General features: G+C 42.6%; 50 protein-coding genes (1 of these 50 running past the window's edge). 29 read left to right on the top strand and 21 right to left on the bottom strand.

What is annotated here, in order from left to right; translation table 11 throughout:
• The 5 genes from QZV86_RS02335 to rpmE form a co-directional block, all read left to right on the top strand.
• Nucleotides 1–910: the 3' portion of an ATP-binding protein gene (locus QZV86_RS02335; protein WP_295623670.1), read on the top strand. The gene continues 560 nt to the left of window position 1, outside the view; 910 of the gene's 1,470 nt are visible here — the last part of the coding sequence; the start codon falls outside the window, past its left edge; the stop codon is at nucleotides 908–910.
• A 5-nt stretch (nucleotides 911–915) separates the two neighbouring features.
• Nucleotides 916–1,362: a response regulator gene (locus QZV86_RS02330; RefSeq protein ID WP_295623669.1), complete on the top strand. Its 447-nt coding sequence runs from the start codon at nucleotides 916–918 to the stop codon at nucleotides 1,360–1,362.
• A gap of 6 nt (nucleotides 1,363–1,368) precedes the next feature.
• Nucleotides 1,369–2,823 (top strand): response regulator, encoded by a 1,455-nt coding sequence (locus tag QZV86_RS02325; RefSeq protein WP_295623668.1) that lies wholly within the window; start codon nucleotides 1,369–1,371, stop codon nucleotides 2,821–2,823.
• Nucleotides 2,816–3,448 (top strand): response regulator transcription factor, encoded by a 633-nt coding sequence (locus QZV86_RS02320; RefSeq protein WP_295623667.1) that lies wholly within the window; start codon nucleotides 2,816–2,818, stop codon nucleotides 3,446–3,448. The genes QZV86_RS02325 and QZV86_RS02320 overlap by 8 nt, the downstream gene beginning before the upstream one ends.
• A 347-nt stretch (nucleotides 3,449–3,795) precedes the next feature.
• Complete coding sequence (gene rpmE, locus QZV86_RS02315; protein WP_295623666.1) at nucleotides 3,796–4,008, top strand: 50S ribosomal protein L31; 213 nt, start codon at nucleotides 3,796–3,798, stop codon at nucleotides 4,006–4,008.
• Nucleotides 4,009–4,095: 87 nt separating this feature from the next.
• Here rpmE and QZV86_RS02310 read toward each other — a convergent pair whose 3' ends face one another.
• Complete coding sequence (locus tag QZV86_RS02310; protein ID WP_295623665.1) at nucleotides 4,096–4,407, bottom strand: cupin domain-containing protein; 312 nt, start codon at nucleotides 4,405–4,407, stop codon at nucleotides 4,096–4,098.
• A 566-nt stretch (nucleotides 4,408–4,973) separates the two neighbouring features.
• Here QZV86_RS02310 and QZV86_RS02305 point away from each other — a divergent pair.
• The 16 genes from QZV86_RS02305 to QZV86_RS02230 all read left to right on the top strand — a co-directional run bounded on the left by QZV86_RS02305 (nucleotide 4,974) and on the right by QZV86_RS02230 (nucleotide 23,162).
• Nucleotides 4,974–5,984, top strand: a complete 1,011-nt coding sequence (locus QZV86_RS02305; RefSeq protein WP_295623664.1) for an EpsD family peptidyl-prolyl cis-trans isomerase — start codon at nucleotides 4,974–4,976, stop codon at nucleotides 5,982–5,984.
• A gap of 63 nt (nucleotides 5,985–6,047) precedes the next feature.
• Nucleotides 6,048–6,863, top strand: coding sequence for a polysaccharide export protein EpsE (epsE, locus tag QZV86_RS02300; protein ID WP_295623663.1), 816 nt, complete (start codon nucleotides 6,048–6,050; stop codon nucleotides 6,861–6,863).
• 78 nt (nucleotides 6,864–6,941) lie between these two features.
• Nucleotides 6,942–8,306 carry a chain length determinant protein EpsF gene (gene epsF / locus QZV86_RS02295; protein WP_295623662.1) on the top strand — a complete coding sequence of 455 codons (1,365 nt, stop codon included), beginning with the start codon at nucleotides 6,942–6,944 and terminating at the stop codon, nucleotides 8,304–8,306.
• A gap of 29 nt (nucleotides 8,307–8,335) precedes the next feature.
• A complete protein-coding gene (epsG, locus tag QZV86_RS02290; protein WP_295623661.1) occupies nucleotides 8,336–9,241 on the top strand; it encodes a chain length determinant protein tyrosine kinase EpsG in 906 nt (301 codons plus the stop codon).
• A 15-nt stretch (nucleotides 9,242–9,256) separates the two neighbouring features.
• Nucleotides 9,257–10,147, top strand: a complete 891-nt coding sequence (gene xrtB / locus QZV86_RS02285) for an exosortase B (protein ID WP_295623660.1) — start codon at nucleotides 9,257–9,259, stop codon at nucleotides 10,145–10,147.
• Nucleotides 10,148–10,262: 115 nt separating this feature from the next.
• Nucleotides 10,263–10,949, top strand: a complete 687-nt coding sequence (gene epsI / locus QZV86_RS02280) for an exosortase-associated protein EpsI, B-type (RefSeq protein ID WP_295623659.1) — start codon at nucleotides 10,263–10,265, stop codon at nucleotides 10,947–10,949.
• 184 nt (nucleotides 10,950–11,133) lie between these two features.
• Complete coding sequence (locus QZV86_RS02275; protein WP_295623658.1) at nucleotides 11,134–12,639, top strand: hypothetical protein; 1,506 nt, start codon at nucleotides 11,134–11,136, stop codon at nucleotides 12,637–12,639.
• A 221-nt stretch (nucleotides 12,640–12,860) separates the two neighbouring features.
• On the top strand, nucleotides 12,861–13,580 hold the full coding sequence (locus QZV86_RS02270) for a sulfotransferase family 2 domain-containing protein (RefSeq protein WP_295623657.1): 720 nt from the start codon (nucleotides 12,861–12,863) through the stop codon (nucleotides 13,578–13,580).
• A 42-nt stretch (nucleotides 13,581–13,622) separates the two neighbouring features.
• Complete coding sequence (locus QZV86_RS02265; protein ID WP_295623656.1) at nucleotides 13,623–14,486, top strand: sulfotransferase; 864 nt, start codon at nucleotides 13,623–13,625, stop codon at nucleotides 14,484–14,486.
• Nucleotides 14,487–14,701: 215 nt separating this feature from the next.
• On the top strand, nucleotides 14,702–15,892 hold the full coding sequence (locus QZV86_RS02260; RefSeq protein WP_295623655.1) for a glycoside hydrolase: 1,191 nt from the start codon (nucleotides 14,702–14,704) through the stop codon (nucleotides 15,890–15,892).
• Between the two features lie 77 nt (nucleotides 15,893–15,969).
• Complete coding sequence (locus QZV86_RS02255) at nucleotides 15,970–16,860, top strand: sulfotransferase domain-containing protein (protein WP_295623654.1); 891 nt, start codon at nucleotides 15,970–15,972, stop codon at nucleotides 16,858–16,860.
• A gap of 526 nt (nucleotides 16,861–17,386) precedes the next feature.
• Nucleotides 17,387–18,601 carry a glycosyltransferase gene (locus QZV86_RS02250; RefSeq protein ID WP_295623653.1) on the top strand — a complete coding sequence of 405 codons (1,215 nt, stop codon included), beginning with the start codon at nucleotides 17,387–17,389 and terminating at the stop codon, nucleotides 18,599–18,601.
• On the top strand, nucleotides 18,598–20,121 hold the full coding sequence (locus QZV86_RS02245; RefSeq protein WP_295623652.1) for an oligosaccharide flippase family protein: 1,524 nt from the start codon (nucleotides 18,598–18,600) through the stop codon (nucleotides 20,119–20,121). Before QZV86_RS02250 ends, QZV86_RS02245 begins: the two co-directional genes overlap by 4 nt.
• Before the next feature lie 139 nt (nucleotides 20,122–20,260).
• Nucleotides 20,261–21,355: a glycosyltransferase gene (locus QZV86_RS02240; protein WP_295623651.1), complete on the top strand. Its 1,095-nt coding sequence runs from the start codon at nucleotides 20,261–20,263 to the stop codon at nucleotides 21,353–21,355.
• Between the two features lie 46 nt (nucleotides 21,356–21,401).
• On the top strand, nucleotides 21,402–22,181 hold the full coding sequence (locus QZV86_RS02235) for a WecB/TagA/CpsF family glycosyltransferase (RefSeq protein WP_295623650.1): 780 nt from the start codon (nucleotides 21,402–21,404) through the stop codon (nucleotides 22,179–22,181).
• A 60-nt stretch (nucleotides 22,182–22,241) separates the two neighbouring features.
• On the top strand, nucleotides 22,242–23,162 hold the full coding sequence (locus QZV86_RS02230) for a sulfotransferase domain-containing protein (RefSeq protein ID WP_295623649.1): 921 nt from the start codon (nucleotides 22,242–22,244) through the stop codon (nucleotides 23,160–23,162).
• A 60-nt stretch (nucleotides 23,163–23,222) separates the two neighbouring features.
• Here the strand turns inward: QZV86_RS02230 and QZV86_RS02225 are convergent, their stop codons facing one another.
• The 5 genes from QZV86_RS02225 to sucC all read right to left on the bottom strand — a co-directional run bounded on the left by QZV86_RS02225 (nucleotide 23,223) and on the right by sucC (nucleotide 27,845).
• Complete coding sequence (locus QZV86_RS02225; RefSeq protein WP_295623648.1) at nucleotides 23,223–23,816, bottom strand: CBS domain-containing protein; 594 nt, start codon at nucleotides 23,814–23,816, stop codon at nucleotides 23,223–23,225.
• A gap of 128 nt (nucleotides 23,817–23,944) precedes the next feature.
• Nucleotides 23,945–25,390 (bottom strand): D-alanyl-D-alanine carboxypeptidase/D-alanyl-D-alanine-endopeptidase, encoded by a 1,446-nt coding sequence (dacB, locus tag QZV86_RS02220; RefSeq protein WP_295623647.1) that lies wholly within the window; start codon nucleotides 25,388–25,390, stop codon nucleotides 23,945–23,947.
• Nucleotides 25,391–25,414: 24 nt separating this feature from the next.
• Nucleotides 25,415–25,723 carry a hypothetical protein gene (locus QZV86_RS02215; RefSeq protein ID WP_295623646.1) on the bottom strand — a complete coding sequence of 103 codons (309 nt, stop codon included), beginning with the start codon at nucleotides 25,721–25,723 and terminating at the stop codon, nucleotides 25,415–25,417.
• A gap of 34 nt (nucleotides 25,724–25,757) precedes the next feature.
• Nucleotides 25,758–26,633, bottom strand: coding sequence for a succinate--CoA ligase subunit alpha (gene sucD, locus QZV86_RS02210; protein ID WP_295623645.1), 876 nt, complete (start codon nucleotides 26,631–26,633; stop codon nucleotides 25,758–25,760).
• A 51-nt stretch (nucleotides 26,634–26,684) separates the two neighbouring features.
• Nucleotides 26,685–27,845, bottom strand: coding sequence for an ADP-forming succinate--CoA ligase subunit beta (gene sucC / locus QZV86_RS02205; protein ID WP_295623644.1), 1,161 nt, complete (start codon nucleotides 27,843–27,845; stop codon nucleotides 26,685–26,687).
• Between the two features lie 254 nt (nucleotides 27,846–28,099).
• On the opposite strand from sucC, the gene QZV86_RS02200 reads away from it, so the two are divergent.
• The 3 genes from QZV86_RS02200 (at nucleotide 28,100) to QZV86_RS02190 (ending at nucleotide 30,625) form a co-directional block, all read left to right on the top strand.
• Nucleotides 28,100–29,389: a hypothetical protein gene (locus QZV86_RS02200; RefSeq protein ID WP_295623643.1), complete on the top strand. Its 1,290-nt coding sequence runs from the start codon at nucleotides 28,100–28,102 to the stop codon at nucleotides 29,387–29,389.
• 100 nt (nucleotides 29,390–29,489) lie between these two features.
• Entirely contained in the window at nucleotides 29,490–29,867 is a 378-nt protein-coding gene (locus QZV86_RS02195) for a hypothetical protein (RefSeq protein WP_295623642.1), read from the top strand.
• A gap of 320 nt (nucleotides 29,868–30,187) precedes the next feature.
• Nucleotides 30,188–30,625 (top strand): CBS domain-containing protein, encoded by a 438-nt coding sequence (locus QZV86_RS02190; protein WP_295623641.1) that lies wholly within the window; start codon nucleotides 30,188–30,190, stop codon nucleotides 30,623–30,625.
• A gap of 220 nt (nucleotides 30,626–30,845) precedes the next feature.
• Here the strand turns inward: QZV86_RS02190 and QZV86_RS02185 are convergent, their stop codons facing one another.
• Together QZV86_RS02185 and QZV86_RS02180 are read right to left on the bottom strand one after the other, a co-directional pair.
• A complete protein-coding gene (locus tag QZV86_RS02185; RefSeq protein WP_295623640.1) occupies nucleotides 30,846–31,037 on the bottom strand; it encodes a hypothetical protein in 192 nt (63 codons plus the stop codon).
• Between the two features lie 207 nt (nucleotides 31,038–31,244).
• Nucleotides 31,245–32,588, bottom strand: coding sequence for a SulP family inorganic anion transporter (locus QZV86_RS02180; RefSeq protein WP_295623639.1), 1,344 nt, complete (start codon nucleotides 32,586–32,588; stop codon nucleotides 31,245–31,247).
• Between the two features lie 502 nt (nucleotides 32,589–33,090).
• Here QZV86_RS02180 and tnpA point away from each other — a divergent pair.
• Nucleotides 33,091–33,357 (top strand): IS200/IS605 family transposase, encoded by a 267-nt coding sequence (gene tnpA / locus QZV86_RS02175; protein ID WP_295623638.1) that lies wholly within the window; start codon nucleotides 33,091–33,093, stop codon nucleotides 33,355–33,357.
• Nucleotides 33,358–33,396: 39 nt separating this feature from the next.
• On the opposite strand, the gene QZV86_RS02170 is transcribed toward tnpA, so the two are convergent.
• From QZV86_RS02170 to glk, 3 genes are all read right to left on the bottom strand, one after another.
• Nucleotides 33,397–33,747: a transposase gene (locus QZV86_RS02170; protein ID WP_295623637.1), complete on the bottom strand. Its 351-nt coding sequence runs from the start codon at nucleotides 33,745–33,747 to the stop codon at nucleotides 33,397–33,399.
• 141 nt (nucleotides 33,748–33,888) lie between these two features.
• Nucleotides 33,889–36,441, bottom strand: a complete 2,553-nt coding sequence (gene glgP / locus QZV86_RS02165; RefSeq protein WP_295623636.1) for an alpha-glucan family phosphorylase — start codon at nucleotides 36,439–36,441, stop codon at nucleotides 33,889–33,891.
• A gap of 82 nt (nucleotides 36,442–36,523) precedes the next feature.
• Nucleotides 36,524–37,522, bottom strand: a complete 999-nt coding sequence (gene glk, locus QZV86_RS02160; protein ID WP_295623635.1) for a glucokinase — start codon at nucleotides 37,520–37,522, stop codon at nucleotides 36,524–36,526.
• Between the two features lie 162 nt (nucleotides 37,523–37,684).
• On the opposite strand from glk, the gene QZV86_RS02155 reads away from it, so the two are divergent.
• The 4 genes from QZV86_RS02155 (at nucleotide 37,685) to QZV86_RS02140 (ending at nucleotide 45,507) form a co-directional block, all read left to right on the top strand.
• The gene (locus QZV86_RS02155; protein ID WP_295623634.1) at nucleotides 37,685–39,184 is read left to right on the top strand and encodes a helicase HerA-like domain-containing protein; all 1,500 of its coding nucleotides are present in this window, start codon (nucleotides 37,685–37,687) and stop codon (nucleotides 39,182–39,184) included.
• 147 nt (nucleotides 39,185–39,331) lie between these two features.
• Nucleotides 39,332–40,861 (top strand): class I SAM-dependent DNA methyltransferase, encoded by a 1,530-nt coding sequence (locus tag QZV86_RS02150; RefSeq protein WP_295623633.1) that lies wholly within the window; start codon nucleotides 39,332–39,334, stop codon nucleotides 40,859–40,861.
• Nucleotides 40,858–42,045, top strand: a complete 1,188-nt coding sequence (locus QZV86_RS02145) for a restriction endonuclease subunit S (RefSeq protein ID WP_295623632.1) — start codon at nucleotides 40,858–40,860, stop codon at nucleotides 42,043–42,045. The genes QZV86_RS02150 and QZV86_RS02145 overlap by 4 nt, the downstream gene beginning before the upstream one ends.
• Before the next feature lie 15 nt (nucleotides 42,046–42,060).
• A complete protein-coding gene (locus tag QZV86_RS02140) occupies nucleotides 42,061–45,507 on the top strand; it encodes a DEAD/DEAH box helicase family protein (RefSeq protein ID WP_295623631.1) in 3,447 nt (1,148 codons plus the stop codon).
• A 71-nt stretch (nucleotides 45,508–45,578) separates the two neighbouring features.
• Here QZV86_RS02140 and QZV86_RS02135 read toward each other — a convergent pair whose 3' ends face one another.
• The 10 genes from QZV86_RS02135 to rnr all read right to left on the bottom strand — a co-directional run bounded on the left by QZV86_RS02135 (nucleotide 45,579) and on the right by rnr (nucleotide 57,561).
• Complete coding sequence (locus tag QZV86_RS02135) at nucleotides 45,579–47,684, bottom strand: bifunctional (p)ppGpp synthetase/guanosine-3',5'-bis(diphosphate) 3'-pyrophosphohydrolase (RefSeq protein WP_295623630.1); 2,106 nt, start codon at nucleotides 47,682–47,684, stop codon at nucleotides 45,579–45,581.
• Between the two features lie 186 nt (nucleotides 47,685–47,870).
• A complete protein-coding gene (gene rpoZ, locus QZV86_RS02130) occupies nucleotides 47,871–48,077 on the bottom strand; it encodes a DNA-directed RNA polymerase subunit omega (RefSeq protein WP_295623629.1) in 207 nt (68 codons plus the stop codon).
• 82 nt (nucleotides 48,078–48,159) lie between these two features.
• Nucleotides 48,160–48,777 carry a guanylate kinase gene (gene gmk / locus QZV86_RS02125; RefSeq protein ID WP_295623628.1) on the bottom strand — a complete coding sequence of 206 codons (618 nt, stop codon included), beginning with the start codon at nucleotides 48,775–48,777 and terminating at the stop codon, nucleotides 48,160–48,162.
• A 35-nt stretch (nucleotides 48,778–48,812) separates the two neighbouring features.
• A complete protein-coding gene (locus tag QZV86_RS02120; RefSeq protein ID WP_295623627.1) occupies nucleotides 48,813–50,435 on the bottom strand; it encodes an HDOD domain-containing protein in 1,623 nt (540 codons plus the stop codon).
• A gap of 149 nt (nucleotides 50,436–50,584) precedes the next feature.
• Entirely contained in the window at nucleotides 50,585–51,049 is a 465-nt protein-coding gene (gene msrA, locus QZV86_RS02115; RefSeq protein ID WP_295623626.1) for a peptide-methionine (S)-S-oxide reductase MsrA, read from the bottom strand.
• A 10-nt stretch (nucleotides 51,050–51,059) separates the two neighbouring features.
• Nucleotides 51,060–51,704 (bottom strand): thiol:disulfide interchange protein DsbA/DsbL, encoded by a 645-nt coding sequence (locus QZV86_RS02110; RefSeq protein ID WP_295623625.1) that lies wholly within the window; start codon nucleotides 51,702–51,704, stop codon nucleotides 51,060–51,062.
• Between the two features lie 95 nt (nucleotides 51,705–51,799).
• Nucleotides 51,800–52,582, bottom strand: coding sequence for an SPOR domain-containing protein (locus QZV86_RS02105; protein WP_295623624.1), 783 nt, complete (start codon nucleotides 52,580–52,582; stop codon nucleotides 51,800–51,802).
• A 24-nt stretch (nucleotides 52,583–52,606) separates the two neighbouring features.
• Nucleotides 52,607–54,367 (bottom strand): arginine--tRNA ligase, encoded by a 1,761-nt coding sequence (gene argS / locus QZV86_RS02100; protein ID WP_295623623.1) that lies wholly within the window; start codon nucleotides 54,365–54,367, stop codon nucleotides 52,607–52,609.
• Between the two features lie 104 nt (nucleotides 54,368–54,471).
• Nucleotides 54,472–55,212 carry a 23S rRNA (guanosine(2251)-2'-O)-methyltransferase RlmB gene (gene rlmB, locus QZV86_RS02095; RefSeq protein WP_295623622.1) on the bottom strand — a complete coding sequence of 247 codons (741 nt, stop codon included), beginning with the start codon at nucleotides 55,210–55,212 and terminating at the stop codon, nucleotides 54,472–54,474.
• A 123-nt stretch (nucleotides 55,213–55,335) separates the two neighbouring features.
• Nucleotides 55,336–57,561: a ribonuclease R gene (rnr, locus tag QZV86_RS02090; protein ID WP_295623621.1), complete on the bottom strand. Its 2,226-nt coding sequence runs from the start codon at nucleotides 57,559–57,561 to the stop codon at nucleotides 55,336–55,338.
• Between the last annotated feature and the right edge of the window lie 110 nt (nucleotides 57,562–57,671).

Genomic DNA, 57,671 nt, shown 5'->3' with positions numbered 1-57,671 from the left:
TTATCACTCCAAAGACTTCTTTCTTGACTTATGGAGCGCTATTACGAAAGGAGAAGTATGGAAAGGGGAAATTAAGAATCGTGCTAAGAATGGAACATTTTATTGGGTTGCTATGACAATTGTGCCTTTTCTTGATGATGTCGGATTGCCGTACCAATTCGTTGCGATACTGAACGAAGTGACGGGATACAAGCTGCTGGAGCAAAGAATGGAAAAACAAGTTGCAGAATTAGCACGGTCAAACGATGAGCTGGAACAATTTGCGTATGTTGTTACTCATGATCTACAAGAACCGCTCAGGGCTATTAACAGCTTTGTTCAATTGCTCAATAAATACTGTCATACGCAATTGGATCAACGTGCGAATAATTTGATTTCACATGCGGTGGCCGGCACCCATCGTATGCAACAGCTTATTGATGACTTGTTAACCTATGCACAGGTGGACGCTAGTCAAGAATTTGTGAAAATAGACTGTGAGCAACTGCTCAAAGAAGTAGAAGCAGATTTATTAGTTACCATTAGCGAATGTAACGCGATCATTACGCATGATCAGCTTCCAGTTGTTAGAGGAATTCGTTTTCAGTTTATTCAGTTAATTTCTAATCTAATCAATAATGCACTTAAATTTCGAAGAGCTCATGAACCTAAAATCCATATTGGTGTAAAAGAAAAATCAGATGAATGGATTTTTTTAGTATCGGATAATGGAATTGGCATAGAGAAACAATATCGAGAGCGGATTTTTCGAGTATTCCAGCAATTACATAGTCGCAAAGACTATGCAGGTACGGGGATTGGTTTGGCAATATGTAAGAAAGTAGTGGAACACCATGGAGGAAGGATATGGGTCAATTCAAAACTTAATGCAGGCTCATCATTTTATTTCACAATCCCCAAAATAAAATAAATACAATGCATCTTAAAAATAGTACTGAGCCCAATGTCATTTTGATGATTGATGATAATCCTACCGATGTTTTGTTGATTAAAGAAGCTTTTGCTTTATGTGGTGAGAACTATGAGGTGTATGTAGCTGAAGATGGTGCGTATGCATTAGAGTTTCTAAGCCAACAAGATCAATATTGTCATGTGCCTCATCCAGATATCATTTTGCTGGATTTAAATATGCCGAGAAAAAGCGGATTGGAAGTATTAAAAGAACTGAAAGATGATCCTGATTTGAAAAGCATACCTGTCATTATTTATACTTCATCTAAAACTAAAGCAGATGTGAGATCTGCATATCTGAGCCATGCAAATGGTTATATTAAAAAATCGATTGATTTTGATGATTGTATAAAAATAGCAAATTCGATCAATGATTATTGGTTCTCTACTTCAACGCTCTATGAGCCTTGATGTGTGATGATCGTACCTAAGATTCATATTTTATTAATTGAAGATAATGAGACTGATGCGATACTGGTGCAGAGTGATCTACAGTATGCAATGGGTGATCAGGTGACGGTGACTCATGTAGAGCGGTTAAGTTCTGCATTAGAGCTAATTCACAAAGAATCTTTTGATTTAATATTATCAGACCTCACTTTGCCCGATAGTGATGGAATTACAACCATAAATGAATTGCGAAAACATGCGGCAAGTATACCGATTGCCGTTTTATCTTTTAGGGATGATGAAAAGCTTGCAATCAAAGCGATAAAAGCCGGCGCACAAGACTATCTCGTGAAAGGCAGTCTTACTGAAGGTGTGCTTGCACGGGTGATTCGCTATTCAATTGAAAGACAGCGGATTGAGGAAAGTAATAGGAAGGCACAGAATCGGTTTCAGACAATTTTTGAAAAAGCCCCTTTAGGTATTGCATTAGTTAATTTGAAAACCGGAAAATACTACGATGTGAATCCGAAATATGCATCCATTGTTGGTAGGCATGTGGAGGAGCTTATTAATATTAGTCATGCGGATATTATTCATCCAGATGATTTGCAGTCTTATTATTATGATATTGAACTATTTCTAGTCAATGATCTAGCTAGTTGTAAGATAAAAAAAAGAATTCTTCGTCAGGATGCGTCAGTTATCTGGATTGAAATTTCTATTGTGCAGTTTGAAGTCATGGCGAGTGATGAAATATGTTATTTATGTATGATAGAAGATGTTACTGAACATAAACAGATGGTTGAAAATCTACGTCGATTGGCCGCGCATATGCAAGATGTGCGAGAAGAGGAAAGAACTAGGATTGGCCGCGAAATACATGATGTTCTTGGCGGAACTTTGGCAGTTCTGAGAATGGATTTGGATTGGCTTTCTAAAAAAATAATTGCAGAACCCATACGCGAACGAATCAAATTGTTATATCAATTAACGGGTGAAGCCATCGATACTGCGCGTCGGGTTTCGGTAAATTTACGCCCTAATGTATTGGATAATTTAGGGTTGTTGGGTGCCATCGAATGGCTGGTGCGTGAATTGGAACAGCGGACAAATATTGTTTGTACACTGGAATCTGCAATATCTGATTTATCTTGTCATAATAAAAACTACGAAACCAATATTTTTAGAATTATCCAGGAAGTACTTATCAACATTGCTCGGCATTCACATGCAAATAAAGTTGATGTAGAGCTTCTAGAAGACGAAGATGATGTTGTTATTACGATTAGAGATAATGGTGTTGGTATTACAGAATCACAGATTTTAAATCCTCAGTCATTTGGAATTATCGGCATGGATGAAAGAACACAACAACTTGGCGGTAAATTTGAAATATCAGGCACACCGTTACAGGGCAGTGTTGTAATACTTAGAATACCATTAACCTTGACCGCATTTGCAGGAGAATTAACAGATGATTAGGGTACTGATTGCAGATGATCACACATTATTTCGTGATGGGCTTAAACGAATTTTCAGTGAAACAGATGATATTGAAGTTGTTGCAGAAGCGATTGATGGGAAAGATATTATAAAAAAGACCAAGGAATGCGATTGGGATATTATCTTGCTAGACATTAACCTTCCGGACATGAATGGATTAGAAGTTCTGAAACGAATTTTATCTGCAAATCCATCTTCATGTGTGCTGGTGTTAAGCATGTATCCTGAAGATGAATACGCGATCCGAGCGATTCGTTCTGGAGCATCTGGATATATAACAAAGGATAGTCCAACCGATCAGCTCATTAATGTGGTGCGCCGTCTCTCCAAGGGAGGAAAATATGTTAATCCCGAGCTCGCAGAGAAACTCCTGTTTAATCCGATTGTGGGTTCAGAGAAATTGACACATACCGCATTTTCAGACCGGGAATTCCATGTTTTTAAACTTATCGTCTCTGGAGAACCTTTAATTTCCATAGGCAAGAAACTGTCCCTCAGTGTCAAAACCGTTAGTACTTATCGCTCACGCATTTTGGAAAAAATGCGTATGAAAAATAATGCGCAATTGATTCGATATGCGATTCAGCACAAACTACTTGAGTAAGAGAGTGCAAATTTAATTTTCTAATTATGAAAAAATAGCTTAATATTAGTCGCCTGCGGTCGTTTTTTCGCTAAAAAGTGAGACAACAATGGGTTGTGCGATGCGAGCATTATGCTGCTTTTGGCAATAGATGTATCCTATCGTCGTGAATGTTCAGAGCCTATTGAGTTGTATAGGGGAATACTGCGCGGGTTCAGTTTTGTGTTTTGTAATCGTGCTGAGTATCATGTCAAGGTATTTGTTCTATCATAGATAGGAAAAGACTGATAGTTGCGCCGATACAAACATTAAAGGATAATACGCGGCTTTTAGTTTCCCTTTGGGATTGAATATTAAGGATATTGGCAATGAAAGCAGAGATTCATCCAGATTATCATGAAATAACTGTAACTTGCAGCTGTGGTAGTGTGTTTAATACGCGCTCGACTATGAATAAACCTTTAAATATTGAGGTGTGTTCACTTTGTCATCCGTTTTATACGGGTAAGCAGAAAATTGTCGATACTGCGGGTAGAGTTGAGAAGTTTCGTCAAAAATACAATAAACAACCATCCAAATAATTTTTAGTACTTTGCTATCGATTCACTATTAACTTCAGGTGTATGACTGGAGGTTTTATGATAACCAGATTCGATGTGAATATGTTATCAGTAATGAATAGCAAGCCAGATAGTTTCGTTTTCTGGGTCCGTCCATGAGACTCTGTGCTTTTTATGCGAAGGAATATTAATGAAATCTCCTTCTTTAAGTGGCACAGAAGTCTGATCCTCAAAAGTAAGTACAGCTTCTCCTTTGAGAACCATCACCCATTCATTTTCTTTCTGATCATGCCAAGAAGACGATTGTTGGCCTTTCGAAATAATTCTTTCAATTGTTAGCGTATCATTTTTGATTAAAATATCGAAAATTTCACGTTCCAAATTTTTAGGAATTCCTGAGAAAATATTTTGCAATTTCATTTTCGTTTGATAAGTAAAGCTGCTCAATAAATCACAATGGTCAGTGTTAAGGGTCCTTTCGCTCGACTACTTCTCTCATATCCCAGAGAAAAAACATAATTCGCGTACTTTTTAGCTCATCGATCCTCTGGCCATTACTTCACATCCCAAATTATGGAGAATAAAATAAGGTGTAATAGTTAGGGTATTTATTACTTTAATATTTCTTAGAAGTCTCAGAATAGAGTTATACACTAACTCGAGATGAAATTTGATGTAAGATGATGTTAGTAAATCAGGATTAATCTCTGTGGATTCAAACTTACATTTCTTGATGTGAGTGATTAGAAATAAAAGCGTAGCTAATGTTATGCCACTTACAGTTGTATAGATTATTTAAATTTACGATTTTTGATTTCTCTTTGAATATATTAATATATATCTTATTCGTAATAAGCATTAAAGTTTTAAATTGAATTGTCGTAGCTAGCGTGAAATAATTCTTGGCTTTCTTTGTGTGTAAGTATTTGATTATTTTTATATTTCTTCCATGAAATGTTTGTCATGTTAAGCATATATGGAGCAGTTTGATTGAAATTGTCATTATAAATAATAAAGGGGAAAATACTATGGCAGTAGCACATATAAGGATGATTTCGATAATAGGGGTGGCGCTTATTACCGTTTTCGCTCTTACTGCTTGCGATAAAGAGCCTAAAGCAAAAAAATCTGGGCAATCAATAGTTAGTGTTAATGGTTCCGAGATTACAATGCTTCAACTTAACGATGAAATAAGGCGAAGTAGTATCCGCGCTGATCAGTATGAAGCCGCTAGCGAGAAATTATTGGAATCACTGATTGCTCGTCAGTTGATCGTAGATGAAGCCATAAGAAATAAACTTGATCGTTCACCTGAAGTGATGCAGGCACGTGAACGTGCAAATGCTCAAGTAATTGCACAAGCATATTTACAAGGAATTATTAGCAAGATTGCAAAACCATCTAAAGCTGAGATCGAGGATTATTATCGGAAAAACCCAGAGTTGTTTGCACAGCGAAAACAGTTTGATTTAACTACAGTGCGAGTAGCAACTAAGGATGTTAGTGAAGAACTAAAGAAAATGATAGATGGAGCAAAGTCTGTAGACGAAGTAGTAAATTGGCTTGATAAAAATAAAATCCAATATTTTCGCAGCTTGGCAACACGAAGTAGTGCTGATCTTCCGCTGCAGTTAGTATCAATGTTACGTGAGAAAAGCAAAGACACTATTTTTATTATTAATGAACAAGGAAAAAGTGTGTTGATTTCAGTCAATGCGATTAAAGATAATTCAGTTTCAGAAACTGCTGCGGCACCACAGATTGAAAGATTCTTGATCAATCAAAAACATAAAGAAGAAACAGACGCTGAAATTGCGCGTTTACGCGCTTCGGCAAAGATCGAATATCTAAATGCGAAAGAAGCACCAGAACCTAATATAGAGAAATCAGGTGATCAGTTACCCATAATTTCTCTTGAAACTTTGGATAGCAACGACAATCCATCTGGAGCAGTTTCTGAAGGAGCAATTGAACGTGGTATTTCAGGGTTAAAATAAGCATATTTATGCTGAAGGTATATTTAATCTATTTGACATAGAATAAATTAAGGATATAGATAAATGGAAAATATTATGAAGAAAGGGCAGTTATTGATTATGGTTTTGGCACTACTTTCGATGATTGGTGTCGCTAATGCAGCTGCCGGAGAGAAAAAAGAAAGTACTTTGGGGCCAGGGGACACATTAAAAATATTTGTATTTGGTCAACCGGACATGACAACTGAAGTAAAAGTAAGTGAGGCTGGAAATATAACTTTTCCATTGCTGGGCGAAATATTTATTGATGGACTAACACCTTCTGAAGCGGAAAGGAAGATAGTTAATCTGCTAGAGAGTAAAGATATTTTACGTAAACCACAAGTAAATATCATTACCGCTTCGTTACAAAGTCAAATGGTATCTGTGCTTGGTTATGTGCGTAACCAGGGGCGATATCCAATCGAAGGTAAACGCAGATTGACCGAAATTCTGGCTATGGCGGGAGGGATTGTTCCTGATGGGGCCGATCAGATTACTCTGATTCGTTCGAATGGTAACCAATATGTTAAAGAAGTAATTGATGTTTTGGAGATGATTCGTTCTGGTAATTTGGCTCGTGATTTGAACATAAGAAGTGATGATCTAGTCTATGTTGAAAGAGCTTCTCGTTTTTATATCTATGGTGAAGTACAACGTGCTGGAGTATATAAGCTTGAGCGCAACATGACGGTTATGCAGGCGTTGTCGGTGGGCGGTGGATTAACTACTCGAGGTACCGAACGTGGTTTACGGATTCAGCGCCGCGACGGAGCGGGAAATCTACAGATTTTACCTCTCAAATCGAGTGATTTAGTGGAGCCTGACGATGTAATTTATATCAAAGAAAGTCTGTTCTGATATCTGATCTAGAGTTTCTCGATTTAACCTATGAAGTAAATAGTGTAACTTAATGGGGTTCAAAATAGGATTATACGCATGGATTTTTCTCGATTTTTTCTTATTATATTAGCACGCCATAAACTGATACTCTTGACACTTGTTGTGACGATGTCAACTACTTTATTGGTTAGCTTGTTAATGTCAAAGAGCTACAAGTCAACAGCTGTAATGGTGCTTGCCCATAAAGGTGCAGATCCTGTGACAGGATTGATAATGTCACCTCAGCAAATCACAGGTTACATGGCTACGCAATTGGACATTATAAAAAGCTCTAGAACTGCATTGATGGTGGTTGATCAACTGCGACTTGATCAAAATGAAGCTGTTGTAAGCCAGCATAAACAAAGTAATTCTTCTCTGGGAATGCGTGAATGGTTGGCTGCTTTACTACTTAAAAATCTGGAAATTGAAACTTCGCGTGATAGTAGTGTGATTCGTATTAGTTTTAAAGGAGCAGACCCTGCTTTTACTTCCGTTATTGCCAATGCTTTTGCAAATGCATATCAAGAAATAAGTATACGCCTCACCGTTGAACCTTCGCAAAAAGCAGCATCTTTTTTTACTGATCATTTGAATGTGTTACGTGACAGATTGGAAATTGCACAAAAGAAGCTATCTCAATATCAACATTCAGAAGGAATTGTTGATGCGGATTATCGACTTGATATTGAAACAAAGCGCTTGAATGATCTTGCCAGTCAATTGGTGGCGGCGCAAGCGGATCTGATTGGCGCGGATTCAAAGTTAGACGGCACTAACCGGGAAAGCGGAGGACTTGGTATTACTAGAAATGCGGTCATTAACAATCTTAAAATAAATTTATCGCAAGCCGAATCAAGGTTCTCTGATATTTCTCAAAAATTGGGAAAAAATCATCCCAGTTACATTGGAGCAAAAGCAGAAGTTGACAAACTTAGATCTGAGCTTAGTAGGCACATAAATTTTACTGATAGAAGCGCTGTTAATCAGGAGGCCGAGATTAGCAAGGCTCTTGAAGAGCAGAAAACAAAAATACTAACATTGAATCGTTCGAGAGATGAGCTTCAAATTCTTGAAAGAGATGTGGAAGGTGCGCAGCAAGCATATAACAGTGCAATGCAACGTTTAAATCAAACGACTCTTGAGGGACAATCTAACTTATCAAGTGTTTCTATACTTGATACAGCAAAAATTCCGGATAAGCCAGATAGCCCTAAGCTACTACTCAATTTAGTTCTTTCAGCATTTTTGGGAACTTTGTTAGGGGTAGGGGCTGGATTACTTGCAGAGATGATTGATCGTCGTGTGCGCTCAGCAGAGGATTTGATAGATGTGCTCCATGCTCCTGTGCTGGGCATTATAAAACGGGGCATTCCAAAACAAAGGCGCTTACAATTAGCATTGCCTCGATTGCTACGATGAAAGATTCAGAAAGTTTTAAAGGAAAGAAAATGAGCATTCCAGATTCTTTAGAAACAGAGAAGCTGAGCGGTTCCGGCTCTATGACTACAAACGCGGCTGCTGTACGTAAGTTTAGTATCGGGCACATTTTGTTGGATATGGGGAAAATTACGCCTGTTGAAGCTGAGCGTATATTACGATTGCAGAAAGAAAGTGGTTTGCGCTTTGGTGATGCGGCAATAAAGTTAGGCCTAATTACTGAAGCAGATATTCAGTTAGTATTGGCACAACAATTCGATTATCCGTATTTATTACCTGGACAAGGAAATCATCCGCCGGAATTGGTGGTTGCATATCAACCATTTGGCACTCAGGTTGAAGTTTTTCGCGCAGTAAGAAGTCAATTAATGCTACGTTGGTTTACTTCCGAGCGTAAAGCACTAGCAATAATTAGTTGTAACCCGAATGAAGGAGCAAGTCTTTTTACTGCGAATCTTGCCGTAGTGTTTTCTCAACTTGGTGAGCGGACATTGTTAGTCGATGCCAATTTGCGTTGCCCGCAGCAACATGAGATTTTTAATTTGAAAAATAAACAAGGCTTGTCTGATGTACTGGTTGCTCGCGCTAATGTGTCTGAGGTCATTGCCAAAATAGATTCATTTGTTGATCTCTCAGTGTTGCCTGCGGGCACGCTGCCACCAAATCCTTTGGAACTCCTTAATCGTTCTTCATTCGACGAAATGAATGATCAACTTGCGAGTCAGTACGATGTTATTCTTTATGATACTTTAGCATTTTCTAATGGAGTTGATGCGCTTGCGATTGCTGCTCGCACCGATGGCGCACTCATAGTTGCACACAAGAACAATACTCGCTTAACTGATATCAACGCTATGAGTGAACAACTAAAATATAGTGGTGCTGAGATTGTAGGCTCAGTACTAATTGATTTTTAGTAGATAAATTTAATCATGCCTTCATATCAATTAAGTAGCTCTAAACCAGAGATACTAAGCTGGTGGCCTATCATTTTAGGCTTATTGGCCTTATATATTCCTACTTTCTATGGCTTGGCAAATGGGATATGGACAAATGAAGAGCAGGCTCACGGGCCAATTATTTTGATACTTTCAATGTGGCTTATATTCCGAAAATGGAAAATAATGATTAAAGAAAGTGACGCCCAATCAACTTCAGCTTTCGGGTGGGTCATTCTTATTGTCGCTTTAACTTTTTACATTATTGGCGGTTCTCAGCAGATATTAATATTAGAGATTGGTTCTTTTATTCTGGTTCTAGCAGCGATATTACTTATTAAGCGTGGTTATATTGCGCTAAAAATCATGTGGTTCCCATTGTTTTTTTTGTTATTTATGATTCCGTTGCCAGGCGCAATAGTTAGTTTTTTTACTATGCCAATGAAGATGGCAGTTTCGTATGTGGCGGAGAATATTTTGTTTTGGGCAAATTATCCTATCGCGAGGAATGGTGTGATTTTGCAAATTGGTCAATATCAACTTCTTGTGGCTGATGCATGTGCGGGACTACAGACATTGCTAACTTTGGAGGCATTAGGTTTGTTTTATTTGAATCTTGTCAATCATACTTCAGTTTTTCGGAACGCGGCATTGGCTATTCTTATAATACCAATTTCTTTTACTGCTAACGTTATTCGCGTTATGGTACTTACTTTGATTACTTACCACTATGGTGACGCTGCGGGACAAGGGTTCCTTCATGGGTTTGCTGGCATGGTTTTATTTATTAGTGCATTAGTACTGATTCTTGGAGTAGACGGATTATTGCAGTATTTTTCGCGAGCACAGCCTGTCAATATTGTTAAACCAATAAATAATATCTAATTATTAAATGATTATATTTTTTCTAGTATCTTGTAGAGATGTGAATTAAAATATTTAAGAATTATTTTATAAAACAACATTTCTTTAGTGCCATCAGTAAAAAAGGAGAATGTTAATGAATAAATCTCTAATAATTAATATATTAATTGGAGTGTTGATGGTGTCATCAGGTGCTTTAACAATGGCCTTTACTCCCACCGAGAAAATTGCTGATCAACAGGAAAAGATCAATCTTGAAACGATGATTCCTGACGAGTTTGGAGATTGGCAAATCGACAGAACAATTGTTCCATTACAAGTAGACGCCGAAACTCAAGCTAATCTGGACAAAATTTATAACCAAACACTAGCCAGAACTTATGTCAATTCCCAAGGTGAGCGCATTATGCTTTCAGTGGCTTACGGGGGAGATCAGAGCGATAATCTATCGGTACATAAGCCTGAAGTATGTTACTACGCTCAGGGTTTCGAGATAAAGAAGGTTTTTCCTGGAGAGCTACTTACTCAATATGGAAAATTACCGATTAAGCGTTTATTAGCTACCAAAGGTAATCGAAATGAGCCAATTACATATTGGGTTACAGTTGGCAATAAAGCTGTTTTACCAGGATTTGATCAAAAATTGCAACAATTGCGTTATGGTTTGACAGGAAATATTCCAGACGGCATTTTGGTGAGAATTTCTTCTATAGATAATGATAATGATGCGGCTTATCAACTGCAAACTATCTTTATTCAAGATCTGCTTTTAGCTGTTAATGTTAATGAACGAGTAAGGTTAATAGGTACTTTTCAAGCATAGTAGTATATCTATGGATGCTAGTAGGGATAGTGGAGGCATGGGGGCGGCATTGGCTCATAAATCCATAATCTTTAAAATAGGAAATACAACAAGTCCAGCGTGTAAAAATAGTGGGCACATGAGTTTGGTCAAGCTTTCATGTATACAACAAAATTAAGTGAGATTTAAGTAGACCTTGTTTATTATGAAAGCAGAAATATCATCCAGATTTTTTAATAATAATCTAAATTCCAAGACGCTAACTTTTGTCTTCTTGCTATTTAGTGTACTGATTTTATCAATTCTTAGTGGCATACTTGCTGCATCTGGAAACTTAATTCTTCTGATTCCTCTGCTGGTTTTATTTGGTGTTTTTTTTATTCTTGCTGCACCAGTTGCTTGGACAGTTTGGATATTATTTTGGGGGGCATTTCTGGTCACTGGACCAAGCGCCTATTTTCTTCGTTTTTCACAGCTTCAATGGTTTACGGTTTTGGTAAGTGCAGCATTGTTATTACCAGTGTTGCTTCATTTGTTACGTGCTAGAACAGGTATAAAGCCAGTGTCATTCTCTGGTGATCTTTGGGGGCCCATTATTTTAGTTGTACTGGTGCTTTTTTCTACTGTGATTGATCAGCCTTACTTTTCTGAATTTATAAATGCATCACGGTATTATCTTCTCATGTGGCCATTAATGCTGGTTATCATGTTTGGCTTAACATCTGAGAAAATGATAATGCAATTGTGGAAGGCTCTCATGATTGTAGCCGTCCTACAGTTTCCGATGGCAATTTATCAATATTTTTTTGTAGTTCCAAGTAGTGCGCGATCGTCACCGTGGGATGCTGTGATAGGCACATTTCATGGTGTTATAGAGGGTGGAGGGGATAGTGCCGCAATGGCTATTATGTTGTTGATTGCTATGCTAACTGCGATTGCATTATGGCGTGAAGGAAAACTTACTGGTTTAAAGGTGGTTTTAGTTGTATTGTTTGGACTTCTTACGCTTGGTTTGGCGGAAGTTAAAGCAGCCGTCATACTACTTCCAGTTGTTATAGGCCTGTATTATCGTAAAGAGCTGCTGAAGCGACCTGTTGAGTTTATTGCTGTTATGATGGGCGCTGTTTTGTTAGTTGGAGTTTTATTTACATTTTATGAGAAACTTCACTATGGAGATGCCTCAACGCATACATTCAAGAAGAATCAAGTTACTTCAACTTATGATCGGGTGATGAGAGCCTTAGATCCTGAGACGGAGACATATGATGGTCGTGAATTGGGTCGTGTAAATCTTTTACTAAATTGGTGGAATATTAACGTCGGCAGTGGCGATTTGCAACACAGTTTATTCGGTTACGGTATGGGAGCAACTTATGAAAGTAGAATCGGAACAGGGGAATTAGTGGATCGTTTCCCTTATAAGATAAATACATCTTCATCCCTCATATTATTATGGGAGATAGGTATTTTGGGACATTTGGTTTTCTTCTTCATATTACTACTCGGAGCAAAAGCTTCGGAACGTGCCGCTGGTCATGATGTTATTCCAGAAATTCATCGTATTTTTTTGAGGATAGGCGCGGTAGGATTGTTCTTGTTAATTCTAACAATGCCTTATAAGAACTTTCATTTGTACTCGAACCCGATTCAGTTTCTTATGATGCTGATGTTAGGTCAGGCGGCATACTGGTCGAGATTTTTAAATAAATGAGGTGATTCTTGAGTTATGCAAGGAGACTGATAAAGATTTGCTCGCGAGATGCGATTACCTGACTCATTCAGCTTAATTTAAGCTATTAATGAATCAAATGAGAGTTTACTAAATGCTCGCGACATACAACAAGGGATTGTAAGTACCATATACTAAAGAAACATTATGATCAGTTATGTTTTTAAAAAGATATTTTTTATAACAATTTTCAAGGAAATCTGATGCAAGGATGGCTCAAAGAGGTTTATGGAAAAATAATCCCTTTCGGAGTGCGCCAAGATATCAAAGGATATACTCGCCGGAGACAATACAAAGCACTAAGACAACAGATCAATAGTGATGGCTATTCCTTAAAACCGTATGACGATTTGCAATGTATTTTTATACATATTCCCAAAACTGCCGGTATATCAGTTTGTCAAGCATTCTTCGGCTGTTTAGGTGGCGGACACCTTACAGCACGAACTTATCAAGTGATATTTGGAACTGAAAGTTATAAAAATTATTTTAAGTTTGCTTTTGTGCGTAATCCTTGGGATCGATTAGTGTCTGCTTATGTTTTTTTAAAGAAGGGAGGTTTAACTGAACAGGATAAAGCATGGGCACGTGAATATCTGGATAAATTTGATAGTTTCCAGAATTTCATTATGCATGGATTGACATCTTCTGACATTTACCGCGTTTTGCATTTTATTCCACAATGGGAATATGTAGTCGACAAGAATGGCAAAGTTGATGTAGATTTTATTGGCAGATTCGAAACCTTGGAGAGCGATTTTGAAATATTGGCCGAAAGACTGGGAGTGGCGACTAATTTATTAAAGATAAATCATAGCCTGAAAGGAGATTACCGTAGTTATTACAATGATGCTAGCGCTGAGGTCGTGGCTAAGTTATATTCGCGCGACATTGAGTTGTTTGGCTATTCATTTGGCCATTGATTGTCATATCGATGTCGTTTTATTTCCTAAAATAAATTAAATATGAAAATCAATTTTATAGGCGTTGGTGCGCAAAAGTGTGCATCTACATGGGTGCATCGTGTTCTATCAGATCACCCGGAAGTGGCGATATATCAAGGTAAGGAAAGCGATTTTTTTTCAACTTATTATGGTCGTGGCTATCAGTGGTACGAGAAACAAGTAGGGGGTGCCAGTGCGGTAAGTGCCAAAGGAGAGATTTCACCTTCGTACTTTGCTGACAGCGATACACCCAGTCGTGCTTTTCTATACAATTCAGAAATGCGGATCGTGCTATTGTTGCGAGACCCAATCGAACGTGCCTACTCCAACCATTTGCACGTGGTAAGACAAGGATATTTTTCCGGCCAGAAATTAAGTTTCGAAGATGGGTTAGCCAATAACCCAATGTATGTAGAACAGTCTCGCTACGCTAAGCACCTCGCTCGTTGGCTGGAAATCTTCCCAGAGAATCAAGTGTCAGTAATTTTTCAAGAAGATATTCGCGATAATCCTAAGATACAAGCACGTAATTTATATCGTTTCTTAGGCATTAATGAGGATCATCAGTCTTGGTTTTTAGAGAAAAAGGTGAATGAAAGTATTGTTGTTAAAAATGCTAAATTGGATCAGCTGCTCAAACAATTTGGAAAAATTGGTCGATATGTGGGTGGAAAGAGAATTGTCGAAGCAGTTAAGAATAATGATTTAGTCCGCAATTTACGTCGAAACCATAATCAAATTGAATTGCGACAAGTTGTTCCACCGATGCGCGAAGATACACGAAAACATTTGCAAGAAGAATTGGCTGATGATATGAACGAATTATTGCAGCAGCTTAATCTAAAGAAATTACCTTGGCAGAGTTGGGGGGCGTCGCAGGACTGATCAAGATCAATTACGTTAGATAAGCTGGTTTCGCTGAAGTCAAAAGATTCTGGTTAAATTATCGGCTACCATGGCGATGTCACTATTATGAATATTGTGAGAAAAATATGTGAGCGTATCAATTAGTTCTTTGTTGTATACCTCCTCACAAATTGTTATTCGCACTCCATAGCAAGTAACGTCGCTAAATTGGTTCAACTTTTAATTAAATTGAGATGAGATCTGTATATAAAAACTTTAAAATACTTATGAAAGCTATGAGTGCCATAAGCACATTAATAAAACCTAGCTTTCTAATTGCGGTTAGACAAAAGCAGCATTCCGCCGGACTTGTATTGCTTTTCACCATAAGCGCTTTCTTGTTTAGTCATAGCACAATAGCTAATCCAGTGAAATGGCATCCAGGACATTACTATACAATTTTAGGTCTAGGTAAAAATGACCCGAAATATATGACACAAGTATATAAGGAGCTCAAAGCAACGCCAGCATTGCGTGGGATACAAATTCGCTATTTCTGGGCGGAACTAGAAACTGCAAAAGGTGTGTATGACTTTGCATCGATTGATCAGCGGCTTGCTGAACTTGCTGCAATAGGAAAACGTCTTGTCATTCAGGTGCAAACAAAGTCATTTGTTCCAATAGGGAAGCCAACGGGGAAGCTTGTGCCAGATTATTTGAAGACAAGTGAATATGATGGCGGTGAGTTTGCTTATAGTAGCTACGGCAGCACGGCACCAAGAGGATACAATATTGCATTATGGAATTCGCAGGTGCATGATCGTTTGGTTGAATTATTTAGGGTGATGGGGGAGCGTTACAATTCTCATCCATACTTTGAGGGTATCGGCATGATAGAAACTGCGTATGGAGAACCGATCGTTTCCCAGCCCGCTCATCAGATGTCCAAATTCTATGAAAATTTGCTTAGCGTTCACCAGAAAATGCGATCTTATTTTCCAAATACTATGACGATCCAGGAAGTGAATTACCCCCACCCAATCCTAGAGTCATTTGTGAGGAGACTAAAAGAAATAGGAACGGCATTAAGTGGCCCGGATGTTTTTAAAGATGAGCCGGGGTTGAATCGTAATGCTGTGCGAGATGCACCAAGAGGCATTTATCATTTTTATCCCGAACTCTCAGGAATCATACCCTTAGCTCCTCAGGTGATGCACAAAAATTATATGAATACTCGTAATGATGGTGCAGGTAGTGTGCCAACTGTTCCAGAAATATTTGCTTTCGCACGAGATAATCTGAAATCCAATTATATTTTCTGGACACGCAATCCGAAATACTATTCCAAGGTGCTTGAACTACTAAATGGGCCTGATATAGCGAGAGACCCTTTTGGTGGTTTGAACTCGGTTTGCCCCAAGGTCTATACTTCTTGTGTTGATTAAAAATAAGACAGTTTTATTGTCTGTAGCGGAGTACTCTGATTAGAATAATTCTTTGGTATAACTTATAAATTAACTAAGTGAGAGTTATTAATATGTTACCTGACTTTGTGGTAATTGGCGCATTTAAAGCGGGATCAACTTCATTGCATCATTACTTTGGCCAGCACCCTAATGTTTTTATGACAAAAGTAAAAGAACCCAATTTTTTTGCTTTTGATCCAAATAATAAAGCACATTCTGAAATGAATCGCCAGCAGTTTATGGTATCCAATCTTGCCGGGTATGAGTCACTTTTTGAAGATGCTCGGGCTGATCAAATTAAAGGAGAAGTATCTCCTTATTATTTATACAGCTCTGTTGCTTTGCAAAGAATGAAAGAAGTAGTGCCGACTATTAAAATGATTGCGTGTTTACGAAATCCAGTTGGGCGAGCTTATTCGCATTATCTAATGCGACTTCGTTCGGGGAAGGAAACAAAATCACCTTCAGAAGCTTTTACTGAAGATGCTTTTTGGGTAAAAGCTAGCATGTATGCCGATGCAATTCAAAGCTATCGGCAGATGTTTAGTCATGATCAACTTAAGTTTGTGTTATTTGATGATCTTATCAATGACCCACGAACATTGATGTCTGAGTTGTTTGATTTTATCGGCGTCGATCCAACTTTTCAGGTAAATACTGAATATAGATTCAATCCCGGTGGCACCCCTAAGTTCCCATGGTTACATGATGGTTTGAGTGCATTGAAGCGTATACCTGGGTTACGTCGATATACTCCCCCTTTTATTAGAAACCATCTTGCGCGAATTAGAGATAAGAATCTTGCGCCTGCAGAAGTATTAGCGGTGGATGTGCAACAACAATGGCTAAGATATTATCAGGACGATATTTTACGTGTACAAGATATTTTGCAACTAGATCTATCGTGCTGGTTAAAAGTTAAAGCGCCTAGAAATCAGGCAATATAGCTGTTTGGCAAGATATTTATTTTGTGTGTTTCCTAAAGAGTATTATTTGTGTCGATACATGAATTAGTGGTTCTGTCCAAACTGAGTTAGAAAATTAATTTGGTTGTTGAGAATTAGTGTAACTAGGCTAGTTGTGTAAAATTAGATCGAAGTAAGCTAACAAATACCTGTCTTTTCTGCCTCAAACTTTCATTTAGAAGAGTAATAGGTTGGTGTAATATGGTAGTCTGAATTTACTGTGTTGATATGATTGAATATTTTGCGCCATTGGCGCTGTGTGTGTCAACTTAACCTGGCGTGTAGAATTTGTTTAAATTCAAATATATTTGGCCGAATGCTCTAATGTTTTAATAAGTCTAGTGAAGAGTGAATTCTAAGCAATAAATTAAGCCAGAAAACTTGCGTGCTCGGTAAATTAATTAATCGGAAAAGCATGGTAATTCTTTGCTTATAGAATAAAAATGAAGAATTAAGGATTGGAAATTAGTATGCTGAATTCTTGTAATCTGTTAATCGAAAAGATGTTATGAAGATGCTTTACATTGTAGAGGATCGCTTTCCTCCATTCCGTGCAGATGTGGTGGAATTGTTCGCTAAACAGATGCCAAGCCGCGGGCATCAAATTGATTGGTTGATACAAAGAGGGACGGATGCACTCAATCTGTCATCACCTACAGATTGGTTGGAAAATACTGTCTATCTCACTCCGCGGAGCAAACGGCAGGGATTGTTCGGTCGAATACTGAACAACTTGCTGGGTATGCAGGGTGATTTAATGATTTTGTTCCTCGCCTTCAAGAATCGGTATGATGTAATTCAAGTGCGCGATAAGTTTTTTGCCAGCTTGGTTGCTTGGTTGGCGGCCCGCTTGACGGGTGCCCGCTTTATTTACTGGATGTCGTATCCGTTCGCCGAATCTAAATTGTACCAAGCCCATAACAAGCTTGTGCCACATCATCGACTTGTTTGGTTCAAAGGTCAGATTATCCGTAATTTACTTTATAAGGTAATCCTGCCATTGGCAGATCACATTTTTGTGCAAAGTGACCGAATGAAAGATGATGTTGCACAAGAGGGTGTTTCTCCTGCTAAGATGACTGCCGTTCCTATGGGTATTCGCGTCGATCAAGTAGGTAAAACGGAAGATGCTAAAGCCCCAAATGTGCATTCACCCTTGTTATTGCACCTCGGAATCATTATGCAGCTGCGTCAATCAGAGATGCTGGTGCGTGTGCTGCAGCAAGTACGTTTGCGTTATCCTGACGCCCGTTTGCTATATGTGGGCGACGGTCAGTTGCCAAGCGATCGTCAAGCAGTAGAGAGGGAGGTATCTCGATTGAAATTGTCAGAAGCTGTAACAGTGACTGGTTTTATGCCTATGGAGAAAGCTTGGGAACTGGTTGCACAAGCTGATATTTGCTTTTCGCCTTTCTATCCTGTTCCTGTGTTACTTTCCACTTCGCCCACAAAGCTTATCGAATATATGGCCATGGCTAAATGCATAGTTGCTAATGAGCATCCTGAGCAATGTCAAGTGATGGAGTCGAGTGGAATTGGTCGTTGTGTGCCGTGGGGTGAGCAGTCCTTTGTCGATGAGGTTTGTAAGTTACTAGATGACCCTGAACGTGCACGGATGCTGGCATCAAAAGGACCAGACTGGGTGCGAGAGTATCGTACATATAATGTTATTGCCGATTTAGTAGAGTCACAATACAAGAAATTGCTTGGATCGACAGCATGAATAGTTCCGGTCTTTATTCCGGCAACCGTTTTCGTCAAGCTATACTGCATTATCTACTAGGGCGAACTGCACAAGCCATTGCCTCTTTCATTTTTATAATCTGGTTGGTTCGCTTATTATCCCCTGTTGATTACGGGGCTTACATGGTTTTGTGGGGCATGGTGGAAATGATGGCGCCGCTAAGCTCTTTAGGCATGCTTGAGGCAGTGCGACGATTTTTGCCAGAATTAGCATTACGAGGAGCACCCAGTGCATTAAAATGGTTTGTGCGTTGGATGACTTTAATTCGTTTTGCCATCATGGTAATTTGGGCCGCGCTAATAACTGCTTTCTGGCCAGATATTTCTGCATGGCTGGGTTTTAATGTGCCTCAGCAAGATGCAACTTTAGTTGCGGTGGGGTTGATCATTACCGTCATTGGTTTTCGCTACGCCACTGAAATGTTGGAATCTCTTTTAGAGCAAAGATGGGCTCAATTGATTCATTCATTAATGTCAATTGGGCGTTTGGCCGGTGTTGCAATTCTAGTATTTAATGAGAATTTGTCGCTCGCACAGTTGCTGTGGATGGATCTAATCGTTTCACTGGTTTGTTTGATATTAGCCGAATTTCTCTTAGTACGAAAACTGCGCAACATACAAAGTGCGGGGGATTTCCATGTAAACGCGCGTGAGGTATTTGATTTTGCATGGCACATGGCGGGCGTTAATCTTCTTCGGGCTGTTGCTAACCCTGGTGCACTACGTATTCTTGTAGCCAGAACCTTAGGGCTTGAGATCGCTGGGATGTTTGCTTTCTTGCAGCAATTGTTGCTAATTGCTGGGCGCTATCTTCCTGCCAAGTTGTTGGCAAACATTATTCGACCTATGCTGATATCTCGCTATGTAGCGGGAGAGGTTGACGTGGTTAAACAAGGAATGGCCTTATTGTGGAAGAGTAATTTTTTAATAATTGCTATTTGCATGGCAGCATTAAGTGTTGCAGGCAATGAACTAATCGCTTTGGCAAGTAGTGGACGTTTCATGGATGCTGGCATGGTTATGGTGATTATGTTGCTTGGTTTGGGAGCAACAAGTCAAGGTCAATTGGTTGTTATGATTATGCAGATTTTCCCGTATACGCGCCAATTAAAAAATCTCAGCATATTGTCTGTAGTAACACCAGTGGCGGTAATAATTGGCTCAAGTTGGGGACTGATGGGTGTGGTATGCGGAATCGTGCTAGGTGCGTGGCTAATGAATAGTCTGACTTTATTTTGGTTAAATTATCAGGCTGGTCGCATCCAATTTGACTGGTTTGGTACTATGCGCGGTCTTAGCATTGCTATATTTCTGGCTGCTATCGGTTGGGTAATTGAAGATAAATTGGGGGCGTGGTGGGCGCTTACATTTGTTTTAGTAGCTTATGTACCTGGTTTAATGTTGGTGAAACCATTAAACCAATTAGATATGGCGCTACTTAGCCGAGGATTACGTCACCGTGCTCGGCTATTTTTGCATTTTACTTCAAAAAGCACCTAACAATTGATCGATACCAGTATTTGTATCATGACAAGTCAATTGAGCGATAGTGTATGGAGCTAAAGGCTCTATTTGATCATTTTCTCTAATCCCTTTAATTGTTTCGGATATGTCTAAAAACTACGAGAATACAAAGATTATGCATGTTATTAATGGCGAGTTTTTCTCTGGTGCTGAGCGAGTGCAGGATATATTGGCAATGCGTCTACCGGATTATGGTTATGAGATGGGATTTGCTTGCATAAAGCCGGGAAAATTTTCTGCTTGCCGGAATTCTACTGTACCAATCTTTGAAACATTCATGAAATCGAAATTTGACTTGGCGCCGGCGTGGGAAGTTGCAAGGATCGTAAAGCAAAGTAATTATTCCTTGTTGCATACACACACTCCTCGTGCCGCACTGATTGGCCGCGTAGCAGCATGGCTATCTGGCGTGCCATTGGTGCATCATGTACATAGCCCCACGACACGAGATACCGAAAGTATATGGCGTAATCGCATGAATTCATTGATAGAACAACTGAGTTTGGTGGGGGTATCGCGATTGATTCCGGTATCAAAAAGTCTGGAATTCTATTTGAAGAAACAAGGTTGGCCAGAGAAACGGATTGCGATGGTTGCTAATGGAGTAGTCACACCCGATGCGCTACCTGTGCGAGACGCGCCTGGACCAGAATGGGTAATTGGTAGCGTGGCATTGTTTCGGCCGCGCAAAGGTACGGAAGTTCTAATACAGGCGTTAGCAAGCTTGCGTCAGGCAGGTCGTCCTATAAGATTGCGGGCAGTAGGTCCATTTGAGACTGTGGAATATGAGAAAACTATTAAAGAGATGGCTGATAGACTCGGAGTTGGGGATATGATTGATTGGATTGGATTCGCTCAGAATGTCAATGCCGAATTTACTAAAATGGATATTCTTGTTTTGCCGAGTCTTTTTGGGGAAGGTATGCCTATGGTAATTCTAGAAGCAATGGCAACAGGAGTGCCAGTAGTAGCATCCGATGTGGAAGGTATTCCTGAAGTATTAGAACATGGTAAATCCGGCTTGGTAGTGCCAGCTGGTGATGTAAAGCAACTGGCCGCTGTTATAGCTGAGTTAATAGATAATAAATATGACTGGCGTGCCATGCGAGAAGATGCTTATCAGTTACAGACAGCCAGCTTTTCTGATTACAGCATGGCTAAAGGTGTAGCGCGTGTTTATGACGCGATCCTGAATCCTGCACACCATTAAAGCATTGGGTACAAAACACTGCAATTCATAAGGAATAAGATAGCACATGAATCAAATTCCTCTGTTCGGACTGAAAATAGAAGATACGACGTTAGCTGACGCCAGCGCAAACATAGTTAATGATGCTAGTTCAGGTGTGCAACGTAGAATAATATATTTCGTCAATGCACACTGCATAAATATTGCTGCGGTAGATATTGACTACCTCTCGGTATTGCAAGATGGGGCAACGCTATTTGCGGATGGCAGTGGTATGCGTTTCGCTGCCGGATTAGCCGGCTTCTCCCTAAAAGACAATGTCAATGGCACCGACTTGTTTCCGGTGATCTGTCATGATGCTGCGGCAGCTGGTGTCAAACTGGCTTTATTGGGCGCTCGTCCAGGAATCGCAGAACGTTGCGCAGAAAATATGAAAATTCAATCTCCTAAATTAGATGTTGCTTGGATTCATGATGGCTACTTTAAGCAAGATAGTGAAGACGATATTATCGATGCTATCAATCGTAGCGGAGCGGAAATTCTGTTTGTGGCGATGGGAGTGCCTATTCAGGAGTTATGGATCGCACGCCATGTAAACAAACTTAATGTGGCTGTAGTCCTTGGCGTGGGCGCTTTGTTTGATTTTTATTCAGGTACGATGCCACGTGCGCCGCAGTGGATGCGTCGTCTTGGTCTGGAATGGTTATTCCGGTATATGATGGAACCAAGAAGGATGTTTATGCGATATATCGTAGGCAATCCGGTATTTATCATTCGAACATTATGGCGGCGTTTAAAGGGTCAGAAAAATCTACAAGAAGCTGTTCTGCTTGATGGTATGAAGTAAGAGGAATGGAATTCGATTTGATTAAGAATATTCTTGAGAAATAAGGTTAATTTTAAATTTATGAAAGCGATTTCTAGTATTAATTTGGCTAACTTTATTATCGCGGGTACAGAGAAGGCTGGTACTACGTCGATATTTACGTATCTAAGTACGCATCCATCGGTTTGCGGTTCAACAGTCAAGGAAACAGATTTTTTTCGTAATTTATATACAGGTGATCCCAAAAAAGATGTTGCTAATTATGCCAGCTATTTTGAGCGTTGCTCTCCTGAAATTCCGATTCTGATGGAAGCTTCACCGGGATATCTGGGTAGTGGTGCAGAAGTAGCAGCTCGTATCCATGCACTGGTGCCGGAAACCAAGCTTCTGTTCATATTACGAAATCCCATTGATCGGATATACTCCTCATTCAATTTTCATGTTGGAAAACTGAATCTTGATCCTGATTTAAGTTTTGAGGAGTATATTGATAAGTGTGTTGCGTATGACTCTGGTCAAGAAACACCCGCTGAATTGGGCATTAAAGAATGGTATTTAAAGATCATCAGTTTTGGTCGGTATGTTGACTACTTGAAATATTATTACCAGCTATTTCCGGAAAATCAGATCAAGATTATGTTTTTTGAAGATATGACTCAGGATATTGACGGTTTCATGCGCGAACTGTGTCAGTTTTTAGAGATTTCTCCAGACTATTTCAATGGATATGATTTTAGACGAATTAATGTTACTTACGAAAGCAAGTTGAAATGGTTGCATAAGATCGCGGTCTATTTTAATGCAAAGTCGGAACGATTTCTGCGGCAACGACCTGAACTAAAGCAGTTTATAGTGAACTTATATAAGAAAATTAACCAAGCAAGAGAAGGATATGATGAAATTTCCGATGAAAGCCGTGATCGTTTAAAACAATATTACTTGCCCAGTATTGTGGCACTACAGACGCTTATTAGAACAAAAAATATACCTTGGAATATTTGATTCACCTGGTAAAACAAACCAGCAGAATCGAAGCTTACTAGCTGGCTTGCTTGTTTTCTTCTAGTGTGCAATTAATGATGATTCAATTTCCGCAAAACTCCTCGCTACATTATTCTGTGGAATAACTGTACCAAGCTGTTTCTCAATTTGAGTCCAGGAGAAAATGCCGCATATCCTTGGCGGCCCGATGGTGGGATCGTCGATTACTAGTGCATGCAAGCGATCGCTTTCGCGCAAACTTGCGACTATATTGCCAACTCTAGCGTGCATCACTTCTTCCAATGGAATGGCTTCCAACTTATTCAACGGTGTCATCATATCCAGCACCATAATTTCGCTGTGTTTTACACCTCTTTCTTGAATAAAAAGCATAGGTTTTTCACCCAGAATATCGGTTGCCGTGATAATTCCTGCCAGAGAATTGTTGTCATTTATGACCAGAAGCGTACGCACACCACGTTGTATCATGTAAGTGTTGGCCGTTTGCATTGTAATATAAGGAGATATGACTGCTGCTTGTATTGTGCGCAAATCAGTCATCACTTCAATTGCGGGAGATTTAAACGTTACTGGATGGGGGGATATAGGTTGAGAAACTTGTACTGTGCCTGTTAGATACTGTACCGCGAGAGACTTATATTCTTCATTCATCATTCTGTGTGCTCCTCAATCTTGGGTTGGAAGGGAATCACCTGATTTCAAAATAGATCATCGATCTTGAACACGCACTTTACGCCGAAATTAATTTTCAATCAATAGCAATAATTCTATCAGGAATATACCTACTTTCGGCGATAAGCCCATTGCACCAACGTATCCATGATGGCACGGGATTGTTCGGCTTGATCGTGGTTAATAAAAAAAACGACGACAACGCGTCGTCCCATTTCGTCAATTAAATATCCTGCCAACGCACGCACGTTATTCAATGTGCCGGTTTTCATATGTGCTAACCCCTTAATTGGAGTATCAGTAAAACGATTTTTTAGAGTCCCGTCTACCGCAGCAATTGGCAGTGATGCGATGAATTCCGGCATTACCGGACTATTGAAAGCAGCAAGCAATAGTTGCCCCATATGCCGGGCGCTGATTCGTTCTATGCGCGATAATCCAGAGCCATTCTCAATCATTAATTCCGGAAAACTCAATTGCTTGCTGGCTAACCATCGTCTGACTGCTGCGTCCGACTTAGCCAAAGTGGCTGGTGAGTTATCAATTACCGAATTACCTGTACCCAACGCTAAATACAATTGACGTGCCGCAATGTTATTGCTGAATTTATTGATGCCACGGACAATATCTGACAACGGTGGTGATTGATAAATTTTGAGCGGTAACAAGTATCGCGGTGTTTGACCCAGGATGGCATTACCATCAAATATGCCACCTTGCTGCGTCCACAAGTGTCTGAACAAATCACGGGTATAAATAGTACTGTCATGCAGACTCAACATATACGATTGTTTTCCACAATGCTGGGAAAAACTACCATTCAGAGCAACCGTAAAATTATTCTTGTTTTTTTCATCTGCAATTGCTTCAATCGTAAGAGAATTTTGCCAAATCCCGCACTTGTCTTGAGTAAGCTTTAAATTATTTTGTATTTGCAAAGATTCTGGGACAGGATCAATCACGACACGTACAATATTCTTTTCAGGTTGTGGAAACAAGTGGAGCGTAGATGCACGATAATTGACCAGAAATGCCTCTGGCAGCACGTTGTAGGTACGATAGGGTTGTCCGTCAAACTCACCTGGATCTTCACGAGGAATCTCATAATACGAATGATCCAGAATCAGGTTGCCTTTAATTTCAAGCAATCCGGTTTGACGTAAGCGGTGGATCAGCAGCCAGAAATTTTCCAGGTTCAGTTTGGGATCACCGTAACCTTTTATGATTAAGTCTCCATATAAAATGCCATCGGTAATTTTCCCATTGGCATAAAGCTTGGTTTGCCAGGTATATGCCGGACCTAACAATTCCAGCCCCGCATACGTAGTCAACAACTTCATTACCGAAGCCGGATTCATACCTGAATCCGCATTGATTGTGAGCACTGGCTGACTTGCGCCAATTTCATGGACATATACACCAATCATCGTTTCCGGGACGGCTAGTTGTTGTAGTTTTTGTTTAACTACAAAAGGTAACTCATTGGCAAATACTGGAGCCGCTAATGTAGCAGTCAGTCCAATTAAAAAACCAAGATATAAACAAATCCTGGTCATTTTAATACTTGGCTTTCAGAAAAATTACTTTGTGTCTTTGCACAGGGAGAATCCATCATCCCACCCCATGCGATATTGTTCATCCGTATCATATCGATTCAAGTCTTTAAAGGCCCAGCTGGTTCTTTTAGCGGTTTCGCAACCATCGATATAACCTTGCTGAGTGCTTACCGGATAACCTGTCAGGTTGTATTTGGGCTTAGCACTGTCGGGTAAAGGACCTGCCTGCCGCTCAGGTTTTCTGGCTGGTAACGGTTGTTTGGTGGAAATTCCGCTGCAGGCAGAAATGATGAGCACAGTTAAAATGATAAAAAGTGGTAAACGATAACGCATAGTAAATTGCCTTCAATATTTTCTAAGTAACAAGTTACAAAGCCGATTTCAATAATTTTCCCATCTCGGCTGGATTTCGTGTGACTCTGATTCCGCACGATTCCATTACTTCAAGTTTCTCTTGAGCTGTTCCCTTGCCACCGGAGATAATTGCGCCGGCGTGCCCCATGCGTTTGCCGGGCGGTGCTGTCACACCAGCAATAAATCCGACTACAGGTTTATGCATATGCTCTTTTACCCAACGTGCGCAGTCCTCTTCATCCGTGCCGCCGATCTCACCCACCATCAGTACGGCATCAGTTTCGTCATCATCATTGAACAATTGCATTACATCCAGATGTTTTAAACCATTCACCGGATCACCACCAATACCGATGCAGGTGGATTGCCCAAGTCCCAGCGACATCAATTGCGCCACTGCCTCATATGTCAGTGTACCCGAGCGTGAAACCACTCCAATCCGGCCCTTTTTATGAATATATCCCGGCATAATCCCTATTTTTATCTCATCCGGTGTAATAATTCCCGGACAATTCGGGCCAATCAATCGAGTTTTCTTGTCTTGCATTTTGTAGCGAGTACGGATCATATCGCGCACCGGGATGCCTTCGGTAATGCAAATTACGAGATCCAGTTCAGCTTCAACGGCTTCGTCTATCGCTGCGGCAGCAAAAGGAGGGGGCACATAAATCACTGAAACATTGGCACCGGTTTGTTGCTTGGCTTCTTTGACTGTTGCATAAACCGGTATACCTTCGAAATTCTCGCCAGGTTTTCGCGGGTTCACACCTGCGACGAAGCATGCTTTTCCGTTGGCGTAGTCGCGGCACATGCGCGTATGAAATTGGCCGGTTTTGCCGGTAATGCCTTGTGTCATTACACGACTGTTGTGATTAATCAGGATGGACATAGCAAAAAGATTCCTTATAAGATGACTAGCATTGACATTGATAATATTAGCTTACCCGGCTGCATTAACCGCTTTTTGTGCCGCATCAGCCATGTTATCTGCAGAAATGATTTTCAACCCTGAATCCGCCAGAATTTTCTTCCCAAGATCCACATTGGTGCCTTCCAGCCGGACAACCAATGGCACTGTGAGTTGCACATCACGAGCAGCTGCTACTATGCCTTGCGCAATTACATCACATTTCATTATGCCACCGAAAATATTAACTAGAATCCCTTGTAGCTTAGAATTGCGCAGCATTAGCTTAAATGCTTCAGTCACCTTTTCCGCCGTTGCTCCACCGCCAACATCGAGAAAATTGGCGGGATTACCACCATACAGTTTAATGATATCCATCGTCGCCATTGCCAAGCCTGCACCATTTACCAGGCAGCCAATATTACCGTCTAAAGGGATATAGGATAATTCGTGTTTCGATGCTTCAATTTCCACTGGATCTTCTTCATCAAAATCACGCAATGCGACGATCTCGGGATGACGAAACAGTGCGTTTTCATCAAAATTCATTTTGGCATCTAGTGCCATTACCTGCTGCTCTGCAGTTACTGCCAATGGGTTGATTTCCAACAATGATGCGTCAGTCTCATCAAATGCTTGATATAAGCCTTGCAATAAAGTAACAGCACCCGGCAAGCTTTGCATAGGGATGCCAATTTTCTGCGCAACTTCTTCAGCCTGCTGTTGACTTAAACCCGTGATTGGATCAATAAACACTTTATGAATTTTCTCGGGTGTTTCAGCTGCGACTTTTTCAATTTCCATGCCCCCTTCCGAACTTGCCATCAAACAAACGCGTTGGTGGCCGCGATCCACAACCATACCGATATAGAATTCTTTTTCTATCTGCACGCCTTGCTCAATAAAAAGTCGATGGACTATTTGTCCTTTCGGACCAGTCTGATGAGTTATCAAGCGCATGTTCAGAATTTCGCTTGCGCGCTGACGCACTTCATCCAATGACTTGGCTACTTTTACTCCACCACCCTTACCGCGTCCACCGGCATAAATCTGTGCCTTCACTGCCCACACATCACCACCTAATTGCTGCGCAGCTTGCACCGCCTCGTTAACACTGAAACAAGCAACACCTTTTGGTGTGATCACATTATATTTGCGTAAAATTTCTTTGGCTTGGTACTCGTGAATCTTCATGGGCATGTCCTCATCGGAATGATTTAGAATATCTAGATTCTAAGTATAACCTAATCATCAATAATGATTCGATTTCACAATCTCACGAATAATAAGATACATTAATTTATGTTACTTTTGACGAGCTTACTGACTGCCCCGCTAACTACTAAGGTATCGAAGCCATAATAAAAAACCCAAAGCTTTATTCAGTATCTGTTCAGGCTAACACAGCTAATATAGCTGTAAATGGGAAATCAAAAGGCGAGGGGTATATGAAAAAATTTAAAATCACGTGTATGGCAATTGCGCTATGCAGCGTTTTTTTAATCAGTCCTGTAGGAGCTGAAGATGGCGGAGGCTTTGATGGAGGTGGCTTCGACGGTGGTTATGATGGAGGAGATTTTGATGGAGGTGGCTTCGACGGCGGTTATGATGGAGGAGATTTTGATGGTGGAGGCTTCGATGGAGGGGGTTATGATGGAGGCTACGACAGTTACGATAGCTACGATGGCTACGATGGCGGAGGTCATAATAATTTTGATGATGGTAGTTTTGATTCTGGAGATTACTACGACCAGAATAGCGGTTTCGAAGAGAGTTATGATCAAGGTGATTTTGGGCAAGACGATGCATTTTATCCAGATAATGCATCGGATCAACAAGAAAGTATCGATTTTGCCGATGACTTAAACTCAGGGAGCGACTTAAATCAAACGAGTGAATTTAACCAAACGGATGATTTTGGCGCGAATAATGACGCTGCACAAAGTAAAGAAATTGCACCAGAATCCTTCCAAGAAAACTTGGCGACTCCCGATGAATCGAGCGAAGTTGGAACATCTGCTCAAAGCGATGATGTTAATCAAGCTGACCCTTCTATCCAAAATGCAATTAATGAAAATAATTCCGACTCTGGCAATGAAGTTGCTCAAGACAGCGCTGCTTTACTAGACGCCGAGACTCCAGATAACCAAGCCATTGAGAATAATGGTTCAACGGGGGCCGATCCATCGGCTCAAGCCGACGGAACAAATCAGGATGGTTCCAACACTCAGAATGTGAATATACAAAACAACGTACAGACGGATCAAAATACTGCAAACCATCATAATTCTGATCATCACCATGACAATCATCATGGGCATCATCACCATTTCGATGGATTTGGTTTAGGATTTGGTCTGGGACTGGGATTAGGCTGGGGATTCGGCCCAAGTTGGGGCTGGGGGCCAGGCTGGGGTTGGGGGATTGGTTATGCTGGTTTTGCACCCTTTAACAGCTTCGGTTTCTACAACACCTGGGGAAGAAGCCGCTTCTATAATAATTATGCGTTTGGCCCTCATCGCCGGTTTGAAAGTTATTACCCATTAGGTGGTTATCCTATAGGCGTTGTCGCCGCGCCGACAATAAGACCAACGTATATTCAACAAAATGTGGCGCCCCGGCCAGCTACTGTGCAAAGAAATAATTATTGGTACTATTGTCGTAATCCAGAAGGATATTATCCGTATGTTAAGCAATGCTCCGGTGAATGGATAAAAGTGCCTCTGCAACCGTCCTGATATTATTGAAAACTTGCATCCGATAAAATCAGATCATGAACTTCGCTACATTGACTTAAAATAACGTTTTGTTTAAGAATAATAAAGCCGAGATAAATATATGAGTGAAGAACAAAAAAACTTAGAAGTTACGGCGGATGAGTCACACAGTGCACGCTTGCGAATCTTTATAAGCTGGATTGTGGTCATTATCCTGACCTGTTTTGGAATATTCATGCTGTATAAGCTGACCAATTTTCATAATACATCAGGTGATTACTGGAAAAATATGGTTCAAGAGCAATTCCCGGTATTAATTGGATTACCTATGGCTGGTCTGGGCTCACTTTTTGTCACACTGATTTTGCGAATATCCACAGGACCGATAGAATTTGAAATCGGGGGCCTTAAATTCAAGGGAGGCGCGGCTCCAATTGTATTTTGGATTATTTGTTTTATGGTTATTGTTTTGTCGATTAATTTACTGTGGCAGAAATAATCGAAGCATACCTCAATCAAAGAATTTAAATGATATCCAGTATCCATCCGGGGAAAATACCCAATTCAATGATAAGTAAACTGGTAATAATCACGATGGATAATGTTCCCAGTGAAAGATGAATAACATTCTGTTTTACAGATTCTTCTCCATAAAATACAATTAAAATACGTAAGTAATAATAAAAAGCGAGTGCCGTGTGAAAGTATGGCTGTCATTCCTCATGGACCATGAGTTCGCTTAACCTGGATGCTATGCTAGAATTGTCATATCAATATGAATGAGAGAAGCCAATTTTTTTGCAGGAAAAGGGAGGGGGCATGAAAACCGTAAGACAGCTGTTGGATGAAAAAGGACATGAGGTTAAAGCTGTATCTCCTGAAGTTTCAATCATCGATGCTATGCAGCAAATGTCCACCAACAACATTGGTGCATTGCTGGTAATGGACGGTGGCAAATTGGTGGGTATCCTGACAGAAAGAGATTTTTCTCGGAAATCGTATCTTTTGAACAAGCCATTGAAGGATGTGCGTGTCAACGAACTTATGACTCGTCAGGTAGCATATGTTAGTCTGGACTATACTAATAAGGATTGTATGGCATTGGTTACAGAAATGCGGATTCGTCATTTGCCCGTTCTGGAGGGTGACCGTGTGATAGGTTTAATATCGATTGGCGATCTGGTTAAGGATGCAATTTCAGAGCATCAGTTTATAATACATCAGCTTGAGCGTTATATATACAGTGCACCGGAATAATATAGCCTTACGGTTTATTTAAATAAACAATCCAGTGGCAAAACCACGGGGTATTGGAAAGATTCAGTTGGTGCAGCTCTTCTCTTACTTCACTTTGAATTTTAACTTCCTCTCTAGATCGCAATTCGATTTGTTCTTACTCCTGCCACTGCAACATAATAGTCACCAGTTCAAAAATCTCCATTTTGTATCGTAAGTACATTTTTACAGATACTCATACTTATTCTTCTGACGAACTTGCGATTCCCCGTGGTCTTGCCACGGGGTTGTTTATTATATTTCGCTCTTCACGGGCAATGGCTAATTCACGCTCTAGCATCCGAATACGTAATTGTTCGGCACTCAGCTTGCTGACACCGAGGTTGCCTGTGAGCGTGCCTTGCTGATATTGCGAAATCCAAGTTCTGATCAAACCGCTTCTTTCTTAAATTCTTCTGTAAACACACGACGGGGAATACGTTTCATAAAAACTCCTATCAAGTTGATAAAATATCATCAACTTGCCCGCCCTCAAAATCAGACCTTACTCATATAAGCATTTATCATGTTCGAAGGAAAAGCTTTGTCATGCTTACCCTTGAACAAATAAAAGATTTATTTAAAAATCATTTTGAGATAATTATTGTAGATTGCTGCTGTCATTTTTTAGATTATCAAAATATCGTTTGACAACAGATCTGCCCGGCATTTTGTCGTGTTTAGTATAGACCATAAAATGAATGATTCCATGCAAAGCCATGGCAATCAATAAACCTTCAAAAATACCAACTTGAAACACCAAACCAGCGGTTAAAATCGCCAACATTAATGCATAGGGGCCATAATGTGTGACGTGTGCCAGTCCTGCAATCATTTTGTAGCCGGTAAACATCATGATCGCAGCCAATGCAAATTTCGGTAAGTAATCCAGATACTGCGTATTAAATGTAAAGAAACAAACTACAAAACCGATGATCAGAACGGAGAACTTGGTTATTGCGCCAGCCAGTCTATTAGTTGTACTCTTAGCCAGGCCATCCAGGTTGGTCATGCCATGGAAGAAACTTGAACCCATATTGGCAATCCAGATGGCAAGCAAGCTATTATTACTGTTGGTTTTACGTTTTAACGGATCAATTTTTTCAATTGCAGCATTACTCATCACCTGCTCAATTACATCAACAATCGCCAGCATTGCACTAAAAAGTATCATATAAATCAGCGTGATAATGGTTGTGTCAGCTTCTGGTAGCGGAAGTTTTAAATAAAGATCAATATCTTCCACAAAAATCATTGGCAGAGTTATAAATTGCGCCAACAACACACCACCAATGATCAATACAAAATAGGGAATGGCTGGTTGGGTATCTTTGAACTTAGAAAACAGGAATAAGAACACTCCGAGACCAGCAGTGGAAATGGCAACCATCTGGATACGCGCGCTATTCCAGAATTCTTCGGTAATCGCTTCTTCGGGTATTTCGTAGGTAAACTCAGAAAACTTCAATAAAATTTTCAGCCCCACACCTGCCAATAGCCCTTCAACTAGATAAACTGGAACAGCGATGAGCAGGTATCGTTGCCAGTTGAACTTCCAGATGATAGCTTGCATTGCCGAAGTCAGAAAAATACAGAATGCCATATTTTCCCAGCCAAAGGAGGCTACACCCAAAGCCAGCACCGGAGCCAGCCCCGCCGCAATTCCAGGCGCGCCAATGAAATTACCTGGCCTGAGCCAAGCGTTAATCCATCCCACAAGGCAAGCAAAAGCTACAGTCGCCAATCCGACTTTGATTGGATAATCTGACATAATCGCAATACCAATCGATAGTGGAATTGCCATGGCACCAGTTATTAAACCTGCTGCAGTATCACGTAAAGCATATTGAGCTTGGAAAGCAGCTGATCCAGGCAAGGTGACTGGTCTTGTATCTTGTGTTTGTTGTCCGTTTGAGGGTGATTTATTTTCTGTTTGCGATTGCATAATTATTATTTCTCCAATTTGACGAATATGAACGTAGGTACTTTAGTCAAACATAAGCAGCGGAGGAGAAGACTCCATCCAACGAGAGATATTTATAAAGCAGTTCTGTGTGTTGGCAACCCGTATCGTTCCCGACAAATAGCGGATTTAAACCGGTTACGAACCGACACTTTTTATCACCTCCCAATGGCTGACACTGGATATGGATGCTTATCTTAGATATAACAAAACCAATGTTAAGGTTTCGTACAGGTTGTATGAAGGTTTTGTTAACAATTGATTTCTCCAGATAATTATGTGCACTTGAGTTGAAGACTGGAATTTATTAAAGAGAACTTTGCACGGTTAGAGTCATTTTCAGGCGCGGATGACGATACAATAATGTTTTGAACTTGCGACTCCCCGAGGTCTTGCCAGGGGGATCTAATTAGGCTTTAGAATGTTGGAATGCGAGATGTTGTAGAGAAGGAGAGCGATACGACATTGAGTTTGAGCAGATAGGTTGCGAAAAGGCCGCGTATATATACTTTGCACGGCCCATCCGAAAATTACTTCGGGTCAGATTGTAAAGGTTTTCAAAAGTATTACAGCGCGGGAATTGTTTAAGAGGAAGCCGGATTTGAAACGAGACCTATGGGGCGGAGAGTTTTGGACGGATGGTTATTATGTTGCAACTGTAGGGGAAAGAGCCGATTGGGGTGTAGTTGAGCGGTATGTAAAGAATCAAGACAAACCAAAAGAAGAGCTGCATCGACCTGAGCTTTTCTAATATCCCGTGGTCATGCCACGGGGTTGTTTATTTCCTGCTTTACCAATGCGCTTGCGAAAATGCACCAGCTCGGTGCTGTGGAAGGGTTCTGCACTGAAGCTCCGTCATGCCGCAAAGAACCTGATAATAGGGATTGTGTTTCCGCTGTAATACCACCGCTTCATCACTCAAGTTCTCTAACTGCTTCAGTATCAATAACCCAATCATCAACTGGACCGGCTTACTGGGTGCGCCTACCGCTCTTGTGTAATGAATCGAGAACGCTTCGTCAAACTCATGCCAAGGGATTGCCGCCGATAATTTCAGCAGTGGATCAATGATATCAAGCTGCTGTAAAAGATTTGTGCCAAATAAATTCGTTTGATGAGATGTGCTGTTGGTTGTGAGCATTTTTATTCACCATTTCGACCAGAAATAAGTGTCAATTTTAACATTCCTGGTCGATAGGATCAGCAAAAACAAAATACTTATTCTTACTATCAAATGCTTAGGGGTATTTTAGAGGCGACTAATTACACCTGAAAAATTTCCTTAAAGCCATACCATCAGACCCATTTCCAAAGGGTGGGAGAGCAATGAATGGTAAGGGTAAATACGGATGAAATACTCCTGTTTGCCGCATAATTCAGGAATCAGTTTAAGTTCGAATAAATGCTCGTGCGAATCCTGAGTGCCGGTGGATTCAAACTTGAAGTGTTGGAAATTGCATAGCTTGGTCGTTTTAAACTGGCGACAGATCAGCAACTCGATGACGACGTCTTCCGGGGACAGGCCATTCAGATTTGCGGCCACTTTGAAATTCACTGCTTCATTAAAATGAATCCGCTCACAAGGCGTATCCAACCGGCGTATCGTAACGCCGCGCCATGCCTGTTTTATTTTGGTTTTCCACGTAGCAATATTCTTTGCGTCAGTAAAATCGTTTGCTGCATATAACATGCCTTTGCTGCTGGCCGGACGATAGAATTTTGTCACATATTCATCGACCATGCGGGTTGCGTTGTAGCGCGGCAATAGGGACATCATCGAAAGCTTGGCCATTCTTACCCACTCCGGCGAGTAGCCGAGCTTGCCATAGTTGTAATACAGTGGAATCACTTGATCCTGAAGAATTTCATAGAGTGCCCGGCTTTCTTCTTGATCACGTAATGTTGCATCCATATTTTCGAGCCCTGGTTTGATCGCCCAGCCATTTTTCCCATCATAGCCTTCTCCCCACCAGCCATCCAGTACACTCAGGTTAATTGCGCCATTGATACCGGCTTTCATGCCGGAAGTACCACTTGCTTCCAATGGATAAATCGGGTTGTTAAGCCAGACATCGACTCCCGCGACAAGGCGTCTGCCGAGCCGCAAATCATAGCCTTCCACCAATAAAAGTCGCCCCTCGAATTCAGGAAAATGTGCAATCTGGCTGATGCGCCGGATCAGGTCTTGTCCTGGCACATCGGCTGGGTGTGCCTTGCCGGCGAACAAAAACAGTACGGGGCGTTCTTGATCGAGGATGATTTTTCGTAGCCAATCCAGGTTTTCAAATAACAATGCAGCGCGTTTATAGGTAGCAAAACGACGCGCAAAACCCAATGTTAAAATATTCGGATTGATGGGATCGACAAATTTTAACAGCCGGTCGAGATGTGCCTCGGAACCACGATTTCTAGCATTTTGCTCGCTAATACGGGAGCGAATACCATAAAACATTTGTGATTTTAATGATTGTCGCACGCTCCAGAACAAATGATCCGGTATTGCATCAATGCCTGACCAATAATCGGTATCGCACATTTTGTTGCGCCATTCATGGCCCAGATAACGATCAAACAAATCGGACCATTCCTGCGCAAGGAAGGTTGGGACATGAACGCCATTGGTGACATAAGAAATCGGATTTTCTTCCGGCTCGATTTGTGGCCATAAATCCCGGCAAATATTCGAGGAAACATTACCGTGTATCTTGCTGACGCCGTTATGAGTGCGTGAGCCATGGATTGCCAATGCTGTCATATTAAAATCCGGGCTTCCTGCCACATGTCCGAGTGCCAGGAATTCCTCGCGAGTAATATTCAGGCTACGGTAAAAGCTGTCAAAATACTTTTGCATGAGATCAGCATTGAAATGATCGTGCCCGGCAGGAACTGCGGTATGGGTTGTGAAAACTGTGTTGACTGCCACACTTTCCAAGGCACTGGCAAAGTCGAGTCCTTGCTGCACAAGTGCATGAATACGTTCCAGAATCATAAAAGCAGCGTGACCTTCATTGATATGCCATATCGTAGGTTTAATGCCGAGAGCTTGTAGAGCACGCACGCCGCCCATCCCCAGAATAATTTCTTGTTCTATGCGCATGACTTTGTCACCACCATAGAGGTTGTGGGTGATGTAACGATCTTCAGCAGAATTTTCCGGCAAATCGGCATCCAGCAGAAATAATGTGACATGACCGATTTTTGCCTGCCATACTTTTAGCGTGACCTCACGCTGCGGGAGCGGCACTGTAATTTGCAAACTTGAACCATCCTCGCGCGTCACCGGCGTGACAGGCAGATCATCAAAGTCAGAAACAGTGTACGAGACTTGTTGATTGCCCAGGCTATCGATAGTTTGAAAGAAATATCCTTGCCGATACAGTAAGCCAATCGCTACAAATGGAAGATGTAAATCACTGGCTGCCTTGCAATGATCCCCTGCCAAGATGCCCAGCCCTCCCGAATAAATGGGCAAGCTTTCGTGAAAACCAAATTCAAAACAGAAATAGGCAATCTGATCTTTTGGATCTAACCCATCATTAATCGGCGCTGCAGTAGCGTCGTGATAGGAATCATAGGTGGATAGAATACTGTTGTAAGAAGCAAGAAAAACACGATCTTCTGTGGCTTTTATGAGTACTGATTCATCCACGCGTTTCAAAAATGCTTTGGGATTATGGCCGACTGCTTCCCATAAATGTGGATCAAGGCGGGAAAACAGTGTGCGCGTAGCGCGATCCCAGCTATACCAAAGATTGTTGGCCAATTCTTCCAGTCGTTTAAGACGGTTTGGTATTTTAGGATTGACGGTAATGGTGTAAGCAGTGCGCGGAAGCATTCATGTTCTCCTTAATATGAATTATCTTTATGTTTATCTGTAGGATAAGAAAATCAGATTAAAACCTGAAATTGTCAAGTTCTCAACTTTGGCTAGTGAGCAAACGATGCGCCTCCTGTCTCGCGCCTAGCAAACCGACCTCAGGATTTGTAATGATATACACCGGGAATTTGTGCATTAACTGAGAAAATCTTCCTTTGTCGTGGAATGCCTGTATGAAACCGCCAAGTTTCAGAATACTCAGAATCTTAGAGGCAATGCCGCCAGCTATATATACACCACCTCGCGTGAGTCCTGTCAATGCTAGGTTCCCGGCATAGGCCCCATAAATCTCAACGAATAAATTAATCGATTTTATCGCGATTGGATGTTGATGAGTAAATGCAAGTGTTGTAATTGTGGCACCACTATCTTCTTCAAGATCGATAGGTGCAAGGTTTGAAGTGGTTGCAGAACTCATTTGCAGGAATTTGAAAATATTTGTTAATCCGGACCCCGAGAGTAATCGCTCTACGGATACATGGCCAAATTTATTGAGGAGCGTTTCAAGCAGCTCAATTTGTAGTGCGTTGGTCGGAGCAAAATCCATATGACCCGCTTCGGTGGGTATTGCAACATAGCGATCTTCCAGCCAAGTGAGCCAGGCGACACCCATTCCCGTGCCTGCGCCCAGTATCACACGCATTGACTGCGCCAGTGATTTTCCAGTCTGTAGTGTTGCCATATCGCTCGGTGACAAGCTTTCAATGCCTAAAGCGGCAGCTTCAAAGTCATTAATCAGTTTGACAGAAGGAATCGAAAATTCAGTCGAAATATCGCTGCTACTGATTTGCCAGGGCAAGTTAGTCAGTTGTGCTTGCTGCGTAACAATGGGCCCCGCGACTGCAAAACATGCTGAAAATGGACGACTTGTATTTCGAGTTCGGTGCAGGAAATCTTGCAAGATTTCAGAGAAGGCCGCAAATTCATGATTGTCATAACGGTGAGTGAATAACTCGCGCACCACACCATTACTTATTTCTGCTGCTTGCAGAATGGTTTTGGTACCGCCGATATCTCCACAGACTAATTGCTTGTTCAAGGGCTTTTTATTTAAGAATTAATCAGAAATCTTGTTTTGAAGCTGATAAGCGACTTTAGGTTTTAGCAAAACCAATGGATAGTATACATCGATATGTATGATTCCTATTAATTGACTTACAATGCAACTTTCAATGCTTATTCTGCTATTTCATCATTCAAAATGTCTGAACCGCTGATTATTGCCAAAACAAACAAAATCGAGTTGGCGCTTTTGCCCGAAATGGCCACGCGCCACGGATGTATTACAGGTGCTACGGGGACAGGTAAAACGGTGACTTTGCAAAAACTGGCCGAAAGCTTCTCCAACATCGGCGTGCCGGTATTCATGACCGATGTCAAAGGTGATTTAACCGGCATCAGTCAACCGGGTTCATTGACAGATAAATTAAAAACTTATCTGAATAGGATGCAGATGGATGTTCCACAATGGCAAGGTTTTCCGGTTACGCTGTGGGATGTATTGCAAGAGAATGGGCATCCGTTGCGCGCGACTATTTCCGACATGGGGCCGTTGTTGCTGGCCCGTCTGTTGAATCTCAATGAAACGCAAGAAGGTGTCTTAACGCTGGTTTTTAAGGTGGCGGATGATTATGGATTGTTGTTGCTCGATCTCAAAGACCTGCGCGCATTGCTGCAATTTGTGGGCGATAACGCGGAAAAATTCAAGACTCAGTACGGCAGCGTTTCGTCGGCATCGATTGGCGCCATTCAACGTGGTTTGCTGCAAATAGAAGAACAGGGTGGAGATCACTTTTTTGGCGAACCCATGCTGAATATCGAGGATTTATTGCAGACTATCGATAGCAAAGGCGTTATAAATATTCTTGCGGCTGATAAGTTATTAAACGCGCCAAGATTGTACAGCACCTTTTTGCTGTGGCTGTTATCCGAGTTGTACGAGAATTTGCCGGAAATCGGAGATCGTGATAAACCTAAGATGGTATTCTTTTTCGATGAGGCGCATTTGTTATTTAGCACCGCGACGCCTGTCTTATTGGAGAAAATCGAACAGGTTGTACGATTGATACGCTCCAAAGGTGTCGGCATTTATTTCGTCACGCAGAATCCGTTTGATATCCCCGAAAAAGTGCTGGCCCAGTTAAGCAATCGCATTCAGCATGCCTTACGCGCATTTACGCCACGCGATCAAAAAGCAGTGAACGCTGCTGCTGATACCATGCGACCCAATCCGGAGCTGAATATCAAGCAAGCCATTCTTGAGCTTTCTGTGGGCGAGGCGCTGATTTCATTTCTTCAGCGAGACGGCTCTCCTGGTATTACCGAGCGTGCGTATATACTTCCTCCAGCCAGCCAGATTGGGCCGATCACACGGGAAGAGCGGCAGCAGTTGCTGCAATCTTCTATTGTGGCGGGCGTATATGAGCAGGAAATCGACCGCGAAAGCGCCTTTGAACTGCTCTTGGCACGGGCCGGTGCTGAAAGCCCGTCCGATAATGAGAATTTGAATAAACCGCGGGATGGAGAGGTTCTGAAAGATTTGAGCGATTTATTCTCAAGCTCATCAAGCGGGCGAGGAGGGCGACGCGATGGAGTAATGGATGCGATGGCAAAAAGTGCAGCGCGCTCAATCGGGTCGTCCATTGCGCGCGCAATTACTCGCGGCCTGCTCGGATCATTATTAGGTCAAAGGCGGCGCTAAAAAGTAGATCAATATCTCAGAAATGATTAATAGATAAGCATTTAGAGCCTGTTTTTAACACCGCAGCGGCAATGCCGATAGATTTTTAACCACTTGTTAGTGTACGCTGCAGCTTTTTTAAACGAATAAGCAGGCTTTTGAATTGTTATGATCACCGGTGCCATCAAGAATCAAGTCGATCAAATCTGGAACACGTTCTGGTCCGGCGGCGTGTCCAATCCGCTGTCGGTAATCGAGCAGATCACCTATCTGTTGTTCGCCAAGCGGCTGGACGAACTGCACACCGGGAAGGAAAGCCAGGCCAATCTGCTCGGCGAAACGCTCGACAACCCCATTTTTGAACCGCAGCAGAGCGAACTGCGCTGGTCGTACTTCAAGGATTTCGATCCGGAACGCAAATTCACCGTATTCCGCGATCAGGTATTTCCGTTCATCAAATCGCTCAATGGCCGTGCCGGGAGTGCGTACACCCGTTTCATGAAGGATGCGGTGTTCATCATCCCGACCCCGGCGCTGCTGGATAAAGTCACCAACATGATCGACGCCATCCCGATGCACGACCGCGACACCAAGGGCGATCTGTACGAATACATGCTGTCCAAGATCGCCAGCGCCGGGCAGAATGGGCAGTTCCGCACGCCGCGCCATATCATCAAGCTGATGGTGGAACTGACCGCACCGACGCCGAAGGATATCATTTGCGATCCGGCCTGCGGCACCTGCGGTTATCTGGTCGCGGCGGCGGAATATCTGGAACGGCACCACAAATCGCTGTTCTTTGATACCGCATTGAAGGAGCATTTTCATCACCACATGTTCCACGGCGCCGATTTTGATTCGTCGATGCTGCGCATCGGCGCGATGAACATGACCTTGCACGGCATCGACAACCCGTCGATCGAGAACCGCGACAGCCTGAGCGAAGACCACGCACTGCAACGCAATGCCTACACGCTGATCCTCGCCAATCCGCCATTCAAAGGCTCGCTCGATTTTGACGGCACCGCCAAAGATCTGCTGCAAGTCAGTAAAACCAAAAAAACCGAACTGCTGTTCATCAGCCTGTTCCTGAAACAGCTCAAACCCGGCGGGCGTTGCGCCTGCATCGTCCCGGATGGCGTGCTGTTCGGTTCCAGCAACGCGCACCAGCAACTGCGCCGGACACTGGTGGAAGAACAAAAACTCGACGCCATCATTTCCATGCCCTCCGGCGTGTTCAAGCCCTATGCCGGCGTCTCCACCGCGATACTGATCTTCACCCGCACCGACTCCGGCGGCACCGACAAGGTGTTTTTTTATGACATGCAGGCCGACGGCTACAGCCTGGACGACAAACGCGAACCGCTATTGACCCCGGAGCAACAAAAGGAACTCATCCATCATTCCCGCGCAGGCGGGAATCCAGCACTGCATGCCCGAAATAATATCCCCGACATTATCGCCCGCTATGAGCAATGTCAAGTGGGCCAGCAGGGTTTTGAGGATAAAAAGCAACAAGCCTTTGTGGTGAGCAAAGCCGACATCGCCGCCAACAAATACGACCTGTCGATCAATCGTTACCGGGAAATTGAATATCAGCAGGTCGAATATGAGTCGCCACAGGTGATTCTGGATCAACTGGAAGCGCTGGAGGTAGAGATTTTGGAGGATTTGAAAGCGTTGAAGGGGATGTTATGAGCTTTTCTCAAATGCTTAAATTATCCGAGTTTTGCAAAACAAGTAGTGGTGGAACTCCTTCTAGGCAACATCTTAATTTTTATGAGAATGGAAATATACCATGGGTAAAATCGGGAGAACTCCGTGAAAATATCATCTTCGACACGGAAGAAAAGATAACCGAAGAAGCTTTACAAAACTCAAGTGCGAAGATTGTGCCTAAAGGTTCATTATTATTAGCAATGTATGGCGCAACAGTTGGACGGCTTGCTTTTTTAGGGATAAATGCGGCAACAAATCAAGCAGTATGCAGTATCCAACCAGATGAAACTATATGCTTCCCAAAATATCTTTATTATGCGCTATTGCAGAAGGTGCCTGAGTTCTTAAACATGGCGGCTGGAGGAGCACAACCCAATATCAATCAATCATTAATTAAAGATACAAGAATCCTGCTCCCAATATTGGAAGAACAAAAACGCATCGCGGCGATACTGGACAAGGCCGATGCCATACGCCGCAAACGCCAGCAAGCCATAGCCCTCACCAACCAACTACTCCGCTCCGTTTTTCTGGACCTATTTGGTGATCCGGTGACGAATCCGAAAGGACTTGCAACAGCTAAGCTTTGTGAGGTTGGTGAAATAGTGACTGGTAATACTCCTTCAAGAAAGAGGCCAGAATATTATGGTTCGCATACTGAGTGGATAAAATCAGATAACATAAATACACCAGATCATTACCTTACAACAGCATCAGAATTTTTGTCTGAAGACGGATTCCTTGTAGGAAGACATGTTCCAAAAAACTCGATACTTGTAACGTGTATTGCAGGAAGTCACGATTGCATTGGTAATGCAGCGATAGCAAATAGAACTGTAGCATTTAATCAACAAATTAATGCCATTATTCCTAATAATATAATTTCTCCATTATTTTTGTATGCACAGTTATGGGTCAATAAAAAACTTGTGCAAGGAGCTTCGACTGAAAGCATGAAGGGGATGGTTAGTAAATCGAAGTTCTCAAATATAGAAATATTGTTACCCTCTATGCTAGAGCAAGAAAAATATTCTGATTTTTTTCTTAAGTCATTAGGCAGCATTAAATTAATGAATTTTTCAAAAGTAAAATTTAATGAATTGTTTAATGGATTAACGCAGAAAGCATTCAGTGGCCAATTGATCCAACATATCGTCACATAAACCGAAACTCCCAGCATGGTAGAGAACCTCACTAAACCCAGCAACTTCAGTTTCCTGACCGAACATTGGGCTTTTCTGCACGCCGACGCACAGCAAGTCGAAAGCTACGCCTTGCGCGATCCCCGTGCGGCGGCGATTTATGCCCGCCGCACATTGGAATTGTCGCTGCGCTGGCTGTTCGCCAACGATACCGCGCTTAAAACACCGTATGAAAAAAGCCTGGCGGCGATGATCCATGAGCCGACATTTGCTGAGAATATCAAACAGGGTTTGTTTCACGACATCAAATTCCTCCACCGGCTGGGCAATGTCGCCGCGCATGGCGATCAGCATATTTCTTCGCAAGAAAGCCTGAAAGCCGCGCAGGCACTGCACACCTTCCTCGGCTGGCTGTCGCGCGTGTATACGCGGCAAAATGCTGTGCCACAGCCGTTTCAGGTGGATTGGCTGCCGCAACCGGTGTCCCACACTGAGCCGCAAACCCCGCCATTGACGGTGCGGCAACTGGAGCAGTTGCAGGATGAGCTGGCCGCCAGGGATGCAACGGCTGCTGCCGCGCACGAAAAACTCACGCACACTGAAACCGAACTGGCCGAACTCAGGGCGCAATTGGCTGCGCTGCAGCAACTCAAGCAAGCCAATCAGAAAACCATCGGCAGTGGCGAATACACCGAGGCGCAGACGCGCGAGCTGATCATCGACGTGATGCTGCGCGAGGCCGGCTGGGACCCGAAGGGCGTCCACGTGGCCGAATACGAGGTGCGCCAGTGCATGCCGACGGCCAGCGGCGAGCGCACGGGCACCGGGTATGTGGATTATGTGTTGTGGGGCAGCGACGCCAAGCCGGTGGCGCTGATCGAAGCCAAAAAGACCCGCGGCAATCCACTCGCAGGCAAGCAGCAGGCGGCCCTCTATGCCGATGGTCTGGAACGGCAGTTCGGCCAGCGCCCGCTGATTTATTATTCCAATGGTTACACCACGTGGTTGTGGGACGATCATTGTTACCCGCCGCGAGAAGTGCAGGGCTTTGCCACCCGTGACGAGCTGCAATGGCGCCTGCATCAGCGCACCACACGCGAGGCATTGCATGGGCTGCAGCCGAAACCGGAGATCATCGGTCGCCCTTACCAGATCGAGGCCGCGACCCGCGTGCTGGAACATTTTGGCCGCGAGCGCAAGCGCAAAAGTCTGCTCGTGATGGCCACCGGCACCGGCAAAACGCGCTTGTCGATTGCCCTGGTCGACATGCTGCTACGCGCCGGTTGGGTGCGGCGGGTGTTGTTTCTGGCCGACCGTATCACGCTGGTGGGGCAGGCGAAACGCGAATTCAACCGGTATTTGCCGCACGTGACGGTGACGAGCCTGCTGGAACCGACGCAGGGCGACGCGCGCGTGGTGTTTTCCACCTATCCGACCTTGTTGAACTGCATCGACGGCACGCGGCGCGATATTACCGAGACTTTCAGCGTGGCGCATTTTGATCTGGTGATCATCGACGAAGCGCATCGCTCGGTGTACCAGAAGTACGGCGCGATTTTCGATTATTTCGACGCGCTGCTGCTGGGATTGACCGCCACGCCGCGCGGCGAGGTGGATCGCAATACCTACCGGTTGTTTGAACTCGACGATCACCAGCCGACCTATGCCTACGAACTGGAGCAGGCGGTGGCGGATGGCTATCTGGTGCCTCCGCGCGCGATTTCGGTGCCGCTTAAATTTCAACGCGAGGGCATCAAGTACCATGATTTGTCGCCGCAGGAGCAGGAAGAATACGAGCAGCAGGAACGTTTCTACGACGAGGAAAGCGGCGAGCTGAAGGAGGCGATCGACCCACCGGCGCTGAATCAGTGGCTGTTCAATGTGGATACCGTGAACAAGGTACTGATGCACTTGATGGAAAACGGCATCAAGGTGCAAGGCGGCGATACGCTCGGCAAAACCATTATTTTCGCCAAGAACAGCAAGCACGCGGATTTTATCGTCGCGCAGTTCGACAGGAATTATCCGCATTTTGCTGGCCAGTTCTGCCAGAAAATCGATTTCTCGGTGAAATACGCGCAAAGTCTGATCGACCAATTCAAGATTAAGGACAAATTTCCACAGATTGCGGTGTCGGTCGATATGCTGGATACCGGTGTCGATGTGCCGGAAATCGTCAATCTGGTGTTTTTCAAGCTGGTGCGCTCGCGCGTCAAGTTCTGGCAGATGCTGGGGCGGGGCACGCGGCTGTGCGAGGATTTATTCGCGCCCGGCGAACACAAAAAAGAATTCATCATTTTCGATTACTGCCAGAACCTGGAGTTTTTTGACGTTAATCCTGCGGGTTATGATGCCGCGACGCAGGATTCGGTGAAGCAGAAGGTTTTCAAACGGCGGTTGGAATTGGCGGTCGCGTTGCAAAACGGACGTGTGGAAGATGCGGCGGTGAGGAATTTTGCGGCGCAGTTGAAGGATCAATTGCACGACGTGGTGGCGGCGCTGGATCTGGATAATTTCATCATCCGCAAGCAACGCAGGGCAGTGGAGCAATACGCCCGGCAGCAAGCCTGGCAAACGCTGGATGAGCGCGATGTGAACGTGCTGGCGGAAAAAATCAGCGGATTGCCCGCGGTGGATAGCGACGATGAAAGCGTGCGCTGCTTTGATCTGCTGCTCCTGAATTTGCAGTTGGCGCTGTGGCAGAACAATCCGGCACAGCAAAACTATCAACGCACGGTGCGACAAATCGCCAGGGAGCTGGAAGATAAGGCGGCGATTCCCAGCGTGGCGGCGCAGATGGCGCTCATTCTGGAGTTACAAACCGATGCCTGGTGGCAGGATGTCACGTTGCCGATGCTGGAAGTTGTGCGGGTGCGGTTGCGCGGGTTGACGCGGTTTATCAGCCCGGAGGAGCGGGCGGATGTATACACGCATTTCACCGATACGCTGATTCAGGAAGAAGCGACCGAATATCAGGTGGTCAAGCGCGATCCGAATCTGCAGAATTATCGCGAGCGGGTGCAGCGCTTTATCCGCGAGCATCAGAATCATGTCACGATCCGGCGCTTGAGAAATAATGAACCGATCGCACCGACCGACATTTTGGCGCTGGAAACCATTCTGTTCGCCGAAAATGGCCCGATCCCCAAAGACGAGTACGCAAAAATTTATGGTCAGGAGCCGCTGGGAAAACTGGTGCGCTCGGTTATCGGTCTGGACCGCAGTGCCGCCAAAGCGGTATTTGCTGAGTTTCTAGCCCGATCGCCCGCATTGAATGCGGACCAAATGGCTTTCTTGAACGAGATCGTCGAATACCTGGTGAAAAACGGCGTGATGGAGCCTCGCGCGATTTTTGAAACACCGTTTAATCATTATCATGAGCTGGGCGTGGTCGGTGTTTTTGGCGATGAGCTGAGCCGGCAGATTGTCGAACGCATTCATGATGTGAATCATAATGCGGGAATGATTGCAGCGCGAAAATAAATAGGTAATGCGTTTCTGATTAGTCCATTTCGTAATCATCCGCTATATCGCGGCTGTCATCAGTGACGGTTCTAATCTTCTATGCGGCGAATGGTGGTAATTTCGCGTAGATGCCTTAGACCGCGAATGACTTGTGAGAGATGGAGCCGGTTGTTAACTTGCAGGACGAAGCGCATGTGCATGCGCTCATTTTCGCTTTCCATCGCAATATCATCAATATTTGAATCGGCCTTGGCAATTTCAGCCGCAACTCGCGCTAAAACGCCTTGTTTATTGTCTGTGATTATCTCAATAGCCGCTTCAAAAGTTCGCGTGATGTCTTTTCCCCAGGTCACATTGAGGTAGTTTTCCTGATTCTTGGGGTTGTGTGAAATGTTATTACAATTCAGTACATGAACAATTAATCCAGAATCTTTTTTGATAATGCCGACGATGGCGTCGTCCGGTATTGGGCGGCAGCATTTGGCAAATTGCACCGCTGAGCCTTCAGTTCCCAGTATGGTAATAGGGGTTGCAGTCTGTTCCTTGGAAATGGATTCTGCCGGGGCTGTTAACCGCCTTGCTACCACGGCTGGAAGCTGTTTGCCTAAGGCCATTTCAGTAAATAATTCTTGCTTGGATTTGACGCCGCTATCGCGCGCTAGCTTATTCCACTGGGCCGCGGTAATAGAGTCTGGATTGATATTAAACGATATAAGCGCCTGATTTAACAAGCGTTCTCCTAACTTAATGGATTCCTCGTATTGAATCGTCTTGAGAAAATAGCGGATATGCGAGCGTGCCCTTGCGGTTGCAACATAACCGAGCCAGGATGGGTTGGGCTTGGCATATGGCGCGGTAACGATTTCTATACGATCTCCACTTTTTAATTTTGTGCGTAATGGCGCATTTTCACCGTTAATTTTGGCAGCAACGCAGCAATTGCCGACATCGGAATGCACGGCATAGGCAAAATCAACGGCGGTTGATCCCCTGGGTAGCGTTAATATTTTACCTTGCGGGGTGAAAACAAAAACGTCGCTGGGGAATAAATCGATTTTAAGATGTTCCAGAAATTCTGATGAATCCGTTGAGCTGCTGAGTGTTTCCATTAAGCTATGCAACCATTGGCTGGTTTTTAAATGCAATTCATCAAAATTTCCATCTAAATTTTTATAGAGCCAATGAGAAGCTACACCATTTTCAGCAATTCGATGCATTTCAGCGGTACGAATTTGAATTTCGATCGGTATGCCGAAAGGACCCAATAATGTGCTATGCAAGGATTGATAGTCATTATTCTTTGGAATCGCGATGTAGTCCTTGAATTTTCCTGGGATTGGTTTGTATAGGCTGTGCAACATTCCAAGTGCAACATAGCATGAGGGTATATCTTTGACGATCACGCGAAAACCATAGATATCGAGTACTTCAGAGAAAGATAAATGTTTCTCCAGCATCTTGTTATAAATGCTGTAAAGATGTTTTTCGCGCCCGGTCACTTCCGCATCCAAATGCGCTTCTTTGAGCTTTGACGTAATGACTTCGAGTATTTTTCCAACCACTTCACGTCGATTGCCGCGCGCGGCCCTAGTCGCTTTCACCAGCACTTTATGGCGTAAGGGATAAGAATAGCGAAAGCCCAGTTCTTGAAGTTCCTGGTAAATATTGTTAAGTCCCAGCCGGTGAGCAATGGGGGCATAAATTTCCAGAGTTTCGCGCGCGATGCTGCGCTGTTTGGCCGGAATCATGACAGATAATGTTTGCATATTGTGCAAGCGATCTGCCAGTTTTATTAGAATGACACGCACATCACGAGCCATTGCCAGTAACATCTTGCGAAAATTTTCAGCTTGCGCTTCTTCTTGTGTCTGGAATTCAATTTTTGCAAGCTTAGAAACACCATCCACTAATTCTGCGACGGGTTCACCGAATCTTTCACTGATTTCAGCTTTGGAGATATCTGTATCTTCGACCACATCATGCAATAGAGCTGCCGCCAGGGTAGGGGCATCGAGATGCAATTTGCTTAGAATTCTTGCGACTGCTACGGGGTGAGAGATATAGGGTTCCCCGGACTTGCGGAATTGCCCTGAATGCGCTCCTAAACCAAATGAATAAGCATTTCTGAGCTGAATAATGTCTTCAGGTTTAAGATATTTCGATGTTTCTGAAAATAGAAAATCTGCTTCTGCCATTGAGTTTAATTAATTTACTATGCTTCATTAAATTACTGAATATTTAAGTTCTCAAGTTTAAGCTTAAATCAGAGATTAATATTTGAAAATTTGCCATGACGATGTGTCAGAATATCGAACCAATCGACGTGCAACTAAATTTCAGAAACTACTGGAGTTTACGGGTTTTGTAATTTCAAAATCATTTTAAATATTTCTGGGACTGAGAATGTCCAAACCTACCTTGCCATGGGCCACTTCACGCAAAGCTACGACTGTAGGCTTATTACGCCCAGCTTCAACCAAAGGTGCAGAACCAATTGCCAGTTGTCTTGCACGCGTCGTTGCAACCAGCGTCATATCAAATCGGTTGGGTATCCTTTTCAAACAATCATCAACAGTGATTCGTGCCATTTTATTTGCCTCAGGAATGATAATAATGTACAAATTTTACAGGAAAAAACATGAAATGATGGTGTTTATTAATCAATACCTATTATGATAGTTGCATAACTAGAGCTTGGTGCTTCGTCGCTTGTCGTTCTGTCTTCAAGCGTTCAGCCTTAACAATGCAAATTAAATCGCTGAGCGCTTCGTTCAGTTTGCCGTTAACAATGATGTAATCGAACTCTGTAATATGGCTGATTTCTTCCCGAGCCGCTTTAAGTCGCTTTTTGATGACCTCAGGATCATCCTGTGCTCGAGTTTTTAGCCGGGTTGCCAGCGCTTCGGCTGAAGGCGGAAGAATAAAAATAGCGATAGAATAAGGGAAAATTTGTTTTATTTGCTTTGCGCCCTGACAATCAATTTCAAGCAAAATATCCTGTCCGGATGACATCGTGTCATTGAGCCAGTGTTGCGAGGTACCGTAGAGATTGCCATAAACTTCTGCACTTTCCACAAATTCACCATCAAATAGCATTTGTTTGAATTCCGCTTCAGTGACAAAGTGATAGTCACGGCCATCGATTTCTCCATTGCGGGGTGGTCGAGTGGTGTGTGAGATTGACAGATTAAGATTCAAACTCGATTGCAGTAATTCTCGAACCAGACTGGTTTTTCCGGCTCCTGATGGTGCGCTGATAACAAACAAACAGCCTGGAGTTTTAATCATAATGCTTGCAACCAACTTTATACGTTATTGATTTCTTATTTTGAGTTAAGAGCGATCAGTATTAGTCCTTTTAGGATTCTAACAAGCTTCGCTTCATCGTGCGTTATTCCTTCAGGTGATTCGGTCTCACGATCTGCATAAATTAAACCACTAGGTTTTTTATTAACTACTAAGGGAAGTAGAAGGAAGCTGCGTGCATCAGGTAATAAAGTTGTGTGCCACAGCGGTATAAGCTTACGGATTCTGGGGATAAAAGCATTCGAAATAAGGAGATCTATATTTTTTTGCATGGCAAGATGAAATAAATCATTAGTAGGCACGGCAGAGAAATGGAAACCTTTTTGATATTCCAAATTTCTTTTACCTAACGAACTGCGTCCACGAAATGAATTCATTTTAGAATCTCTTAGACATAATGTAATAAAACGAAATCCAAGCGCAGAACAAAGAGAATCCAAACCTAGGTTGATAAGATTTTCAAGTCTATAATCACCCGATGACATCATTTCAGTGGTATTTTGAATGCCTTTTAATAGCAATATTGATGCATTATAGGGTTTGTTGCTGGAATAACGTTCAGTGATTTGTAGATTATGAGTCTCATCGTTATTTATCGTCAAATCATTGATTAAATTTTCTTCCGCAGCAATATCAAATTCGCAATGCGATGAGTCTTGATTGATCTTATTATTCTTATCTAAAGAAGCCAAATCTGCACTGATGAGAAGCTCACGAGTTTCTATACTTGCTTTATCAATTAGTTCGTCCAGCACAGGCATAGTCAGATTGAGCACTTTGCCAAACCGATTCAGTAGTTCTTCTTTTAGCTTGATATCTTCCTTGGTTAGATTAGCACTTAATACAAGTGGTGCGGTCTTTTCACAAAATTCTGCTGCTATTTGCATCCATTCTTGTTTGTTTTTGGGCGTGATCAAGACACCGGGTGGTTTTGCACTGAGTGCCTGAATCACATTGACAGGTACATTCCAGTTATCTAATAAAGTTTCTGCCAAACTATCCAACCTGAAGCCAAGTGCCTGCATGGATGCTTGTTCCGGCGTGTGCTGACCTTGAGCGGCAAGCGCCATCATTTGGTGATAAAAATCAGGTTCATAAGTGGCTAATAAAATGCGCCCAAGATTTTTGAATAAAGCAGCAATAGAAACTTCTTCGACATCTTTAGCAAATGAAGTTCGCGCAGCTAATTTGCGGCTAATCATACTTGCTGCTAATGCATGAATTAATTCGATACGTACATGTGCTGCATGTTTTGCGGGCATTCCATCGACTAATAATATAGCCAAAGCACTGGTCTTGACAGAATCAAATCCTAACAAGAATATTGCCTTATTAATGCTGGAAATTTCTTTATTTGTAATTGCTTTAAAAGCTGCAGAGTTTGATAAGCGCAGGATTTTTTGCGTTAATGAAACATCGGATAAAACATAATAAGTCAATTGTTGTATCGACTGATCATCCGACGAAGACAGTTTTACAATTCGCGTGATGGAACTACCAAGTGCCGGAAGATTTGGATCATTAGTGACGGCATTGAACAGACGATCTTTTAAAGTTATGGCATCACCTTTTATTGTGCCCGCATGAACAAAGGAATTTGATGGGTCTTGTGGAGAACCAGGTTTTTGCATAGGTCCCATCGTAATGTTTTTTCCAAAAGATACTGATATATATGAAATAATAGTGCTATAACTGTTCGCGTCAGATTCTTTGTCTGAATACACTATTAATTAATAGTATTTTTAGTTTTTCTGTTATCGACACAAATCAAAGTTGATTGATAATATAGTTAATGGATGCCATGTTTGGCGAGGTAATTCTGATGGTATTCTTCCGCATTATAGAATTGGCTGGCGGGCAAAATTTGCGTTACGATCGGATCTTGCCAGCGTTTGCTTGTTTCTAGTTTCTCTTTAGATTCTCTTGCGGACTTTTCTTGCTCAGGCGTGAAATAAAAAATGACTGAGCGGTATTGTTCACCGATGTCCGGTCCTTGCCGATCCTGCGTGGTAGGATTATGGCAGTTCCAAAATTCGTTTAACAAAGCTTCAAAAGAGATTTCATTATCATCATATTCTACTAATACTACTTCAATGTGGCCGGTAGTGCCAGCGCAGACTAATGTGTAAGTTGGATTAATGGTGTGTCCGCCAGAATAACCACAGGTGACATTTTTAATGCTCTTATTGCGACGAAAAGCTGCTTCTACTCCCCAGAAACAGCCCGCTCCAAAAATGATCTTGTTTGCAGCCATTAATATTTTCTCATCGTTCTTTGCGTACTTTTTCAATGAGCGCTTCCAGCGTTGTAATAGTAGCTTGTGGTGTTCCGCTCATTCCACCACTGGTGAGATATTTTCCATTAATAACCAAAGCAGGAACACCGTTGAGTTGATATTGGCGAATCATTTGGGCCGATTTCGCTACCTGATTTTGAACCGTAAATGACTTGTAGGTATTTTCAAATTTCTTTCTATCAATGTTTTGTTTTTCGATCCAATCAAATAAAACAGATTCATTGTTTAAATCAATTTTGTCGCGATGGATGGCATCATAAATCTTGTCGTTTAGCGTATCGGTTAGCGACATGGCTTCAATGGTGTAAAAAATTTTGGCGCCAGATGTCCAGTTGGCGCGAAGAATAGCGGGTACATAACGGAAGCTAACATCACTCGGTAGATTCATCAACCAGGTTTTAAGATGTGGATGTAAGCTGTAACAAGACGGGCAACCGTACCAGAAAAATTCCAGAACTTCAATCTTGGTATTATCGTCAATAGGCTGAGGTTTACTCAGTACAGCATAATCCTTACCTTCAACAATGTTAGCTTGTGCGTGAGTTTTAGTGATAAAAGCAAAAACCGACACTAAAACTAAGAAGAAAATCGTAACAGATTGGTATCGATTCATTTAAATCTCCTAATAAAAAAGCGTTTCATTAATTGCTGGGTTCGAATGCTGCAGAACTCGGTTAAAACAGTTTTAAGCGTTGTTTAGTAAAACTTTTATTGTATTTTGATAAAGTGAGTATCGATGCCGTTCTCCTTTAGAGAATGGCTGGTCTGATCGCTATCCGATTTGTTCGTAAAAGGGCCGATTCGAACTCTATACCAGGTTCCTCTCTCGGCTAAATCAATGGATTGTATGGATGCAAACACGCCGAGCAATGCGAGCCGTGCTTTAAGGTTCTCAGCCTCATCATTTTTTCTGAATGCGCCAGCCTGTAAAAATATTTTTTCTTTCATAGCTGGAGGGCTTTGTATTTGAGGTGATACAGGCTGCTGTGATTGTGAAATAGGTTGGGGTTCGATTGGGAGCACGCGAGGAATGGCAGCAGTTTGTTGAGGAGGTGCTGTAGACGTGACACCAGAACTCGGTAAAGCTGTCTGTGGTGATCTTTCCAGCGGCTTGTTGCTGACTTCGGGTGCTTTGGCAGCCACTTGCGGTTGTGCTGGCGGTTCAACATTTTTTTGGTACTCATGGTCCATCTCAGGTTCATCAATACCTGGCAGTATTTTGTAAAAATCAAACCGAGGTTTTTCTTCGACTAAGTTTATTGGTTCTTCTGGCATGGATTTTTCAGTGCTTTGGGGTGTCTCAATAGGAGACTGAGTTTGATTTTTCTCAGTGGGTAGGAATGGACTGGGTGCATAGTTAAGGTACAGCCATATTCCAATTGCACTCGCAAGACCTAATGCATAACCGACGAATCCACCTAAGAATGCCGAACCTCCTTTCTCATTTGTAGATTTGGCTGAAGACTTGCGAGTTTTATAATCCCGACTCATGAGTGTCCTTATACAATTATTAGGTTACATTTTATCAGGTGCACTCACATCAAGTAATAGTAAACCGTTACTCAATGTTTGACGAATCGATGCAATTAGCGCTAGCCTGGCATGTTGCAATGGAATTTCAGGTACCAGAAAACGCGTTGAATTATAGTAGCTATGAAATTCGCTGGCCAGTTCTCTGAGATAAAATGCAATGAGATGAGGTGAAAACTCTTTGGCTGCCATTTCGAGCGTATCGGGAAAATCAATTAATTTTTGCAGTAGAGCCAATTCTGCTGGACTGGACAGTGCATCTGTATTGACATCTTGCAGATTGTCGACATTATCATTCCATTGCACTAACACACTGCACACGCGAGCATGAGCATATTGAACATAATAAACTGGATTTTCATTGCTTTGCGATTTGGCCAGATCCATATCAAAATCTAAGTGCTGATCGCTTTTGCGCATCACGTAAAAAAACCGTGCGGCATCCTTGCCGACTTCTTGGCGTAATTCACGTAAAGTGACAAATTCACCGGAACGAGTAGACATCGGAGCTTTCTTGCCATTCCGATAAAGTACCGCAAATTGCACCAAAGCGATTTGCAATTTTTCGGCATCCAGATCCAGTGCCTGCAACGCGCCTTTTACCCGTGGAATATAACCATGATGGTCTGCACCCCAGATATTGATTACCTGATCAAAGCCTCGCCCAAATTTATTCAGATGATAAGCGATATCTGAAGCGAAATAGGTGAATTGACCATTTTCCCGTTGTACGACACGATCTTTCTCGTCGCCAAAATTTGTGGAGCGAAACCAAGTCGCTCCGTCTTGTTGATATAAGTGCTGTTTTTTCGCAAGCAGTTCAATCGCGTGTGCTACCAGACCATTATCAAATAACGACTGTTCTGAAAACCAGGTATCAAATTCGACGCCGAACTCCATTAAATCATTGCGGCAATCGCCCAGTTGCTCCGTTAGCACAAAATTGTGTATATACGCATAATCTTGACCCAGTATTTCTTTCGTGTTAGCAATCAGTTTGTCCAGTTGTTCGTCGGGATTCATTTCAGTCGCTAGCACAGCTTCCGGCAAACTATCCAGCAATAACTCGGGTTGATGTACATAACGTTGTGCATGCGCTTGAAAAATTTGTTGCGCCATAATTTTAACGTACTCTCCCTGATAAGCATTCTGCGGAAAAGGAATATGGATGTGATTAAGCTCCAGATAACGCAACCACGTTGACAACGTCAAGATATCCATTTGCCGCCCTGCGTCATTGACGTAGAATTCCCGAGACACATCAAATCCTGCAGCTGTCAAAATATTGGATAAGCTTGCTCCAATCGCTGCACCACGGCCATGACCAACATGCAGTGGTCCAGTTGGATTGGCCGAGACAAATTCCACTTGGATTCTTTTTCCTTGTCCAAGGGTGCTATTTCCGAATGTATTTTTGCTATGCAATATGTAATGCAGAAATTGTTGCTTGGCAGAATTTTTTATGAACAGATTGATAAATCCAGCGCCGGCCACTTCCACTTTCTCAAGATAAGGTGAAGGTGGCAGTGCATTAATCAATAATTGTGCAATTTCTCGTGGGCTTTTATGTAATGGTTTGGCTAATTGCATGGCCAGATTACACGAATAATCGCCATGACTGGCTTGTTTGGTACGGGTCAATTCAATGTCAACCACTGTAGCTTCAAGAGATGTAATAGCGTTACTTGCTTGCTGGAGAAGCTCGATAAAGTGAGTTTTGAAGTTGGGGAAATCAGTTGATGTCATAGTTAAGGGCAAGCGATATTATTAGTTTATTGCATTAAATTAAAGCGCATAGCATACACAGCTGTGTTATTTCTACATGGAATACATTTTATCAGGTGCGTGACTCAGGCCAAAGATTGTTGACGATGGGTTTCAAAAAGACAAATTCCTGCACTGACGGCAACGTTCAAGCTTTCGATATTGCCTTGCATTGGAATTCGAACCAACTGATCGCAATTCTCGCGCGTTAAGCGCCGCATCCCTTTTTCCTCAGAACCGAATACCCAGGCAACAGCACCGCTAATCTTGAAATTGGCTAAGTCGTGTTCGGCGTCTTCGGCAGTACCAAAAATCCAAATACCTTGTTCTTTCAATTGCTTCAGCGTGCGTGCCAGATTGGTGACCGATATAAAAGGCACGGTATCAGCCGCGCCACTAGAGACTTTGTATACAGTGGGAGTTAATCCAACAGCCCGGTCTTTCGGTGTAATTACAGCATGCACGCCAAAAGCATCGGCGACGCGTAGACACGCGCCCAGATTGTGCGGATCCTGGATTCCATCCAACACCAACAAACGCGCAGGTTCGGTTAATGCGTCGAGGATGTCATCAATACTGACATAATTGCTTATACCATCGATATTGGCCACAATGCCTTGATGATGGTCGTTGCCTGACATGTTAGTGAGTTTCGATCCATCGCAGGAGGTAACGCGGATCTTCTTGTTTTCGGCCAGCTTGATTAGCTCTTGTGCGCGTTGATCTGCGCGTGTGGCATCGATAAAAATCTCTTTGACACTATTCGGATTCTGTCGTAAGCGACTGGTAACCGCATGAAAGCCAAATATAAATCGGGTGCTGGGCACGTTTTAATTAAACCTGAAAAAATGATGAGACATCACTTATCGTGAAGCGTGTCAAAATAGGAACCCGATAGATTGCGTGACTGAATTTTGTGTGCATCTGTATTGTAAAACAATTTCAAAAACTTAATGCGATTTCTTGCTTCTAGTAGAAGTTTTTGCCTTAGATTGCCCGGTTTTCTTTTCTGGTTCGGCTAAAACAAAATCTATTTTACTCGTTTCTAAATCGACACGAACCAATTTGATGCGTATTCGATCGCCTAGGCGATATTGTTTGCCGCTACGTTCGCCCAGTAAAACATGCTTGGTTGCATCAAAATGGAAATAGTCACTCGGTAGCTCGGAAATATGCACCAGTCCTTCTACGTATACGTTGTCAAGCGCGACGAATAAGCCGAATCCGGTAACGCTGCTGATCACTCCGTCAAAACATTCTCCGATTTTATCCTGCATATAAAAGCATTTTAACCAGGATTCAACGTCACGTGTGGCATCATCGGCGCGCCGCTCGGTCATTGAACAGTGACACCCAAATTCGGACCAATTACCAGGATAGTAAGTTTCTCCGTTTAATACTGCTTTAATTGCACGATGTACCAGCAGATCAGGGTAGCGCCTGATTGGCGAGGTAAAATGTGTGTAAGCATCGTATGCAAGTCCGAAATGACCGGCGAGATCAGGACTATAAATGGCTTGCTGCAACGATCTTAGCATCACTGTTTGAAGTAGCTGTGCATCCGGTCTTCCTTGTATCTTGAGTAAAGTTTGCGCGTAATCTTGTGCGCTGGGTTTGTTTTTTCCTCCTAGCTGAATGCCAAATTCCTTCAAAAAATTGCGTAATATGTCAATTTTCTCTGGTGTAGGGCTTTCATGAATACGATAGAGTGTAGTCTGCCCGTGCTTCTGCAGAAAATCTGCGGCGCAGACATTAGCCGCCAGCATGCATTCCTCAATTAAACGATGCGCCTCGTTGCGATGCACTGGCAAAATCTTTTCGATTTTTCCTTGATCATTGAAAAACATCTGCGTTTCAGTGGTTTCGAAATCAATAGCACCGCGTTTCTTGCGTGCTTTCAGTAAGGCTTTAAAGAGCTTGTAGATTAGTTGCAAATGCGGTAATAATTCTATGTATTCCTGAGCCTCGTGGCTTTTTGCATCGGCCAGTATAGTCGCAACTTTGGTATAGGTCAGTCGTGCATGCGAGAACATTACGGCAGGATAAAAAGAATAATCCAGTATATCGCCGTTGGCTTGGAATTGTATCTCGCACACCATGCACAGACGTTCTTTATCGGGATTTAAAGAGCACAATCCGTTCGATAATACTTCTGGCAGCATCGGGATGACACGGCGCGGAAAGTAAACCGAATTCCCTCGATTGAGGGCCTCGCGGTCAATCGGATCGTGTGGTTTTACATAGTGACTTACATCCGCAATTGCTACATATAATCGGTATCCTTTGCCATCTTTTGCGCAGAAAACGGCATCGTCAAAATCCTTTGCAGTTTCTCCGTCAATGGTTATCAGCGGTAAATGACATAAATCTTTGCGCTCAGCCAGCTCTTTCTTTAATACATTTTTTGGGAATTTGGCTGAAAGTTTCTCAATATCGGGCGAAAACTCGTGAGGTAGATCGTGTTTGCGTAAAGCGATTTCAATTTCCATCCCGGGAGCAGTATAGTTGCCAAGAATTTCAACAATTTTACCGATGGGTTGGGCACGTTTGCTGGGTTGTTGGATTATTTCCACCATCACGACTTGACCGGCTTCAGCCTTTAGTGAATGCTCCTGAGCGATCAAAATATCCTGGCTGATACGTTTATTTTCGGCTACCACCAATAAAATGCCATGATCAATATGTAGCCGTCCTACTAATCGCGTATTACAAGACTCCAACACTTCCACGATCGCAGCTTCCCTGCGTCCGCGCCGATCCAGCCCGGTTTCACGCACTAAAACACGGTCGCCATGCAATGCTTTTTGCATTTCCTTGGCGCTCAGATACAAATCTACACTACCATCATCCGGAATCAGAAAACCAAACCCATCGGAATGCCCCTGAATTCTGCCGTTAATTAAATCCAGCTTCTCCATCACGCAAATATCGCCTTTGCGGTTACGGAAAATCTGGCCATCACGCATCATCGCCGATAAACGGCGATAAAAGAGATCTTCCTCTTTTCTTGTAATGGACAGCAATTTTCGTAAAAATTGCTCGGCGATCGGAATACCTTGCTGCTTTAGGGTTTGAAGAATATATTCTCGACTAGGTAATGGGTACTTGTAGCGTTCTTTTTCACGCTCATAGTGCGGATCCAAGTGACGCAGCTTTCGCTTTTTCTCATTTGACAAAACAGTGGTTTCCTATAGAATTACGCGTTCTTTGGCAGTCCGATCCGGCTGTCTCTTGCCCAGATGGCGGAATTGGTAGACGCGCATGGTTCAGGTCCATGTGCCTTCGG

It is taken from the genome of uncultured Nitrosomonas sp. (assembly GCF_902826915.1).
Taxonomy (GTDB): Bacteria; Pseudomonadota; Gammaproteobacteria; order Burkholderiales; family Nitrosomonadaceae; genus Nitrosomonas.
The sequence above is the reverse complement of the archived record's forward strand: the minus strand, read 5'-3'. Positions and strand labels throughout refer to the sequence as shown.

Bases quoted from the DNA above. Each gene is read 5' to 3' on its own strand.
- QZV86_RS02330 (WP_295623669.1), top strand. From the start codon at position 916: ATGCATCTTAAAAATAGTACTGAGCCCAATGTCATTTTGATGATTGAT.
- QZV86_RS02325 (WP_295623668.1), top strand. From the start codon at position 1,369: ATGATCGTACCTAAGATTCATATTTTATTAATTGAAGATAATGAGACT.
- QZV86_RS02320 (WP_295623667.1), top strand. From the start codon at position 2,816: ATGATTAGGGTACTGATTGCAGATGATCACACATTATTTCGTGATGGG.
- rpmE (WP_295623666.1), top strand. From the start codon at position 3,796: ATGAAAGCAGAGATTCATCCAGATTATCATGAAATAACTGTAACTTGC.
- QZV86_RS02310 (WP_295623665.1), bottom strand. From the start codon at position 4,407: ATGAAATTGCAAAATATTTTCTCAGGAATTCCTAAAAATTTGGAACGT.
- epsE (WP_295623663.1), top strand. From the start codon at position 6,048: ATGGAAAATATTATGAAGAAAGGGCAGTTATTGATTATGGTTTTGGCA.
- epsF (WP_295623662.1), top strand. From the start codon at position 6,942: ATGGATTTTTCTCGATTTTTTCTTATTATATTAGCACGCCATAAACTG.
- epsG (WP_295623661.1), top strand. From the start codon at position 8,336: ATGAGCATTCCAGATTCTTTAGAAACAGAGAAGCTGAGCGGTTCCGGC.
- xrtB (WP_295623660.1), top strand. From the start codon at position 9,257: ATGCCTTCATATCAATTAAGTAGCTCTAAACCAGAGATACTAAGCTGG.
- epsI (WP_295623659.1), top strand. From the start codon at position 10,263: ATGAATAAATCTCTAATAATTAATATATTAATTGGAGTGTTGATGGTG.
- QZV86_RS02275 (WP_295623658.1), top strand. From the start codon at position 11,134: ATGAAAGCAGAAATATCATCCAGATTTTTTAATAATAATCTAAATTCC.
- QZV86_RS02270 (WP_295623657.1), top strand. From the start codon at position 12,861: ATGCAAGGATGGCTCAAAGAGGTTTATGGAAAAATAATCCCTTTCGGA.
- QZV86_RS02265 (WP_295623656.1), top strand. From the start codon at position 13,623: ATGAAAATCAATTTTATAGGCGTTGGTGCGCAAAAGTGTGCATCTACA.
- QZV86_RS02260 (WP_295623655.1), top strand. From the start codon at position 14,702: ATGAGATCTGTATATAAAAACTTTAAAATACTTATGAAAGCTATGAGT.
- QZV86_RS02250 (WP_295623653.1), top strand. From the start codon at position 17,387: ATGAAGATGCTTTACATTGTAGAGGATCGCTTTCCTCCATTCCGTGCA.
- QZV86_RS02245 (WP_295623652.1), top strand. From the start codon at position 18,598: ATGAATAGTTCCGGTCTTTATTCCGGCAACCGTTTTCGTCAAGCTATA.
- QZV86_RS02240 (WP_295623651.1), top strand. From the start codon at position 20,261: ATGCATGTTATTAATGGCGAGTTTTTCTCTGGTGCTGAGCGAGTGCAG.
- QZV86_RS02235 (WP_295623650.1), top strand. From the start codon at position 21,402: ATGAATCAAATTCCTCTGTTCGGACTGAAAATAGAAGATACGACGTTA.
- QZV86_RS02230 (WP_295623649.1), top strand. From the start codon at position 22,242: ATGAAAGCGATTTCTAGTATTAATTTGGCTAACTTTATTATCGCGGGT.
- QZV86_RS02225 (WP_295623648.1), bottom strand. From the start codon at position 23,816: ATGATGAATGAAGAATATAAGTCTCTCGCGGTACAGTATCTAACAGGC.
- dacB (WP_295623647.1), bottom strand. From the start codon at position 25,390: ATGACCAGGATTTGTTTATATCTTGGTTTTTTAATTGGACTGACTGCT.
- QZV86_RS02215 (WP_295623646.1), bottom strand. From the start codon at position 25,723: ATGCGTTATCGTTTACCACTTTTTATCATTTTAACTGTGCTCATCATT.
- sucD (WP_295623645.1), bottom strand. From the start codon at position 26,633: ATGTCCATCCTGATTAATCACAACAGTCGTGTAATGACACAAGGCATT.
- sucC (WP_295623644.1), bottom strand. From the start codon at position 27,845: ATGAAGATTCACGAGTACCAAGCCAAAGAAATTTTACGCAAATATAAT.
- QZV86_RS02200 (WP_295623643.1), top strand. From the start codon at position 28,100: ATGAAAAAATTTAAAATCACGTGTATGGCAATTGCGCTATGCAGCGTT.
- QZV86_RS02195 (WP_295623642.1), top strand. From the start codon at position 29,490: ATGAGTGAAGAACAAAAAAACTTAGAAGTTACGGCGGATGAGTCACAC.
- QZV86_RS02190 (WP_295623641.1), top strand. From the start codon at position 30,188: ATGAAAACCGTAAGACAGCTGTTGGATGAAAAAGGACATGAGGTTAAA.
- QZV86_RS02180 (WP_295623639.1), bottom strand. From the start codon at position 32,588: ATGCAATCGCAAACAGAAAATAAATCACCCTCAAACGGACAACAAACA.
- QZV86_RS02170 (WP_295623637.1), bottom strand. From the start codon at position 33,747: ATGCTCACAACCAACAGCACATCTCATCAAACGAATTTATTTGGCACA.
- glgP (WP_295623636.1), bottom strand. From the start codon at position 36,441: ATGCTTCCGCGCACTGCTTACACCATTACCGTCAATCCTAAAATACCA.
- QZV86_RS02155 (WP_295623634.1), top strand. From the start codon at position 37,685: ATGTCTGAACCGCTGATTATTGCCAAAACAAACAAAATCGAGTTGGCG.
- QZV86_RS02150 (WP_295623633.1), top strand. From the start codon at position 39,332: ATGATCACCGGTGCCATCAAGAATCAAGTCGATCAAATCTGGAACACG.
- QZV86_RS02145 (WP_295623632.1), top strand. From the start codon at position 40,858: ATGAGCTTTTCTCAAATGCTTAAATTATCCGAGTTTTGCAAAACAAGT.
- QZV86_RS02140 (WP_295623631.1), top strand. From the start codon at position 42,061: ATGGTAGAGAACCTCACTAAACCCAGCAACTTCAGTTTCCTGACCGAA.
- QZV86_RS02135 (WP_295623630.1), bottom strand. From the start codon at position 47,684: ATGGCAGAAGCAGATTTTCTATTTTCAGAAACATCGAAATATCTTAAA.
- rpoZ (WP_295623629.1), bottom strand. From the start codon at position 48,077: ATGGCACGAATCACTGTTGATGATTGTTTGAAAAGGATACCCAACCGA.
- gmk (WP_295623628.1), bottom strand. From the start codon at position 48,777: ATGATTAAAACTCCAGGCTGTTTGTTTGTTATCAGCGCACCATCAGGA.
- QZV86_RS02120 (WP_295623627.1), bottom strand. From the start codon at position 50,435: ATGGGACCTATGCAAAAACCTGGTTCTCCACAAGACCCATCAAATTCC.
- msrA (WP_295623626.1), bottom strand. From the start codon at position 51,049: ATGGCTGCAAACAAGATCATTTTTGGAGCGGGCTGTTTCTGGGGAGTA.
- QZV86_RS02110 (WP_295623625.1), bottom strand. From the start codon at position 51,704: ATGAATCGATACCAATCTGTTACGATTTTCTTCTTAGTTTTAGTGTCG.
- QZV86_RS02105 (WP_295623624.1), bottom strand. From the start codon at position 52,582: ATGAGTCGGGATTATAAAACTCGCAAGTCTTCAGCCAAATCTACAAAT.
- argS (WP_295623623.1), bottom strand. From the start codon at position 54,367: ATGACATCAACTGATTTCCCCAACTTCAAAACTCACTTTATCGAGCTT.